The sequence below is a fragment of the Pseudomonas sp. NPDC090752 genome (assembly GCF_055584805.1).
Window position 1 is genome coordinate 55,675 of the sequence record NZ_JBVJLI010000017.1, and the last position, 57,492, is coordinate 113,166.

Annotated in this window: 46 protein-coding genes (1 of these 46 only partly in view); 32 read left to right on the plus strand and 14 right to left on the minus strand. The window is 61.9% G+C overall.

Features of this window, described 5'->3' with window-relative positions; all coding sequences use genetic code 11:
- The 5 genes from ACZ6YA_RS20805 to ACZ6YA_RS20825 form a co-directional block, all read left to right on the plus strand.
- Positions 1 to 451, plus strand: partial view of an RnfABCDGE type electron transport complex subunit D gene (locus tag ACZ6YA_RS20805; RefSeq protein WP_465899008.1) — the 3' end only. 521 nt of this gene lie to the left of the window's left edge; the window shows 451 of its 972 coding nt (coding positions 522–972); its start codon lies beyond the left edge, outside the window; its stop codon occupies positions 449 to 451.
- Entirely contained in the window at positions 448 to 1,047 is a 600-nt protein-coding gene (locus ACZ6YA_RS20810; RefSeq protein ID WP_465899010.1) for an RnfABCDGE type electron transport complex subunit G, read from the plus strand. The genes ACZ6YA_RS20805 and ACZ6YA_RS20810 overlap by 4 nt, the downstream gene beginning before the upstream one ends.
- Entirely contained in the window at positions 1,044 to 1,568 is a 525-nt protein-coding gene (locus ACZ6YA_RS20815) for an Rnf-Nqr domain containing protein (protein WP_465899012.1), read from the plus strand. The genes ACZ6YA_RS20810 and ACZ6YA_RS20815 overlap by 4 nt, the downstream gene beginning before the upstream one ends.
- Before the next feature lie 4 nt (positions 1,569 to 1,572).
- Positions 1,573 to 2,211, plus strand: coding sequence for an endonuclease III (nth, locus tag ACZ6YA_RS20820; RefSeq protein ID WP_465899014.1), 639 nt, complete (start codon positions 1,573 to 1,575; stop codon positions 2,209 to 2,211).
- A 104-nt stretch (positions 2,212 to 2,315) separates the two neighbouring features.
- Positions 2,316 to 2,492: a PA3496 family putative envelope integrity protein gene (locus tag ACZ6YA_RS20825; protein ID WP_465899016.1), complete on the plus strand. Its 177-nt coding sequence runs from the start codon at positions 2,316 to 2,318 to the stop codon at positions 2,490 to 2,492.
- A gap of 45 nt (positions 2,493 to 2,537) precedes the next feature.
- On the opposite strand, the gene ACZ6YA_RS20830 is transcribed toward ACZ6YA_RS20825, so the two are convergent.
- Positions 2,538 to 3,164, minus strand: coding sequence for a response regulator (locus tag ACZ6YA_RS20830; protein WP_465899018.1), 627 nt, complete (start codon positions 3,162 to 3,164; stop codon positions 2,538 to 2,540).
- 270 nt (positions 3,165 to 3,434) lie between these two features.
- On the opposite strand from ACZ6YA_RS20830, the gene ACZ6YA_RS20835 reads away from it, so the two are divergent.
- The gene (locus tag ACZ6YA_RS20835; protein WP_465899020.1) at positions 3,435 to 3,914 is read left to right on the plus strand and encodes a hypothetical protein; all 480 of its coding nucleotides are present in this window, start codon (positions 3,435 to 3,437) and stop codon (positions 3,912 to 3,914) included.
- 64 nt (positions 3,915 to 3,978) lie between these two features.
- On the opposite strand, the gene ACZ6YA_RS20840 is transcribed toward ACZ6YA_RS20835, so the two are convergent.
- A complete protein-coding gene (locus tag ACZ6YA_RS20840) occupies positions 3,979 to 5,196 on the minus strand; it encodes an argininosuccinate synthase (RefSeq protein WP_465899021.1) in 1,218 nt (405 codons plus the stop codon).
- A gap of 127 nt (positions 5,197 to 5,323) precedes the next feature.
- Positions 5,324 to 6,280: a flagellar protein MotY gene (locus ACZ6YA_RS20845; RefSeq protein ID WP_465899023.1), complete on the minus strand. Its 957-nt coding sequence runs from the start codon at positions 6,278 to 6,280 to the stop codon at positions 5,324 to 5,326.
- Positions 6,281 to 6,410: 130 nt separating this feature from the next.
- On the opposite strand from ACZ6YA_RS20845, the gene pyrC reads away from it, so the two are divergent.
- Complete coding sequence (gene pyrC, locus ACZ6YA_RS20850) at positions 6,411 to 7,457, plus strand: dihydroorotase (protein ID WP_465899025.1); 1,047 nt, start codon at positions 6,411 to 6,413, stop codon at positions 7,455 to 7,457.
- Positions 7,458 to 7,516: 59 nt separating this feature from the next.
- Positions 7,517 to 8,128 carry a ribonuclease T gene (rnt, locus tag ACZ6YA_RS20855; protein WP_189661901.1) on the plus strand — a complete coding sequence of 204 codons (612 nt, stop codon included), beginning with the start codon at positions 7,517 to 7,519 and terminating at the stop codon, positions 8,126 to 8,128.
- A 57-nt stretch (positions 8,129 to 8,185) separates the two neighbouring features.
- On the opposite strand, the gene ACZ6YA_RS20860 is transcribed toward rnt, so the two are convergent.
- Positions 8,186 to 8,788: a peroxiredoxin gene (locus tag ACZ6YA_RS20860; RefSeq protein ID WP_008099573.1), complete on the minus strand. Its 603-nt coding sequence runs from the start codon at positions 8,786 to 8,788 to the stop codon at positions 8,186 to 8,188.
- A 214-nt stretch (positions 8,789 to 9,002) separates the two neighbouring features.
- Here ACZ6YA_RS20860 and ACZ6YA_RS20865 point away from each other — a divergent pair, with 214 nt between their 5' ends.
- A complete protein-coding gene (locus ACZ6YA_RS20865; RefSeq protein ID WP_465899027.1) occupies positions 9,003 to 9,224 on the plus strand; it encodes a bacterioferritin-associated ferredoxin in 222 nt (73 codons plus the stop codon).
- A gap of 201 nt (positions 9,225 to 9,425) precedes the next feature.
- Entirely contained in the window at positions 9,426 to 9,899 is a 474-nt protein-coding gene (gene bfr / locus ACZ6YA_RS20870; protein WP_465899029.1) for a bacterioferritin, read from the plus strand.
- A gap of 57 nt (positions 9,900 to 9,956) precedes the next feature.
- Here the strand turns inward: bfr and grxD are convergent, their stop codons facing one another.
- Both grxD and ACZ6YA_RS20880 read right to left on the minus strand, forming a co-directional pair.
- Positions 9,957 to 10,292, minus strand: coding sequence for a Grx4 family monothiol glutaredoxin (gene grxD, locus ACZ6YA_RS20875; RefSeq protein WP_465899031.1), 336 nt, complete (start codon positions 10,290 to 10,292; stop codon positions 9,957 to 9,959).
- Positions 10,293 to 10,383: 91 nt separating this feature from the next.
- Positions 10,384 to 12,492: a molybdopterin-dependent oxidoreductase gene (locus ACZ6YA_RS20880; protein WP_465899033.1), complete on the minus strand. Its 2,109-nt coding sequence runs from the start codon at positions 12,490 to 12,492 to the stop codon at positions 10,384 to 10,386.
- Between the two features lie 365 nt (positions 12,493 to 12,857).
- On the opposite strand from ACZ6YA_RS20880, the gene argF reads away from it, so the two are divergent.
- The gene (gene argF / locus ACZ6YA_RS20885; RefSeq protein WP_403135161.1) at positions 12,858 to 13,778 is read left to right on the plus strand and encodes an ornithine carbamoyltransferase; all 921 of its coding nucleotides are present in this window, start codon (positions 12,858 to 12,860) and stop codon (positions 13,776 to 13,778) included.
- Positions 13,775 to 14,884: an ABC transporter ATP-binding protein gene (locus ACZ6YA_RS20890; RefSeq protein WP_465899036.1), complete on the plus strand. Its 1,110-nt coding sequence runs from the start codon at positions 13,775 to 13,777 to the stop codon at positions 14,882 to 14,884. The genes argF and ACZ6YA_RS20890 overlap by 4 nt, the downstream gene beginning before the upstream one ends.
- A gap of 33 nt (positions 14,885 to 14,917) precedes the next feature.
- On the opposite strand, the gene ybaK is transcribed toward ACZ6YA_RS20890, so the two are convergent.
- On the minus strand, positions 14,918 to 15,388 hold the full coding sequence (gene ybaK / locus ACZ6YA_RS20895; protein ID WP_465899038.1) for a Cys-tRNA(Pro) deacylase: 471 nt from the start codon (positions 15,386 to 15,388) through the stop codon (positions 14,918 to 14,920).
- A gap of 301 nt (positions 15,389 to 15,689) precedes the next feature.
- On the opposite strand from ybaK, the gene ACZ6YA_RS20900 reads away from it, so the two are divergent.
- The 4 genes from ACZ6YA_RS20900 to glpD all read left to right on the plus strand — a co-directional run bounded on the left by ACZ6YA_RS20900 (position 15,690) and on the right by glpD (position 20,654).
- Positions 15,690 to 16,541: an MIP/aquaporin family protein gene (locus tag ACZ6YA_RS20900; RefSeq protein ID WP_465899039.1), complete on the plus strand. Its 852-nt coding sequence runs from the start codon at positions 15,690 to 15,692 to the stop codon at positions 16,539 to 16,541.
- Positions 16,542 to 16,582: 41 nt separating this feature from the next.
- Positions 16,583 to 18,082 (plus strand): glycerol kinase GlpK, encoded by a 1,500-nt coding sequence (glpK, locus tag ACZ6YA_RS20905; RefSeq protein WP_465899041.1) that lies wholly within the window; start codon positions 16,583 to 16,585, stop codon positions 18,080 to 18,082.
- 101 nt (positions 18,083 to 18,183) lie between these two features.
- On the plus strand, positions 18,184 to 18,939 hold the full coding sequence (gene glpR / locus ACZ6YA_RS20910) for a DNA-binding transcriptional repressor GlpR (protein WP_465899043.1): 756 nt from the start codon (positions 18,184 to 18,186) through the stop codon (positions 18,937 to 18,939).
- A gap of 176 nt (positions 18,940 to 19,115) precedes the next feature.
- A complete protein-coding gene (glpD, locus tag ACZ6YA_RS20915; protein ID WP_465899045.1) occupies positions 19,116 to 20,654 on the plus strand; it encodes a glycerol-3-phosphate dehydrogenase in 1,539 nt (512 codons plus the stop codon).
- 47 nt (positions 20,655 to 20,701) lie between these two features.
- Here the strand turns inward: glpD and ACZ6YA_RS20920 are convergent, their stop codons facing one another.
- Positions 20,702 to 24,805 carry an NEL-type E3 ubiquitin ligase domain-containing protein gene (locus tag ACZ6YA_RS20920; protein ID WP_465899047.1) on the minus strand — a complete coding sequence of 1,368 codons (4,104 nt, stop codon included), beginning with the start codon at positions 24,803 to 24,805 and terminating at the stop codon, positions 20,702 to 20,704.
- 325 nt (positions 24,806 to 25,130) lie between these two features.
- On the opposite strand from ACZ6YA_RS20920, the gene ACZ6YA_RS20925 reads away from it, so the two are divergent.
- The 6 genes from ACZ6YA_RS20925 to aauR all read left to right on the plus strand — a co-directional run bounded on the left by ACZ6YA_RS20925 (position 25,131) and on the right by aauR (position 31,642).
- Positions 25,131 to 26,048 (plus strand): glutamate/aspartate ABC transporter substrate-binding protein, encoded by a 918-nt coding sequence (locus ACZ6YA_RS20925; RefSeq protein WP_465899049.1) that lies wholly within the window; start codon positions 25,131 to 25,133, stop codon positions 26,046 to 26,048.
- Between the two features lie 145 nt (positions 26,049 to 26,193).
- Positions 26,194 to 26,940: an amino acid ABC transporter permease gene (locus ACZ6YA_RS20930; RefSeq protein ID WP_012051388.1), complete on the plus strand. Its 747-nt coding sequence runs from the start codon at positions 26,194 to 26,196 to the stop codon at positions 26,938 to 26,940.
- On the plus strand, positions 26,941 to 27,612 hold the full coding sequence (locus ACZ6YA_RS20935; RefSeq protein WP_400800407.1) for an amino acid ABC transporter permease: 672 nt from the start codon (positions 26,941 to 26,943) through the stop codon (positions 27,610 to 27,612).
- On the plus strand, positions 27,609 to 28,343 hold the full coding sequence (locus tag ACZ6YA_RS20940) for an amino acid ABC transporter ATP-binding protein (protein ID WP_012273899.1): 735 nt from the start codon (positions 27,609 to 27,611) through the stop codon (positions 28,341 to 28,343). Before ACZ6YA_RS20935 ends, ACZ6YA_RS20940 begins: the two co-directional genes overlap by 4 nt.
- A gap of 69 nt (positions 28,344 to 28,412) precedes the next feature.
- Positions 28,413 to 30,317 (plus strand): two-component sensor histidine kinase AauS, encoded by a 1,905-nt coding sequence (gene aauS, locus ACZ6YA_RS20945; RefSeq protein WP_465899051.1) that lies wholly within the window; start codon positions 28,413 to 28,415, stop codon positions 30,315 to 30,317.
- On the plus strand, positions 30,314 to 31,642 hold the full coding sequence (gene aauR, locus ACZ6YA_RS20950) for a two-component response regulator AauR (RefSeq protein ID WP_465899053.1): 1,329 nt from the start codon (positions 30,314 to 30,316) through the stop codon (positions 31,640 to 31,642). The genes aauS and aauR overlap by 4 nt, the downstream gene beginning before the upstream one ends.
- 146 nt (positions 31,643 to 31,788) lie before the next feature.
- Here aauR and ACZ6YA_RS20955 read toward each other — a convergent pair whose 3' ends face one another.
- Entirely contained in the window at positions 31,789 to 32,784 is a 996-nt protein-coding gene (locus ACZ6YA_RS20955; protein ID WP_465899055.1) for an alpha/beta fold hydrolase, read from the minus strand.
- Between the two features lie 197 nt (positions 32,785 to 32,981).
- Here ACZ6YA_RS20955 and metR point away from each other — a divergent pair, with 197 nt between their 5' ends.
- Positions 32,982 to 33,899 (plus strand): transcriptional regulator MetR, encoded by a 918-nt coding sequence (gene metR / locus ACZ6YA_RS20960; RefSeq protein ID WP_400800395.1) that lies wholly within the window; start codon positions 32,982 to 32,984, stop codon positions 33,897 to 33,899.
- On the opposite strand, the gene ACZ6YA_RS20965 is transcribed toward metR, so the two are convergent.
- A complete protein-coding gene (locus tag ACZ6YA_RS20965; RefSeq protein ID WP_465899056.1) occupies positions 33,883 to 34,296 on the minus strand; it encodes an NUDIX hydrolase in 414 nt (137 codons plus the stop codon). The two genes, metR and ACZ6YA_RS20965, sit on opposite strands and share 17 nt — an antisense overlap.
- Positions 34,297 to 34,418: 122 nt before the next feature.
- Here ACZ6YA_RS20965 and ACZ6YA_RS20970 point away from each other — a divergent pair, with 122 nt between their 5' ends.
- Positions 34,419 to 38,699: a DEAD/DEAH box helicase gene (locus tag ACZ6YA_RS20970; RefSeq protein ID WP_465899058.1), complete on the plus strand. Its 4,281-nt coding sequence runs from the start codon at positions 34,419 to 34,421 to the stop codon at positions 38,697 to 38,699.
- A 238-nt stretch (positions 38,700 to 38,937) separates the two neighbouring features.
- Complete coding sequence (locus tag ACZ6YA_RS20975; protein WP_465899060.1) at positions 38,938 to 40,548, plus strand: FMN-binding glutamate synthase family protein; 1,611 nt, start codon at positions 38,938 to 38,940, stop codon at positions 40,546 to 40,548.
- 13 nt (positions 40,549 to 40,561) lie between these two features.
- Here the strand turns inward: ACZ6YA_RS20975 and ACZ6YA_RS20980 are convergent, their stop codons facing one another.
- Together ACZ6YA_RS20980 and ACZ6YA_RS20985 are read right to left on the minus strand one after the other, a co-directional pair.
- Positions 40,562 to 40,945 carry a GtrA family protein gene (locus ACZ6YA_RS20980; protein WP_465899062.1) on the minus strand — a complete coding sequence of 128 codons (384 nt, stop codon included), beginning with the start codon at positions 40,943 to 40,945 and terminating at the stop codon, positions 40,562 to 40,564.
- Positions 40,946 to 41,088: 143 nt separating this feature from the next.
- A complete protein-coding gene (locus ACZ6YA_RS20985; RefSeq protein ID WP_465899064.1) occupies positions 41,089 to 42,507 on the minus strand; it encodes an amino acid permease in 1,419 nt (472 codons plus the stop codon).
- 392 nt (positions 42,508 to 42,899) lie between these two features.
- Between ACZ6YA_RS20985 and ACZ6YA_RS20990 the strand changes: the two genes are divergently transcribed.
- The 3 genes from ACZ6YA_RS20990 to ACZ6YA_RS21000 all read left to right on the plus strand — a co-directional run bounded on the left by ACZ6YA_RS20990 (position 42,900) and on the right by ACZ6YA_RS21000 (position 47,423).
- Positions 42,900 to 46,037 carry a transglycosylase domain-containing protein gene (locus ACZ6YA_RS20990; protein WP_465899065.1) on the plus strand — a complete coding sequence of 1,046 codons (3,138 nt, stop codon included), beginning with the start codon at positions 42,900 to 42,902 and terminating at the stop codon, positions 46,035 to 46,037.
- Positions 46,038 to 46,126: 89 nt separating this feature from the next.
- The gene (locus ACZ6YA_RS20995) at positions 46,127 to 46,672 is read left to right on the plus strand and encodes a PadR family transcriptional regulator (RefSeq protein ID WP_465899066.1); all 546 of its coding nucleotides are present in this window, start codon (positions 46,127 to 46,129) and stop codon (positions 46,670 to 46,672) included.
- Positions 46,665 to 47,423 carry a siderophore-interacting protein gene (locus tag ACZ6YA_RS21000; protein WP_465899069.1) on the plus strand — a complete coding sequence of 253 codons (759 nt, stop codon included), beginning with the start codon at positions 46,665 to 46,667 and terminating at the stop codon, positions 47,421 to 47,423. The genes ACZ6YA_RS20995 and ACZ6YA_RS21000 overlap by 8 nt, the downstream gene beginning before the upstream one ends.
- 119 nt (positions 47,424 to 47,542) lie before the next feature.
- Here ACZ6YA_RS21000 and ACZ6YA_RS21005 read toward each other — a convergent pair whose 3' ends face one another.
- Both ACZ6YA_RS21005 and ACZ6YA_RS21010 read right to left on the minus strand, forming a co-directional pair.
- Positions 47,543 to 48,175 (minus strand): Pr6Pr family membrane protein, encoded by a 633-nt coding sequence (locus tag ACZ6YA_RS21005; RefSeq protein WP_465899071.1) that lies wholly within the window; start codon positions 48,173 to 48,175, stop codon positions 47,543 to 47,545.
- Between the two features lies 1 nt (position 48,176).
- Positions 48,177 to 48,398: a VF530 family protein gene (locus ACZ6YA_RS21010; protein ID WP_095064225.1), complete on the minus strand. Its 222-nt coding sequence runs from the start codon at positions 48,396 to 48,398 to the stop codon at positions 48,177 to 48,179.
- 167 nt (positions 48,399 to 48,565) lie between these two features.
- On the opposite strand from ACZ6YA_RS21010, the gene ACZ6YA_RS21015 reads away from it, so the two are divergent.
- The 4 genes from ACZ6YA_RS21015 (at position 48,566) to lon (ending at position 57,337) form a co-directional block, all read left to right on the plus strand.
- Entirely contained in the window at positions 48,566 to 50,611 is a 2,046-nt protein-coding gene (locus ACZ6YA_RS21015; protein WP_465899073.1) for a TonB-dependent receptor, read from the plus strand.
- A gap of 309 nt (positions 50,612 to 50,920) precedes the next feature.
- Positions 50,921 to 52,258, plus strand: a complete 1,338-nt coding sequence (locus tag ACZ6YA_RS21020) for a carbohydrate porin (protein ID WP_465899075.1) — start codon at positions 50,921 to 50,923, stop codon at positions 52,256 to 52,258.
- Positions 52,259 to 52,286: 28 nt separating this feature from the next.
- Positions 52,287 to 54,698, plus strand: a complete 2,412-nt coding sequence (locus ACZ6YA_RS21025) for a glucose/quinate/shikimate family membrane-bound PQQ-dependent dehydrogenase (protein ID WP_465899077.1) — start codon at positions 52,287 to 52,289, stop codon at positions 54,696 to 54,698.
- Between the two features lie 212 nt (positions 54,699 to 54,910).
- Entirely contained in the window at positions 54,911 to 57,337 is a 2,427-nt protein-coding gene (gene lon / locus ACZ6YA_RS21030) for an endopeptidase La (protein WP_465899079.1), read from the plus strand.
- The last annotated feature ends 155 nt before the right edge of the window (positions 57,338 to 57,492 follow it).

The following is a 57,492-nucleotide window of genomic DNA, read 5'->3' on the forward strand; positions in this document are numbered from 1 at the left end:
GGATGAGCTTTTTGCCAGCCATCCAGGCTTCGGTCGTTTCGGGGGGCAAGGCAGCGAATGGATCAACCTGGCGCTCCTTCTCGGCGGGCTGTTTCTGTTGCAACGCAAGGTCTACAGTTGGCATGCGCCGATTGGCTTGCTAGCGACGCTGTCGCTGTTCAGCCTGCTGGCCTGGAACGGTTCTGGCTCGGATTCCAATGGCTCACCACTCCTGCACCTGCTCTCCGGCTCGACCATGCTGGCAGCCTTCTTCATCGCCACTGAACCGGTATCCGGCCCCAAGGCTGGCCTGGCCAAGCTACTGTTCGGGGCGGGTACTGGCGTGCTGATCTACATGATCCGCACCTGGGGGAGTTACCCCGATGGCACCGCATTCGCCATCTTGCTAATGAACCTGACCGTGCCGGCCCTCGACCGCATGACCGCACGCTACGCGCAGGTCACGCCATGAAGTTCCCCTTGCGCAGCCTGATCCTGTTGCTTGTCGTAGCCGGGACGGCATTGGCGGCCACGCTAGCCTGGCGGCAATGGACACGAACAGCCATCGCAGAAGCCGAGCAGCAGTTGCAGGCGCAGCAGTTCCTGGTGGTGCTTCCCGCCCAGAGCTATGACAACCAGCCGCTGGACGCCCCCCTGCAACTGCCCGCCGATCAACCACCCCACAGTCGGATAATCGCCGCCTATCGCGCCAGCCGCGGTAGCACTGCGACGGCGGTTGTGCTGGTAAGCCAGGTACAGGGCTATGCCGCCCCCATCCGCCTGACCATTGCCATCAGCGCCGATGGGCGGCTGATCGGCACACAGGTGATCGAACAACAGGAAAGCCCAGGGCTGGGAGGCCGAATCAGCGACCCGCAGTTCAATTGGTTGGCGCAGTTCGCCAACCGTCGACTTGAAGACAGATGGGCACTGAAGCGCGATCAAGGGGATTTCGACCAACTGGCCGGTGCGACGGTCACCTCACGTGCGGTAATCGAGGCACAGCAAGATGCGCTGCGTTACTTCGATCAGTACCGTACGCTACTGCTCGGGGCCTCTGCCCAATGAACAGCTTCCATCTGTTGCTGGCGGGCTTGGCGCCGCTGCTCGGCGCCACCCGTACATTGGCCCAAGCCACCGTCGTCGGCATCAGCATGCTGGTGCTGACCGTGCTTCATCAGGCACTGCTACACCCTTTGCGCAGCCGATTGAGCGGGGTGATGTATGGGCTGGCAAGCCTGCTGCTGCTTGCGGCCCTGTCAAGCTGTCTGCAACTAGCCCTGCGTGCCTGGTCGCTGCCGCTTGCCCTGGTTCTCGGTTCCTTCCCGGCCCTGATCTGCCTGCAGTGCCTGGCAGCAGATCGGCTGTTGCCGGTGAAGGGCCGCTGGCGCCAACTGTGTGAGTACCTGGCTGGGTTGCTGGCCCTGTGCCTGGTGCTCGGCGCCAGCCGGCAATGGTTGGCGGATGGGTTGGACGTGCATGCGGCCAGGCTTGTTCCAGGTGCGCTGCTAGTGCTCGGGGTGCTACTGGCCTTGTACAATTGGCTGCGTCCGGGCCCCGCCCCCTCACGTCGTCAAGGAAAGCATTGACCCCATGAATGCCGCCAAACGCCTGGAAATTTTTCGCAGGCTGCACGAAGACAATCCCGATCCAAAGACCGAGCTGGCCTACACAACTCCATTCGAATTGCTGGTTGCCGTGACACTTTCCGCGCAATCCACCGATGTCGGCGTCAACAAGGCCACCGCTCGCCTGTTTCCGGTTGCCAATACCCCGCAAGCCATCTACGCACTCGGTGTCGAAGGGCTTAGCGAATACATCAAGACCATCGGGCTTTATAACAGTAAGGCCAAAAACGTCATCGAAGCCTGCCGCTTGCTGGTCGAATACCATGATGGCGAGGTGCCGCAAACCCGCGAAGCCCTCGAAGCATTGCCGGGCGTCGGTCGCAAAACCGCCAACGTCGTACTCAATACCGCCTTCCGCCAACCGACCATGGCAGTGGACACGCATATCTTCAGGGTGAGTAATCGCACCGGTATCGCGCCCGGCAAGACAGTCCTGGAAGTAGAGAAGAAGCTGTTGAAATTTGTCCCCAAGGACTACCTGCTCGATGCCCACCACTGGCTGATCCTGCATGGCCGCTATGTCTGCCAGGCACGCAAACCACGCTGCGGCAGTTGCCGCATAGAAGACCTGTGCGAGTACAAACAGAAGACCTCAGACGATTGATCCGATAGTGAATACCCACCCTTCCCGATTGAAAAAATCTTTTTTACCAAAGTTCGCTTTCTCGCTATAAGGACGGCCAATGGCCCTTTGGCTTGGAGCGACTCATGAGTACCGATAAAGACGAACTGTCGATCGAAGATGACTTTGCCACCACTGACGACGATGTGCAGCCTCAGGTAGAAACCGCGAAGACCAACCTGAGCAAACGTCGCACCATTGACAACCTTCTTGACGAGCGACGTCTGCAGCGCCAACTCACGGACTTCGATTACGACCTGTAGCGCTGTCAGAAAGCCTTCCACGTGGAGGCTTTCTGCATCAAGGGTTCAGGCCAGGCCGTGGCGATGAGCCAGCTCGATCAAATCGACCAGCGAGTGCGCATTGAGCTTGAGCAGCAGGCGGGTCTTGTAAGTACTGACCGTCTTGTTGCTCAGGAACATGCTGTCGGCAATTTCCTTGTTGGACCTGCCGCGCGCCAACTGCTGCAGCACCATCATTTCCCGTGCCGACAGACGATCGACCATCTCCGACTCGCTGGTTCCCCCGACCCGACCACGTGACTTGTGCAAGGCTTGATTGGGAAAATAGCTGTAACCGGATAAGACCGCCTTGATCGCGCTCAGCAGTTCGGTGAGCTCCTGTTGCTTGCACACATAACCAGATGCCCCTGCCTGCATGCACCGCATCGAAAAATGCCCCGGCGCCTGCGAGGTCAGCACCAGCACCCGGCTCCCCGGACTGGCCGACGCCATACGGGCAATCACTTCCAGCCCGTCGAGCTTTGGAATACCGATATCTAGCACCACGATATCAGGGAGGTGCTCGCGGGTAAGCTGCAAAGCCTCTACGCCGTTGTCGGTTTCTGCAACCACATCGTAGCCATGCCGCTCCATCAGCATGCGCACTGCCAAGCGTATGACCGGATGGTCATCCACGATAAGGACTTTATTCATGCGATATCCATTCATTATTTTGCTTTGACGACGCGACACAATAACCGAGCAGGACGGTCAATGGCGTATCGTTTTCCTCCGCAAACACCATAATAGATGGACCTTACATCGCTTTCGGAATTTTCCTACATGATGTCCGTTAAGACCCTCCACTTTGAATCATTGATTACAGCCAATAGCGGGATAAGTTTCCCTCTCCGGAAACAACACACAATTCAGTAGCCGTTGAGGGTGGGCTATTGATAGCGAAAACCGCCGGAGGCAGCCTTCATGAGCAAACACCAAGCTGTAGCGCCACTGACCATCATCGCCATATTCGCCGGCATCATCGAAGCGTCCGCGCTCGCGACACTTCCTTTTCTCAGCGACAATAGTCAAAGCCTCTATACCTGGTTCTTGGTGGGTTTTCCATTTTTTCTGACAGCACTATTCTTTCTGACCCTGAACTTTAATTACCGGTCTTTTTACCGCCCCGACAGAAAGCCCCAAAAAGATGAAATCGAACAGCACTTGCCAGCCGCTGCTCCTCTGTCTGGCCACGAGATGGACGGCGACCACGCAGACAAACCGGTCACCCTGATGCTCTCCGGGCCTGAAGCACAGGTATTAATTAAACAGCATGTCCTCAGAATAATTACCCAAACGCCGATTAAAGGGGGCACCTGGATTTACTGCAACCTGGATGAACAGCAGAGTTTTCGCCTGTCTGTAAGCGCGTTGCCGCATAACGCCCTGGCGCTCATGAAATAAGCAATACAGGCTCGCGAAAAAAAACCCCGGCCTGAGCCGGGGTTTTTACAATGCGCCTCGGGGCTTAAAGCAACCCGCGGCCTTTGTTGGCGGCAATGCGCATGCGCAGAGCATTGAGCTTGATGAAGCCAGCGGCGTCAGCCTGGTTGTAGGCGCCACCATCTTCTTCGAATGTCGCGATGTTGGCGTCGAACAGCGAGTCGTCCGACTTGCGGCCGACCACGGTGACATTACCCTTGTACAGCTTCAGGCGCACAACACCGTTCACGTTGACCTGCGAAGCGTCGATCATCTTCTGCAGCATCAGACGCTCCGGGCTCCACCAGTAGCCCGTGTAGATCAAGCTGGCGTACTTCGGCATCAGCTCATCTTTCAGGTGAGCGACTTCGCGATCCAGGGTAATCGACTCGATGGCGCGATGAGCCTTGAGCATGATGGTGCCGCCTGGAGTTTCGTAGCAGCCACGGGACTTCATGCCGACGTAACGGTTCTCGACGATGTCCAGGCGGCCGATACCGTTGGCACCACCGATGCGGTTCAAGTCGGCAAGGACAGTGGCCGGGCTCTTGTCGACGCCGTCGATGGCGACGATGTCACCATTGCGGTAGGTCAGTTCGAGGTAGGTTGCCTGGTCCGGGGCGTTCTCCGGCGAGACGCTCCAGCGCCACATGTCTTCTTCATGCTCGGTCCAGGTATCTTCCAGGACACCGCCTTCGTAGGAGATGTGCAGCAGGTTGGCGTCCATCGAGTACGGCGACTTCTTCTTGCCGTGGCGCTCGATCGGAATGCCGTGCTTCTCGGCGTAGTCCATCAGCTTCTCACGGGACAGCAGGTCCCACTCGCGCCATGGGGCGATAACCTTGACACCTGGCTTGAGCGCGTAGGCACCCAATTCGAAACGCACCTGGTCGTTGCCTTTGCCGGTGGCACCATGGGAAATGGCGTCGGCACCGGTTTCGTTGGCGATTTCGATCAGGCGCTTGGCGATCAGCGGACGGGCGATGGAGGTACCCAGCAGGTACTCGCCTTCGTAGACGGTGTTGGCGCGGAACATCGGGAAGACGAAATCACGCACGAATTCTTCGCGCAGGTCGTCGATGTAGATCTCTTTGACGCCCATTGCCTGGGCTTTGGCGCGAGCCGGCTCGACTTCTTCGCCCTGACCCAGGTCAGCGGTGAAAGTCACCACTTCGCAGTCGTAGGTATCTTGCAGCCACTTGAGAATCACCGAAGTATCAAGGCCGCCGGAATACGCCAGTACGACCTTTTTTACGTCCGCCATGCCATCACTCCACGGGGTTGTACGGAAAGGGATCGATTCTACCGGCGTTGCGGATAAATTTACAGTGGGGCGACAGCTTCTGACGACAAAGCGACAGGAACGGTCGAGCGCGCGACGCCCTGTCGCATCAGGGCGATTTTGCGGCCGGAGCAGCCGACGCTGCCGAAGCGGGGGCTGCAGCGGGCGCTGGGGCCGGCTGCTGGATGGACTGAGCGGCAGGCTTCTCAATCGGTGTAACCCGATCCAATTCGATATTCACCCGCCGATTCCGCGCCCGGTTCGCCGCACTATTGTTCTTCACCAGCGGATAGCGTTCACCGTGGAAGCGCACAGTAATCTGCTCTTCCGGCACACCATGAGCCTTGAAGTAATCCGCAACGGCCAACGCCCGACGCCGCGAAGTATCACGGTTGGTCAGACGATTGCCGCTGTTGTCGGAGTGGCCATTGAGTTCGATGTGATTAACGGTCGGATCAGCCTTGAGGTAGTCGAGAATCACATCCAGCCGCGCCCGCGCCGACGCATCAAGGTCGATACCGCCGCCCGGGAAGCCGACCTGAGTCTGGCGCACCTGGTCGTAATTCATCGCCAACATCTTGCCGGCACAGGCCTGGTAGTCGCTGTACGCCTTGGCAAAGCTCACCGGCAACACGCGCACTTCCATGGGTCGCCCCTCCTCGCCGGTGTAGCTGCGCAACACCGTACTGCGGCCATCCAGCAGGCCGTTGATCAGGCGACTGGCCTGGCCCTGGGACGAACTGAACAGCACGCCGCTGCGGCCCAGATGCACGGCCCCCAGGTTGATATCGCCGCGCCCTGGTTGCCAAGGGGCAGCAGCGGCCAGCAATGTGGCGGAGCCTGTGCCCAGCGCACTGCTGGCCGAACGTAGCTGGAAGACCGGCTGCTCACCCGCACGTTGTACGAACTCACCACTGCCGAAACCGTCGATCGGCTGGATCAAGCGACATTCGAACTGGTCACCCTCGACTTTCCAGGCGATGTTCTCCATGCGGGTCTGGAAGGTCAATGCACCGGCCGGCAGGCTGGCGAACAGGGTCAACAGGGCTAGGTAACGCTGGCGCACGGGCGGCTCCACTAATTCTGACGGCTTACAGGCAGGCTATCGGACGCTTGTCGGAAAACTTGATAGCCGTGCTCGGCACGGGGTTTTCCGGTAGCATTGGGGCCTGAGTTCGACCCGCCTGGAATCCCCAATGTCCGATCGCCTGACCCTCCTGCGTCCCGACGACTGGCACATCCATCTGCGCGATGGTGCCGTCCTGCCCCATACCGTTGGCGATGTGGCGCGTACCTTCGCCCGTGCCATCATCATGCCCAACCTGGTTCCGCCGGTCCGCAATGCCGACGAAGCCGCCGCCTACCGCGCGCGCATCCTTGCCGCCCGCCCGGCCGGCAGCCGCTTCGAGCCGCTGATGGTGCTGTACCTTACCGACCGCACCAGCCCCGAGGACGTCCGCGCGGCCAAGGCCAGCGGCATCGTGTACGCCGCCAAGCTGTACCCGGCCGGGGCCACCACCAACTCCGATTCCGGCGTAACCAGTATCGACAACATCTTCCCGGCCATCGAAGCACTGGCGGAAGTCGGCATGCCGCTGCTGGTGCACGGTGAAGTGACCCGCGCCGAGATCGACGTATTCGACCGCGAGAAGCGCTTCATCGACGAGCACATGCGTCGCTTGGTCGAACGCTTCCCGACGTTGAAAGTGGTGTTCGAGCACATCACCACGGCCGATGCCGCGCAGTTCGTCACCGAGGCCCCGGCCAACGTCGGTGCGACCATCACTGCCCAGCACCTGCTGTACAACCGCAACCACATGCTGGTCGGCGGCATCCGCCCGCACTTCTACTGCCTGCCGATCCTCAAGCGCAACACCCACCAGGTGGCGCTGCTGGACGCCGCCACCAGCGGCAATCCGAAGTTTTTCCTCGGCACCGACTCGGCACCGCATGCCCAGCACGCCAAGGAAGCGGCCTGCGGTTGCGCCGGCTGCTACACCGCCTATGCGGCCATCGAGATGTACGCCGAAGCCTTCGAGCAGCGTAATGCGCTGGACAAACTGGAAGGTTTCGCCAGCCTGCACGGCCCGGCCTTCTATGGCCTGCCGGCGAATACCGACAGCATTACCCTGGTCCGCGAAGAGTGGACCGCTCCGGCCAGCCTGCCATTTGGCGAGCAGACCGTGATCCCGCTGCGCGCCGGTGAAAAACTGCGCTGGCGCCTGCTGGAGGACAACGCGTGAGCGAAGACCTCTACGAAGACGATCAGGACGGCCAGGCCGGCAGCGGCTCACGTCACCCGATGGCCGAGCGCTTCCGTGGCTACCTGCCGGTGGTGGTGGATGTCGAGACCGGTGGCTTCAACAGCGCCACCGACGCCCTGCTGGAAATCGCCGCCGTGACCATCGGCATGGACGAAAAGGGCTTCCTGTTCCCAGAACACACCTACTTCTTCCGTGTCGAGCCGTTCGAGGGCGCCAACATCGAGGCAGCGGCGCTGGAGTTCACCGGTATCAAGCTGGACCACCCGCTGCGCATGGCAGTGAGCGAGGAAAGCGCGCTGACCGACATCTTCCGTGGCGTGCGCAAGGCACTCAAGGCCAATGGCTGCAAGCGGGCGATCCTGGTCGGCCACAACAGCAGCTTCGACCTCGGCTTCCTCAACGCTGCCGTGGCGCGCAACGACCTCAAGCGCAACCCGTTCCACCCGTTCTCCAGCTTCGACACCGCCACGCTTGCGGGCCTGGCGTATGGCCAGACCGTGTTGGCGCGGGCCTGTCAGAGCGCCGACATCGACTTCGATGGCCGTGAGGCGCATTCGGCGCGTTACGACACCGAAAAGACCGCCGAGCTGTTCTGCGGCATCGTCAACCGCTGGAAAGAAATGGGCGGCTGGCGCGACTTCAACGACTGAGTGGCGCTGCCATAAAAAAACCGGCCATGTAGGCCGGTTTTTTTATGCACTTGGCAATTACAGCTTGCCAGCGTTCTCGCTCAGGTAAGCCGCGACGCCTTCTGGCGAAGCGTTCATGCCCTTGTCGCCTTTTTTCCAGTTGGCCGGGCAGACTTCGCCGTGCTCTTCGTGGAATTGCAGGGCATCGACCAGACGCAGCAGCTCGTCCATGTTACGGCCCAGCGGCAGGTCGTTGATGATCTGCGAACGGACAACACCGTTGGTGTCGATCAGGAAGGCACCACGGAAGGCCACGCCGCCTTCGGACTCAACGTCGTAGGCCTTGCAGATTTCGTGGGTCATGTCGGCCGCCAGGGTGTACTTGACCTGGCCGATACCGCCGTTGTTGACCGGGGTGTTACGCCAGGCGTTGTGGGTGAAGTGCGAGTCGATCGACACGCCGATCACTTCAACGTTGCGCGCCTGGAAGTCAGGGATGCGGTTGTCCAGAGCGATCAGCTCGGACGGGCAGACGAAGGTGAAGTCCAGCGGGTAGAAGAACACCAGGCCGTACTTGCCCTTGATGGCCGAGGCCAGGTTGAAGCTGTCGACGATTTCGCCATTGCCCAGCACAGCCGGTACGGTGAAATCGGGGGCTTGTTTGCCAACGAGTACGCTCATTGTAATCTCCTGATGAGGATGAAAAAACGTTTGCCGGGCCAAAACGGGCCTGCCCGACATCCAACAAAGGCCGACCATCATACACGGCTTCTGATGACAGGCCGAATCCAGCCAACGGTCGCTCAAGCACAGGCGTTCCGACGAAGTGTTTTGACAAGCATTCTCATTACCATTACTCTCCAACCATCGACTCAACCAGCGATGGTCCGACTTTATGTATGTGTGTCTTTGTGTCGGCGTGACCGACGGACAGATCCGCGATGCGATCTATGAAGGATGCTGCAGCTACAAGGAAGTTCGAGCCGCGACCAATGTCGCCAGCCAATGTGGCAAATGTGCGTGCCTGGCCAAGGAAGTGGTCCGCGAGACCCTTACCGAGCTTCAGGTGAGCCAGCAGGCTGCCCTGCCCTACCCGGTAGAATTTACTGCCGCTTGAAAGTGCCAAATTCCAAGAACCGGACCTCGCGTCCGGTTTTTTTATGCCGAAAATTCAATAAGTTAGCGCTCCAACGCGGTTCACAAACATTCTTATTCCTATTAATTTTCACTTATTATTCAAGAACTTAGGTTTGACAGCCCTAAGTATCAAGCTCAAACTTCTCTGTATTGGCACACTTCTACAGGGCAGGAACCCGCAATGAAAGGCGACGTAAGCGTCATCCAGCATCTCAACAAGATCCTCGGAAACGAGCTGGTCGCGATCAACCAGTACTTCCTGCACGCCCGCATGTATGAAGACTGGGGTCTGAACAAGCTCGGCAAGCACGAGTACAAAGAATCCATCGACGAGATGAAGCACGCTGACAAACTGATCAAGCGTATTCTCTTCCTCGAAGGCATCCCTAACGTTCAGGACCTGGGCAAGCTGCTGATCGGCGAGCACACCAAAGAAATGCTCGAGTGCGACCTGAAGCTTGAAAAGAAAGGCCTGACCGACCTCAAGGCCGCCATCGCCCACTGTGAAACCGTCGGCGACTTCGGCTCGCGTGAAATGCTCGAAGACATCCTCGAATCCGAGGAAGAGCACATCGACTGGCTGGAAACCCAACTGAGCCTGATCGACAAGATCAGCATCGAGAACTACCTGCAGTCGCAGATGGGCGAAGAGTGATTTAACGCCCCATAAAAAAACCCGCCATGAGCGGGTTTTTTTATGCCTGCCTGGCGGTCAGGCTTCGGAAGCCTTGGCCTTGGCGGCAGCTTCTTTGATCAGGGTTTGCAACTCACCCTTCTCGAACATTTCCAGCATGATGTCGCTACCGCCGACCAGCTCACCGGCTACCCACAGCTGTGGGAAGGTCGGCCAGTTGGCGTACTTGGGTAGGTTGGCGCGGATTTCCGGGTTCTGCAGGATGTCGACGTAGGCGAACTTCTCGCCACAACCCATCACAGCTTGCGATGCCTTCGACGAGAACCCGCACTGCGGGGCATTCGGCGAGCCTTTCATGTAAAGCAGAATGGTGTTGTTGGCAATCTGCTCTTTGATCGTTTCGATGATATCCATGTAGCACCTCGGCTGAACTTTCCGACACGGTCGTCGGCACGGTGACGCATTGTATCGGAAAGCCGAGCAACGTGCTCGGCCTTGCCACGCCTCAGGCTGCGTCCACCTGCACGGGCACGCCATTGAGTGCTGCGTTACCCGAAACAGCATCACGCAGGTGCTCGTCGGTCAGGTCGTTGGCACTGACGCCAAGTTGTGCCTGGGCGATCTGCAGGTGCACGCCCTGGCGCCCATGACCGAAACCATGGGGCAGGCTGACCACGCCTGGCATCATGTCCTCACAGGCCTGCACCTCCACTTCGAGGGTACCGGTGCGCGAACGGATGCGTACCCGCTGACCATCCTGCAAGTGCCGCTGGAGCAAGTCCTGAGGATGCATCAGCAACTGATGGCGCGGCTTGCCTTTCACCAGCCGATGAAAGTTGTGCATCCAGGAATTGTTGCTGCGCACATGCCGTCGACCGATCAGCAGCAGATCGCCCGGCGCTGGCGGGGCCTGCTGCGCCAGCCGAAGCAGGTCATCCAGTACGGCTTGCGGCGCCACCTCGACGGCCTTGCTGGCAGTGCCCAGGCGGGCGCCCAGGTTGGTGCGCAAAGGGCCGAGGTCAAGGCCATGGGGATACTCATCCAGCGTGCCAAGCGAGAGCTTCCAGCCACTCTCGTCGCCATACCGGCCTTTACGCAACGCCAGGTCGATCATCTGCGCTGGCGCCAAGGTGGGTTTGAGTTCCAGCCCAGCTCGCTGGGCGAAAGCCTGTGCCAGGCCGACGAAGATTTCCCAGTCGTGCAGGGCGCCAGTCGGTTTGGCCAGGATCGCCCGGTTGAAACGGGTGACATTGCGCACCGCCAACAGGTTGAAGGTACTGTCGTAATGATCGTTTTCCAGCGCCGACGTGGACGGTAGGATCAGGTCGGCGTGACGGGTCGTTTCATTGATGTACAGGTCGATGCTGAGCATGAACTCCAGCCCTTGCAGGGCCGCGTCCAGCTGCCGCCCATTGGGCGTGGACAGCACGGGGTTGCCGGCGACGGTCACCAGCGCCCGCACCTGCCCATCACCGGGGGTCAGCATTTCCTCGGCCAGGGCGACCACCGGGAGTTCCCCGCCGTACTCGGGCAAACCCGATACGCGACTCTGCCAGGCATTGAAATGGCCACCGGCAGTGCTTGCCACCAGGTCGACGGCGGGCTCGGTACACAGCGCCCCGCCTGTGCGATCGAGGTTGCCGGTAACCAGGTTGACCACTTGCACCAGCCAGTGGCACAGCGTGCCGAATGCCTGGGTCGAAACGCCCATGCGGCCATAGCAGACTGCCTTGTCGGCTGCGGCGAAGTCACGCGCCACCTGGCGGATGCTGGCAGCGTCGATGCCACACAGTGCACTCATCGCCTCGGCACTGAAGGGCGCAATCGCCTCACGCACCTGCTGCATCCCATTGACTGGCAAATGCGAGCCACGCGCCAGCCCTTCGTCGAACAGCGTATGAAGAAGGCCGCACAAGAGCGCGGCATCGCCGCCGGGGCGAATGAACAAGTGCCGGTCCGCCATGGCCGCCGTTTCGCTGCGCCTTGGGTCCACCACCACTAATTGTCCGCCGCGGGCCTTGAGAGCTTTCAGGCGTTTTTCCACATCCGGTACGGTCATGATGCTGCCATTGGAGGCCAGCGGGTTACCGCCGAGGATCAGCATGAAATCGGTGTGATCGATATCCGGGATTGGCAACAACAGGCCGTGCCCATACATCAGATAGCTGGTCAGGTGCTGTGGCAACTGGTCCACCGAGGTGGCGGAAAAACGGTTGCGCGTCTTCAGCAGGCCGAGGAAATAGTTGCTGTGGGTCATCAACCCGTAGTTGTGCACGCTGGGGTTGCCCTGGTAGACAGCCACGGCATTACGCCCATGGGCCTGCTGGATCGACCAGAGCTTGTCGGCGGCCAGGGCAAAGGCTTGCTCCCAGCTGATGGGCTGCCATTGCGTGCCGATTCGCCGATGCGGTTGGCGCAGGCGGTCCGGGTCGTCCTGGATGTCCTGCAGCGCCACCGCTTTGGGGCAGATGTGGCCACGACTGAAAGGGTCCTGAGGGTCGCCTTTGATCGAACTGATGCGCGCCCGCCCGTCGTCTTCATGGCTGACCTCGATGTTCAGCCCACAGATCGCCTCGCACAGATGACAAGCACGGTGATGCAGGGTCTTGGTCATGGCCGCCTCTGCCTCTTGTTGTTGTCGAATGCCGACTATGCGCGCTGCCCATCGCCCCTGCCAGCGCGCTTCGCAGCGTGAATCTCCCGACATCAGGCGCACGATTCGCGACAGCCATTTGCCAAATGGCCAGAGAGCCGTGTACAACCGCTGTAGCAAATAAAAAACAGCACAGGTTCAACGGGTAAAGACACCCTTTGCAACAGAGCGGCTGTTTCCCCTCTTGGTTTCAGGCGACATTTAATTATAGTATTGCGCCTTTCCCTATTTCGTCCGCCCCGTGCGGCTTACGCCGCAGGTCACTCCCGTTGTCAAAAAAAACCATACGGTCGACCTGCATACCGTTGCAGATAAGGTAGTCAATCATGAGCGCTAGGCACTTTCTCTCCCTGCTGGATTTCACCACCGACGAATTGCTCGGGGTGATCCGCCGAGGCATCGAGCTGAAGGACCTGCGCAAGCGCGGCGTGCTGTTCGAACCGCTGAAAAACCGTGTACTGGGGATGATCTTCGAAAAATCCTCGACCCGTACCCGCGTGTCGTTCGAAGCCGGCATGATCCAGCTCGGTGGCCAGGCGATTTTTCTGTCACCACGCGACACCCAACTGGGCCGCGGCGAGCCGATCAGCGACAGCGCCATCGTGCTGTCGAGCATGGTCGATGCGGTGATGATCCGCACCCACGCCCACAGCACCCTCACCGAGTTTGCCGCCCATTCGCGCGTGCCGCTGATCAACGGCCTGTCCGACGAGTCGCACCCGTGCCAGCTGCTGGCCGACATGCAGACGTTCCAGGAGCACCGCGGCTCCATCCAGGGCAAGACCGTGGCCTGGGTCGGCGATGGCTTCAACATGTGCAACTCGTATATCGAAGCCGCCAAACAGTTCGACTTCCAGCTGCGCATCGCCTGCCCGGAAGGTTATGACCCGGACCCACGCTTCATGGCACTGGGCGGCGACCGCGTGCAGATCGTCCGTGACCCGCGTGAAGCCGTGCGCGGTGCGCACCTGGTGACCACCGATGTCTGGACTTCCATGGGTCAAGAGGAGGAAACTGCACGGCGCCTGGCGCATTTCGCGCCTTACCAGGTCACCCGCGCATTGCTCGACCTGGCGGCACCCGACGCCCTGTTCATGCACTGCCTGCCCGCCCACCGCGGCGAGGAAATCAGCCATGACCTGCTCGACGACCCCCGTTCGGTCGCCTGGGACCAGGCTGAAAACCGCTTGCATGCACAGAAGGCCCTTCTCGAATTCCTTGTCGAACCGGCTTACCACCACGCATGAGTCAACCCCTACTGCTCAACCTGCGCGACCTCGCCTGCGGCTACGGCGACCAGCGCATCGTCCAGAACCTCAACCTGCACCTGAACGCAGGCGACATCGGTTGCCTGCTGGGCTCCTCGGGTTGCGGCAAGACCACCACCCTGCGCGCCATCGCTGGCTTCGAGCCGGTGCACGCCGGTGAGATCCAGCTGGCCGGCGAGGTCATTTCCCGCGCCGGTTTCACCTTGTCGCCGGAGAAGCGCCGGATCGGCATGGTGTTCCAGGACTACGCGCTGTTCCCGCACCTGACCGTGGCGCAGAACATTGCCTTCGGCATCGCCAAGCACCCGAAACAGGCGCAGGTAGTCGAAGAAATGCTGGGACTGGTCAAACTCAGCGGCTTGGGCGGGCGTTACCCGCACGAGCTGTCCGGTGGCCAGCAGCAGCGTGTCGCCCTGGCCCGGGCGCTAGCCCCAGAGCCACAATTACTGCTGCTCGACGAGCCATTCTCCAACCTCGATGTGGAGCTGCGTCGGCGCCTGAGCCATGAGGTGCGCGACATCCTCAAGAGCCGGGGCACCAGCGCGATTCTGGTTACCCATGACCAGGAAGAAGCCTTCGCGGTCAGCGACCATGTGGGCGTATTCAAGGAAGGCCGGCTGGAGCAGTGGGATACGCCCTACAACCTCTACCATGAGCCACAAACGCCGTTCGTCGCCAGCTTCATTGGCCAGGGTTACTTCATCCGTGGCCAGATGAGCAGCCACGAAGCGGTCAATACCGAACTTGGCGAACTGCGTGGTAACCGTGCATACATCATGGCGCCGGGCAGCTCGGTCGACGTGCTGCTGCGCCCAGACGATATCGTGCATGCCGCAGACAGCACGCTGAGGGCCAACATCGTCGGCAAGAGCTTCCTCGGCGCTTCGACCCTGTACCGCTTGCAACTGCCAACCGGCAGCCAGCTGGAGGCGATCTTCCCCAGCCACATCGATCATCAAGTGGGCGAAGACGTTGGGATTGCCGTCAAGGCTGACCACCTGGTGCTGTTCCCGGTGCCAGGGAGTGTCGCGGCGCAATTGCCACGGCAGGAGAATGGGGTTCGCCGCTACAGCTCGGCGACCTGATGCCTGGGGGCCGCTTTTGCGGCCCCAGCAATCTCAGCCTCTGCCGATTCCGGCAAACGTGCCTTGGGTATGTTGAGCCAGCACTGCCGCAGCCAACTCCACTTCCAGCCCACGCCGCCCGGCGCTGACATGGATAGTTGCAAAGTTTTGCGCCGAATCGTCGATGAAAGTGCGCAGGCGCTTCTTCTGCCCCAGCGGGCTGATCCCCCCAACCAGATACCCCGTAGCCCGTTGGGCCGCAGCCGGGTCGGCCATCTCGCACTTCTTTACACCCGCGGCATGGGCCAACGCCTTGAGGTCCAGCGTCCCCACCACAGGCACGACCGCTACCAAGAGCTCCCCTTTTTCGCTGCTCGCCAGCAAGGTCTTGAACACCTGCTGGGGATCGAGCCCGAGCTTTTCCGCCGCCTCCAGCCCGTAGGACGCCGATTTGGGGTCATGTTCATAACTGTGCACACGGTGCTCGGCGCAGGCCTTTTTCAACAGGTCGAGGGCGGGGGTCATGCAATGCTCCGGTCTGGTACAGATCGGCGGCTACTTTAGGACAATTCCCACATCCCAGCCAGCTCACCTCCTACGCGCCTCTCTAACTCGCGGATTCAAGGGTGCAACGGCCGTCCAATTCGTGACCGACCGTTCACTTTCGACCTTTGACATAAGCGTTTCTTGTCTATATTTTTTCGTTTCTGAATAAACGGTGCACTTTTAAGGTGCATTCCTATAGATGCCCGAGGCCAATGGGGATAGGCACCGGGCTTTGCTGTCGAGCGCCAAGCGCCTCACAACAAAAAGAACGAGGTCATACATGACGACTGCTCTACGCGAACCCACATTGTCCAGCCAATGCTTGGCCGAGTTCCTCGGCACGGCGCTGCTGATCTTCTTCGGTACCGGTTGTGTCGCCGCCCTCAAAGTCGCGGGCGCCAGCTTCGGCCTGTGGGAAATCAGCATCATCTGGGGTGTCGGCGTGAGCATGGCGATCTACCTCACCGCGGGAATTTCCGGCGCGCACCTGAACCCGGCCGTGAGCATCGCGCTGACCCTGTTTGCCGGTTTCGACAAGCGTAAACTGCCGTTCTACATGCTGGCCCAGGTGTGCGGTGCATTCTGCGGCGCGGCGCTGGTCTACACCCTGTACAGCAACCTGTTCTTCGATTTCGAACAGGCGCACGCCATGCTACGTGGCAGCGCCGAGAGCCTGGAACTGGCCTCGGTGTTCTCCACTTACCCGCACCCATCCCTTTCCACCGGCCAGGCCTTCCTGGTCGAAGTGGTGATCACCGCCATCCTCATGGCGGTGATCATGGCCCTGACCGACGACAACAACGGTCTGCCACGCGGCGCCATGGCACCGTTATTGATCGGCTTGCTGATTGCCGTGATCGGCAGCGCCATGGGCCCACTGACCGGCTTCGCGATGAACCCGGCCCGCGATTTCGGGCCCAAATTGATGACATTCCTGGCCGGTTGGGGCGAAATCGCCTTCACTGGCGGTCGGGACATTCCCTATTTCCTGGTTCCGGTGTTCGCACCGATACTCGGCGCTTGCCTGGGTGCCGCCACCTATCGCGGCCTGATTGCCCGCAACCTGCCGACGGCACAAAACGCGAACCCTGAGACAAACGACATTCGCCAGGGCGATACTCAAGCCAACTGATGCTGGCGCCCTGACCTCCTCTTTTTGCAAGGCCTACGACCATGACAGACACCCAGGATAAGAACTACATCATCGCCCTGGACCAGGGCACCACCAGTTCGCGGGCCATTATTTTCGACCGCGACGCCAATGTGGTCGGCACCTCCCAGCGCGAGTTCGCCCAGCACTACCCGCAAGCTGGCTGGGTCGAACACGATCCGATGGAGATTTTCGCCACGCAGAGCGCGACCATGGTCGAGGCCCTGGCACAGGCTGGTATCAGCCATGCCCAGGTGGCGGCAATCGGCATCACCAACCAGCGCGAAACCACTGTGGTATGGGATAAGGAAACCGGTCGGCCGGTGTATAACGCTGTCGTCTGGCAGTGCCGCCGCAGCACCGAGATCTGCGCGCAACTCAAGCGTGACGGCCATGAAGAGTACATCCGCGAAGCCACTGGCCTGGTCACCGACCCTTACTTCTCCGGCACCAAGCTCAAGTGGATCCTCGACAACGTCGAAGGTGCCCGCGAACGTGCCGAACGCGGGGAACTGCTGTTCGGCACCGTCGATACCTGGCTGATCTGGAAATTTTCCGGTGGCAAGGTGCATGTCACCGACTACACCAACGCCTCGCGCACGCTGATGTTCAACATCCACAGCCTGCAGTGGGACGACAAGCTGCTGGAAATCCTCGGCATCCCGCGGCAGATGCTGCCTGAAGTGCGTCCATCGTCGGAAGTCTATGGCCATACCAAGAGCGGCATCGCCATCGCCGGTATCGCTGGCGACCAGCAATCGGCACTGTTTGGCCAGATGTGCGTGGAGCCGGGTCAGGCCAAGAACACCTACGGCACCGGCTGTTTCCTGCTGATGAATACCGGCGACAAAGCCGTGCGGTCTTCTCACGGCCTGCTCACCACCATCGCCTGTGGCCCGCGCGGCGAAGTGGCCTATGCCCTGGAAGGCGCGGTATTCAACGGCGGCTCCACCGTCCAGTGGCTGCGCGATGAGCTGAAGATCGTCAACGACGCGCTGGACACCGAGTACTTCGCCAGCAAAGTCAAGGACAGCAACGGCGTGTACCTGGTGCCTGCCTTCACCGGTTTGGGTGCCCCGTACTGGGACCCGTACGCGCGGGGTGCGCTGTTTGGCCTGACTCGTGGGGTGAAGGTCGACCACATCATCCGCGCCGCGTTGGAGTCAATCGCCTACCAGACCCGCGACGTCCTCGACGCCATGCAGCAGGACTGCGGCGAGCGCCTCTCGGAACTGCGTGTCGACGGTGGCGCAGTGGCCAACAACTTCCTCATGCAGTTCCAGGCCGACATCCTCGGCACCTGCGTGGAGCGCCCGAAGATGCGCGAAACCACCGCCCTCGGTGCCGCCTACCTGGCGGGCCTGGCCTGTGGTTTCTGGGGCAGCCTGGACGAGCTACGCGACAAGGCGATCATCGAGCGCGAGTTCAGCCCGCAGCTGGACGACACCCAGAAAGAGAAACTGTACGCCGGCTGGAAAAAGGCCGTCGACCGCACCCGTGACTGGGAAGATCACGAGGCGTAACACAGGTTGGGGCCGCCAGGCGGCCCCAATGGTCCACTGGCCGTCATCCCTTTCCTACGGCATCATTGCAGAATTTGTCCGGCTGCCCCCAAGGACCGCCCATGAATCTGCCCCCACGCCAACAACAAATCCTCGAACTGGTGCGCGAACGCGGCTACGTCAGTATCGAAGAAATGGCCCAGCTGTTCATTGTCACGCCGCAAACCATCCGGCGCGACATCAACCTGCTTGCCGAGCTCAACCTCCTGCGCCGCTACCATGGCGGTGCGGCTTATGATTCGAGCATCGAAAACACCGCCTATGCGATGCGCGCCGACCAGATGCGCGATGAAAAGCAGCGCATCGCCGAAGCCGTGGCCAGGCAGATTCCCGACCATGCCTCGCTATTCATCAACATCGGCACCACCACCGAATCGATCGCCCGGGCGTTGCTCAATCACAACCAGCTGAAGGTCATCACCAACAACCTGCACGTGGCTGCGATCCTGGCGGCCAAGGATGATTTCGAGGTGCTGGTGGCCGGCGGCACGGTACGTCGCGATGGGGGTGTGGTGGGCCAGGCCAGCGTCGACTTCATTAGTCAGTTCAAGGTCGACTACGCCCTGGTCGGTATCAGCGGCATCGATGAAGACGGCAGCCTGCTGGACTTCGACTACCAGGAAGTCCGGGTTTCGCAGGCGATCATCGCCAACGCCCGGCAAGTCATTCTCGCGGCAGACTCCAGCAAGTTCGGGCGCAACGCCATGGTGCGCATGGGTTCGATCAGCATGGTCGACTGCCTGGTGACCGACCAGACACCTATGCCTGGCCTCACCCAACTGCTCAACCAGTACAAGATCCGTCTGGACGTGGTCTAGGCCGCAAGTGGGTCGCTGCAGCGACCCACTCATTTTCATAAATGTTCATTTTGTTGTCATCTGATCAGTTTTTTCTATAAAGACTGACTGGCGATGGCGCTTCTCTTGCGCTAGTATTTTCGGAAACGAACATTAATGTTCACTTTCGATGTGAACAACCCCAGGAGGCCTTGCCCGTGTCCCAGCCCGTTTCGTCCCAGCCCCCACTTGCCGACTGCTACGACCTCGCCGTGATCGGCGGCGGCATCAATGGCGTGGGCATCGCTGCCGATGCGGCGGGGCGCGGCCTGAACGTCTTCCTTTGCGAGAAGGACGATCTGGCGCAACACACCTCTTCGGCCAGCAGCAAGCTGATCCACGGCGGCCTGCGTTACCTGGAACACTACGAGTTCCGCCTGGTGCGTGAAGCGCTGGCCGAGCGTGAGGTACTGCTGGCCAAGGCCCCGCACATCGTCAAGCCGATGCGCTTCGTCTTGCCGCATCGCCCTCACCTGCGCCCGGCCTGGATGATTCGCGCCGGTCTGTTCCTCTACGATCACCTGGGCAAGCGCAAGCGCCTGGGCGCGTCGCGCAGCCTGCGCTTCGGCCCGGGCTACCCACTCAAGCCTGAGATCACCCGCGGTTTCGAATACGCCGACTGCGCCGTGGACGATGCCCGCCTAGTCGTGCTTAACGCGATGGCCGCTCGCGAGAATGGCGCGCACATCCACACGCGCACCCGCTGCCTGCGCGCCGAGCGTATCGATGGTCTTTGGCAGGTCGACCTGCAGCAGGCTGACGGCACCCTGCGCAGTATCCGTGCCCGCGCCTTGGTCAACGCGGCGGGGCCATGGGTCGCCAGCTTCATCAAGGACGATCTGAAGCTCGATGCCCCCTACGGGATCCGCCTGATTCAAGGCAGCCACATCATCGTCCCACGCCTGTACGAAGGTGAACATGCCTACATCCTGCAGAACGAAGACCAGCGCATTGTCTTCTGCATCCCTTACCTGGATCGTTTCACGCTGATTGGCACCACTGACCGTGAATACAGCGGTGATCCGGCCAAGGTGGCAATCACCGACCAAGAAACCGACTACCTGCTTAAAGTGGTCAACGAGCACTTCAATCAGCCGCTGAGTCGCGCCGACATCCTGCACACCTATTCCGGCGTACGCCCGCTGTGCAACGACGAATCCGACAACCCCTCGGCAGTCACCCGCGACTACACTTTGGCGCTGTCTGCCGAGACAGGCCAGGCCCCCTTGCTTTCGGTGTTTGGTGGCAAGCTGACCACATACCGCAAGCTGGCCGAGTCGGCCATGGCCGAACTCAAACCTTTCTTCACCCAGATGCGCAGTAGCTGGACCGCTTCTGCAGCGCTGCCAGGTGGCGAGCACATGACCACCAGCCAGGCACTGACGGATGCAATCCTAGCCCGCCACGGCTGGTTGGCAGCCGACATCGCCAGACGTTGGGCCCACACCTATGGAAGCCGCACCTGGGCGCTACTCGAAGGCGTCGAAGGGCCGCAAGACCTGGGCCAGTCGATCGGTGGTGGGCTGTTCAGCCGCGAAGTGGATTACTTGTGCCGTGAAGAGTGGGCCGTCGATGTCGACGACATCCTCTGGCGTCGAACCAAGCTGGGCTTGTTCATCACCGCTGAAGAACGCAAGGGGTTGGAGGAATATCTCCAGCGCGCCAAGCCCGTAGCGGCACGCACCTGCGCAGCCTGAGGCGCGAATGCCCTGCCGCCGACGAAGGAGGCGGCAGGGCGAATGCCTCAAGGATGCAGGCGCTGATAGAGCTCCCGCACCAGCGGCAGCAACAGTGCCTGCTGAGCAGCTTCAAAATCGTCACCCAGCGCCGCGCTTTGCGTTCTCAGGGTTTCTTCATTGATCTTTCCGGCAGCGGTATCCTCAGTGAGCTGGTCGAGACGCTTGTAGAACGGCTCATTGATTTCCTCGAACCGCTTTGGCGCCAGGCGCAACGCCTCTTGCTTCCAGAACGGACGTTCACTCAAAGACCGCATCAACACGTCGTCATTTTCGACCGCAAGCACCTGGGCCTTGACCCGCTGCAGGTCACCACGCGACACATGCGCGTGCACGGCGTAGTGCATCTTGCGCGTCAGCACCGGCAGCTCCAGCTCATTGGCCAGATTCACTCGAAAATAAAGAATGATCTCCACCGGATCCACGATGTTGGTCGCACGCTGCAGAAGGGCCTGTTCGTGCTCCAAGGCCAACTGGTTTACCTGATCCAGGCGCCATAGGCCACGGCCATGTTTCCAGATCGCCGAGTCAAGCTGGTCCATGGGGACTTGATCGAGTGGTCGCTCAGCTGCCAGGTTTACCTCCATCTGATCGAGGATGAGCAGCAACTGATCCGCGCAAGTACGAGGGCCCGAGGCTTCCTCGAACAAGCGGACACGCATGCTTTCATGTTGCTCGCAGTATTCGAGGATGTCCCAGACGCGCCTGCGGTAATGAATGGGCCATCGCTTGAAATCTGCCTGCCCCGCGAAGTCGGCGAGAAACTGGAACAAGCCATCGGAACCCGGCTCTTCACGCAACCGCTGCCATAGTTGACTGCGCTGCGGGATGGATTCAGAACCGATCCAGCGATCACGCAACGACTCATTAACGCTACGATGTCGATACGAAGCACTGCCGCGCTGGCCAGCTACCACAACGCCAGCCGCTTCATCCAGCAAGGTTGCACTCGTCTGATCCAAGGGATTGTCATGCAGTGACAGGGACTCGATGCGCCCGCGGAGCGTTTCCAGATCATCCTGTATCTGGCGGATCTGATTATCACGAAGGTCCAGCCGCGCCCACTGTGGGAGTTCGCGCGGGAGATCACGCAAGCCGGTCGCTCTGAGGCTGATATTGCTGAGGTATATCAATCTGGACAGGTTCGGCGCGCGTCCCAGCGGATTATGGCTCAGGTTGAGCAGACGAAGATTGCGCAATGCCGACAGACGCTGGTTACCCGCGCTGTTGATTTCGATCTGATTGTGTCCCAGGTGCAGTTGTCTCAGTTGCGTCAAGCGCTCGACCCCTGATGGTATCCAGGCAAGCCGATTGCCTGTCAGGTCCAACTCCACCAGATTGGGGAAGCGTGACAGGAAATCACTGTCGATATCAGCCAGCTCCATGTCACGCAGCGTCAGCCGTAACACATGCCCGTAGCTGATGTCCTGGGGCAAGGTGGGCAAGCTGCCCACGCGTTCACCTTCGATAGCCAGCACGTACTCACCGCCATCATTGATGATTTTTCGTCGCCAACTCCTGCGAAATTGGTTCGCCACGCGCTGCCGACGGGCGGCATCCCGGGGGTGTTGCCAACCTCCTCGCCAGTCATCGAGCGCCGTGCGCAACCGGCTCAGTTGGTCCTGCAGTTCTGCATAGTGTTCCCAAAGCCCGACCCGTTGACGCATGAGCTCCAGCAGATACGCCTGCAACTGATCATCGTCGAGTGTTGGGTAAATCCGCTGGATCCCTCGCCGGATCGCCTGCCTGCCACCCTCTGACCTTCCACTGAGTTCGTAGCCAAGACGACCATCGCCGAAGCGCCGCGGCGGTCGCCACCCGCGGCCGATCGGCACTAGGCCCAGCAGGCTGGCGGCATTGTCGCGGTTCAGCTGTGCAAGCCGGGCTAGACGTCCACCCAGTGCGTGCTCATCCAGCGTTGCACTGGCCAGGATCAGACGCTGAGGAGGGCTCAAGCTCTGCATCAGGCTACCCAGTAAAGTAACGGGTTCCCCTGCCCCAGATTGCGACACGTAGCCCGCCGACGTGCGCAGGATCAGTGTGACCTCGCCAGCCTGCGCCGAGCCCCACGAGGCCCGCAGCTCACCCGAAGGGCTGCCCTCTCGTATCTCCACCCTGACGTCTTCGGGCCAAGGGGCCAGTGTATCGAGCAGGCCGAGGGCCAGCTGCTCGGTATCGACATTGGCGGCACGCGCCAAACGCAAGCCTGCACAGGCTCGGTCGATGCGGTTGTCGCGGACTCGCCAACGCGCGCGCTCCATCACGCTCAACGGTAGCCGCTTGGTGTCCAACAGTCTTTGCTGCTCGGTACTGGAGGTGTGCCCGAGTATCTCGCGAGCGTCTCCCAAAGTAAGCCTGGGAAACTGGCGCATCAGCAGCGTTGCTTCGGAGTCTGCCGCCGGCCAGCGATCATGTAGCAACGTATCCAGGGCAGCGCCGCGCAACTGCGGCTGCTGCTGGTGAGCGCTATACAATTCGTGGGCCTCGATCAATCTCGCGGGCGCTTGTGCTTCCTCCGTCAGCAAGCGGCGTAAAGCGCTGGCGTCAAAGCACGTCACGGTCATCAGGTGGTCAGTGGTTTCGTCATCGATATCGGCCAGTCGCCCACCAAATCCTCGGAGCAACTGGCGCTCGCTTTCGATGTATTGCGGTTGGATGGGGGTTTGCGTCAAGCGCAGCGCACCCGATGCTTGCCGCACGGGTGTCAGGCTGTCCACGGCCGCGAAACGATCGAAGACCTGGACTGCCATCGAGCTGCCTTTGGCGATCAAGGCATTCACCAGCACCGTCTGTGCCACGTTGATGACATGCTCCAGTGCCTGCTTGCGATCACCAAGCTCCCAGCTTTCATACCCCTCATAGATCTCATCGGCAATCTGCACACCCATCACCGCCAGCAAAACGTCCCCCAACACCGGTACAAAGAGGGCGGCAAGCCCGAGCAAGCCGAAACCCAGCTCCGTATAGCCCGCTAGGCGTCGGCGCCGGTCTTCTGCGTCTTCTTCCCCGGTGGGGACCGCCAGGACCCGCGCATCGTCGAACAACTTGTTGATCTGCAGCGCGCGCAAGTGCTCGCGCAAGTGAGTGGTAATCGGCAAGTGACGGCCATCGAGCTGCATTGGCGAAGCTGTGCTTCCGACGAGTTCGAGTAAGGCGCCAGCAAAACTGACCCGATCACGCTCGCTGAGAAAACGGTAAAAAAAGGTACGATAATCCGCGTCGCGCAGCCTTACCGCCAACGCGGTATAGAGCGCCTCCCATGATGCGTAACAGGCCACAGGCTGGTGTGGATCGCTCGGAATCCAAAGGATGACTGCCTGCAAAGGGGCATCGGCGTCAGAGCGTATTTCCAATGACACGACGCCGCGTATGCATTTTCCCAGCAAATACATCTGCCGGGCATCGACCTGTCCAGGCAGTGCCGGGACCTGCGGTTTTTCGGCAAACAGTGGCAACACGCACAGGAAACTATCCTCGTCCAGGATCCCTTTCAGCGCGGCTATGCGCATGGCGACTTCGAAGTGGGCCAACTGGCTTTCCTCGAACAGTCGCTCCACCGCCTGGGCGGCCTGACCCGACGCGTCGAGCGGCCTGAGGCGAGACGCGAGCAGTGCCTGATACTGCCCTCCCACATCCACCTCGCGACACAGACCCGCAAAGGCATTGAAGCTGATTGGAATCAGACTCCCATCAACGTTGCGCAACTCGCCTTTGAGCTGGATCGAAGGCCGTGTTTCGCTCACATGAAAATTGTGCAATGCAGCGGCCAGCAACCTGCGAGATGATTTGCGCACGATCTCTTGCCTGGGCAGGTTGGGTGCGGCAGTCGGTGCCTGGACCCGCTGTGCGGTATGCAAGGTGCCACGCCTCAGGTCGGCGTTGGTCACACCCCGCTGCACCAACGCCGCCTGTAACAGCGGCTCGGCAAATACGTCGGGCGCTGGAATGCCATGGATGAGCACGCCCAGGCGGCCCGCCGCTTCTTCTTGCCTGACCAGCGCCGCATGCAGTGAAACCAGGCGTTCGACCTTGTCGCCAGCGCTGAGCCAGGCGGGTAACCGTTGTGCAATGAAAGTATCGATAGAATCTGGATCGAATGCAGATTGAGTCATGCCAAGGCTCCGTGATAAGTAGCCCCCATCTCACCTGACTGCTCACAGAAAGGGTGTTACTTAGATCTGGTGCCTACGCCCCATCCATTCGGATTTCCGAACGCCATGTTCACGCGCGTTCGGATATTCGTTCATTAGTGACTTCGCCATTTCTTGAAAAACCTTTGAACCTCTCGGTTTCAAGGCCGTTATCATGAGAATCAGGGCTTGGCACGACTCATGCTCTACACTTGGTAGCCGAATGCTCTCGCTTCTTGCGGTATTCGTTGAACGAAGAGTCCGCCAACGGCTCCATAAAAAAAACAAACACGTCGAGGAAAATTTGATGCGCATCGTTCGTCAATTGCTGGGCGCCGCCATCGCGGCTGCAGTCATCGCTTCGCCAGCCATGGCCGAAGAACTCACCGGCACCCTGAAGAAGATCAAGGACTCGGGCACCATTACCCTGGGGCACCGCGACTCCTCCATTCCGTTTTCCTACCTGGCTGGCAAGCCGGAGCCTGTGGGCTACTCCCACGACATCCAGCTGGCCGTTGTTGATGCCCTGAAAAAGCAACTGGGCACCGACATCAAGGTCAAGTACAACCTGGTCACCTCCCAGACTCGCATCCCGCTGGTACAGAACGGCACCGTCGACCTTGAGTGCGGCTCCACCACCAACAACGTCGAGCGCCAGCAGCAAGTCGGCTTCTCTGTCGGCATCTTCGAAGTCGGCACGCGCCTGCTGACCAAGGTCAAGGATGGTCAGCCCTCCTACAAGGACTTCCCGGACCTGGCGGGCAAGAACGTGGTGACCACCGCCGGTACTACCTCCGAGCGCATCCTCAAGGCGATGAACGCCGACAAGCAAATGAAGATGAACGTGATTTCCGCCAAGGACCACGGTGAAGCCTTCAACATGCTCGAAAGCGGCCGCGCCGTGGCCTTCATGATGGACGACGCCCTGCTGGCCGGTGAAATGGCCAAGGCACGCAAGCCGTCCGACTGGGTCATCACCGGTACCCCTCAGTCGTACGAGATCTACGGCTGCATGGTGCGCAAGGAAGATGCCGCGTTCAAGAAAGCAGTCGACGAGGCCATCGTTGCCTACTTCAAATCGGGCGAGGTCAACAAGAGCTACGACAAGTGGTTCAGTCAGCCAATCCCGCCAAAAGGCCTGAACCTGCAGTTCCCGATGAGCGATGAGCTGAAAAAACTGATCGCCGAGCCGACCGACAAGGCCGCGGACGAGAAGAAGTCCTGATCCTCAGCAAATAGTGGCCTGGTGCTCACGAGCACGAATCAATTCTGCAGGCCACTCATTAGTGTCTAACCTTTCATCCGAGGGCGCATGCCGCCCTTGGATGCTCGAAGGTGCCCGTGAAACAACCGTCTGAGGGGAAATCCCGATGAATTACAACTGGGACTGGGGCGTGTTCTTCAAGTCCACCGGCGTGGGCAGCGAAACCTATCTGGACTGGTACATCACCGGCCTGGGCTGGACCATCGCCATCGCCATCACCGCCTGGATCATCGCGCTGTTGCTGGGGTCTGTCCTCGGCGTCATGCGTACCGTGCCCAACCGCTTGGTATCGGGTATCGCCACGGCGTATGTGGAACTGTTCCGCAACGTGCCGCTGCTGGTGCAGCTGTTCATCTGGTACTTCCTGGTACCGGATTTGCTGCCCGAGGGCCTGCAGGAATGGTTCAAGCAAGACCTCAACCCGACCACGTCGGCCTTGATCAGCGTGGTCATCTGCCTCGGCCTGTTCACCGCCGCACGGGTCTGCGAACAAGTGCGTACCGGCATCCAGGCGCTGCCCAAGGGGCAGGAAGCCGCTGCCCGCGCGATGGGTTTCAGCCTGCCGCAAATCTATAACAACGTACTGCTGCCGCAGGCGTACCGGATCATCATTCCGCCGCTTACCTCCGAGTTTCTCAACGTCTTCAAGAACTCTTCGGTGGCCTCGCTGATCGGCCTGATGGAACTGCTCGCGCAAACCAAACAGACCGCCGAGTTCTCCGCCAACCTGTTCGAGGCGTTCACCCTGGCCACGCTGATCTACTTCACCCTGAACATGGGCCTGATGCTGCTCATGCGCATGGTCGAGAAGAAAGTCGCCGTGCCTGGCCTGATTTCCGTGGGGGGCAAGTAAATGGAAATGGATTTCAGCGAAATCATCCCTGCCCTGCCCGCCCTCTGGGAAGGCATGGTCATGACCCTCAAGCTGATGGTCATGGGCGTGGTTGGCGGTATCGCGCTGGGTACTGTCCTGGCCCTGATGCGCCTGTCGTCGAGCAAACTGCTGTCGCGGGTGGCTGGCGCCTACGTCAACTACTTCCGCTCGATCCCGCTGCTGCTGGTGATCACCTGGTTCTACCTGGCGGTGCCGTTCGTGCTCCGCTGGATCACCGGTGAGGACACCCCGGTGGGTGCCTTCACCTCCTGCGTGGTCGCCTTCATGATGTTCGAGGCCGCGTACTTCTGCGAAATCGTCCGTGCTGGGGTGCAGTCGATCTCCAAGGGCCAGATGGGCGCCGCGCAAGCGCTGGGCATGAACTACGCGCAGACCATGCGCCTGATCATCCTGCCCCAGGCGTTCCGCAAGATGACCCCGCTGCTGCTGCAGCAGAGCATCATCCTGTTCCAGGACACCTCGCTGGTGTACACCGTGGGCCTGGTCGACTTCCTCAACTCGGCACGCTCCAACGGCGACATCATCGGGCGCTCCCATGAGTTCCTGATCTTCGCCGGGGTCGTCTACTTCCTCATCAGCTTCTCCGCTTCGTGGCTGGTCAAGCGCCTGCAAAAAAGGATCACCGTATGATTTCCATCAAGAACGTCAACAAGTGGTACGGCGACTTCCAGGTACTGACCGACTGCAGCACCGAGGTCAAGAAAGGCGAAGTGGTGGTGGTCTGCGGACCTTCGGGCTCGGGTAAATCCACGCTGATCAAGTGCGTCAACGCCCTGGAGCCGTTCCAGAAGGGTGACATCGTGGTCGATGGCACTTCGATCGCCGACCCGAAGACCAACCTGCCGAAGCTGCGTTCACGCGTGGGCATGGTGTTCCAGCACTTCGAGCTGTTCCCGCACCTGACCATCACGGAAAACCTGACCATCGCCCAACGCAAGGTACTCGGCCGCAGCGAGGCGGAAGCCACCAAGAAGGGCCTGGCCCTGCTCGATCGCGTCGGCCTCAGTGCCCACGCCAAGAAACACCCTGGCCAGCTCTCCGGTGGCCAGCAGCAGCGCGTGGCGATTGCTCGCGCGCTGGCCATGGACCCGATCGTCATGCTGTTCGACGAACCGACCTCGGCACTGGACCCGGAAATGGTCAGCGAAGTACTGGACGTGATGGTGCAACTGGCCCACGAAGGGATGACCATGATGTGCGTGACCCACGAGATGGGCTTCGCGCGCAAGGTCGCCAACCGGGTCATTTTCATGGACAAGGGCAGCATCATCGAGGACTGCACCAAGGAAGAGTTCTTCGGTGACCAAAGTGCCCGCGACCAACGCACCCAGCACTTCCTCAGCAAGATCCTGCAACACTAAGACGGCCAACGTTTCCGCTGCTCCGGGTTCCTCCGGGCAGCGGATGCTGGTCGTGACAAGGCCACTGTGATGAAATGCGACCCCTCGCTACTTCTCCCTGCCAAGCCTGCCGTGAAATCCCGCCTGATCCGCCAATTGCTGTTGCCGCCCCTGATCATCCTGTTGATGGTCGGCTTAGGCATGGCTGGCTACCTGATCAGCGAAAGCAACGGCATCCGCACCCTCAGCGAAAACGGCGAGCGCGCACTTGAATTGCACGCGCGCACGGTTGAGAGCGAAATCAGCAAGTACACCTATTTGCCCAGTCTGCTGGAGCTGGAAGACAGCGTCTCGCAACTACTGACCGACCCCGACGGCGGCCCCCGCCAGGCCGTCAACGAATACCTCGAAGGCCTGAACCGCCGCAGCCGCAGCCGGGCGATCTTCGTCCTCGATACCAATGGTCGCGTGCAGGCCACCAGCAACTGGCGCGATGCCGATTCGTTCCTCGGTGAAGACCTGTCGTTCCGCGCCTACTTCCAGACCGCCGTGCGCGGCGAGCCGGGCCGCTTCTACGGCATCGGCAGCACCACCGGCGAAGCGGGCTACTACCTGGCCCATGGCCTGGAAGAGCATGGCAAGATCATTGGCGTGGCGGTGATCAAGGTGCGTCTCGACACCCTGGAGGAGCGCTGGCAGCGCGCCCGTCTGGAAGCCTTCGTCAGCGACGAAAATGGCATCATCATCCTTTCCAGCGACCCGGCGCGACGGCTGAAATCGGTGCGCCCGCTGACCCCGCAAATCAAGGAACGCCTGGCGCGCAGCCTGCAGTATTACTGGTGGCCGCTCAACGAACTGGAGCCGCTGGCCCGCGAGACGCTGGCCGATGGGGTAGAGAAACTGACCTTCCCGGCCAATAGCGAAACCGCCCACGGCAAGGCCCACGAAGTGGCTTACCTGGCGCAGACCCGGCGCCTGGTCGATACCCCGTGGCATTTCACCCTGCTCACCCCCTTGCAGGACCTGCGTCGCGAATCGATGGTGCAAGGCATCCTGGTCGGCGTGGCGTTCGCCCTGCTGGCGATTCTCGCCATCGCCTGGAACGAGCGGCGCAAGGTAATTGCCACCCGCCTGGCTGCCCGCGAGGCGCTGGAAGAGGCTAACAGCCAGCTGGAGCGGCGCATCGCCGACCGTACCGCCGACCTGCGCGCCAGCAACGAACGCCTCAAGGGGCAGATCCGCGAGCGCCGCCACGCCGAGCAGACCTTGCGTCATGCCCAGGACGAACTGGTGCAGGCCGGCAAGCTGGCGGCCATTGGGCAGATGTCCACCAGCATTGCCCACGAACTCAACCAACCGTTGGCGGCGCTGCGTACCTTGTCCGGCAACACCGTGCGTTTCCTCGAACGCGGCGCACTGGAAACCGCCAGCACCAACCTGCGCACCATGAACGACCTGATCGACCGCATGGGCCGCATCACCGCCAGCCTGCGCTCGTTCGCCCGGCGTGGCGACGACAGCGGTCAGGCTTCGCTGGCCAAGGCCGTGGAGGCCAGCTTGCAGGTGCTGGCCAACCGCATCAGCGGTTGCCACCTGAAGCTGCACAGCCAGTTCGATGACCAGCAGCTGGCCATCGACCAGACCCGCCTTGAGCAGATTCTGGTCAACCTGATCGGCAACGCCCTCGACGCCATGTCCACCGTGCCACTGCCTGAACTGTGGCTGGAGGGCGAGCTGCAAGGTGACAAGTATCGCCTGCGAGTACGCGATAATGGCCACGGCATCGATGCCGAGGCGCGCAAGCATCTGTTCGAACCTTTCTTCACCACAAAACCGGGCGAGCACGGCCTGGGCCTGGGCCTGACCCTGTCGGCGAGCCTTGCCGCCGCCGCCAAGGGCAGCCTCAACGTCGAGCACCCGGTCAGCGGCGGGACGGCCTTCGTCCTCGCCCTGCCGCTGGTCTCCCCTCCTAACGAATCGGCAGAGCACCCATGAACCAAGCGCCACTTACTGTCTTGATCGTCGAAGACGACCCGCATGTGCTGCTCGGCTGCCAACAGGCGCTGGCCCTTGAAGACATCGCCTGTGAGGGTGTCGGCAGTGCTGAGCAGGCCCTGGAACGCATTGGTGATGACTTCGCCGGCATTGTCGTCAGCGACATCCGCCTGCCCGGCATCGACGGCCTGGAACTGCTCAACCGCCTCAAGGCGCGTGATCGCAGCCTGCCGGTGGTGCTGATCACCGGCCATGGCGACATCGACATGGCGGTCGGTGCCATGCGCAACGGCGCTTACGACTTCATGGAGAAGCCTTTTTCGCCGGAACGCCTGGTCGACGTCGTACGCCGCGCCCTTGAGCAGCGCGGGCTGTCGCGTGAGGTGGTGGCCCTGCGCCGCCAGTTGGTCGAACAGAGCAGCCTGGAGGGCCGCATCATTGGCCGCTCGCCCGCGATGGAACATTTGCGGGAACTGATCGCCAACGTCGCCGACACTTCGGCCAACGTGCTGATCGAAGGCGAGACCGGTACCGGCAAAGAACTGGTTGCCCGATGCCTGCACGACTTCAGCCGCCGGCAGGGCCAACCCTTCGTCGCGCTGAACTGCGGCGGCCTGCCGGAAAACCTCTTTGAAAGCGAGATCTTCGGCCACGAAGCCAACGCCTTCACCGGCGCGGGCAAGCGCCGCATCGGCAAGATCGAACACGCCAACGGCGGCACGCTGTTCCTCGACGAGGTCGAGAGCATGCCGATCAACCTGCAGATCAAACTGCTGCGGGTACTGCAGGAGCGCACCCTGGAGCGTCTGGGCTCGAACCAGAGCATTGCGGTCGATTGCCGGGTGATCGCCGCAACCAAGGCCGACCTCGATGCCCTCGGCCAGAGCGGGCAGTTCCGTAGCGACCTGTACTATCGCCTGAACGTTGTGACCCTGGAATTGCCGCCGCTGCGCGAGCGCCGCGAAGATATCCTGCAGCTGTTCGAGCATTTCCTGCAGCAGTCGGCGCTGCGCTTCGACCGCGAGACGCCGACGCTCGACAGCCAGACCTTGTCGCGCCTGATGGCCCACGATTGGCCGGGCAACGTGCGTGAGTTGCGCAACGTGGCCGAGCGTTATGCCTTGGGTTTACCCGCCTTCAAGAAAGGCCCGAGCGGTGGCGCCAGCCAGGGCCTGGGCTTCGCCGAGGCGGTTGAAGCCTTCGAGCGCAACCTGCTCAGCGATGCCCTGCAGCGCACTGGCGGCAACCTCAGCCAGGCCAGCCAGGAGCTGGGCATGGCCAAGACCACGCTGTTCGACAAGGTGAAGAAGTACGGGCTTGGCTGAGATCCCCGTGGGAACAACTGCCTTCCACAAAACATAGAAAGCTGCGCGATCCCTGTGGGAGCGGGCTTGTCCCGCGAACACGTGCGAAGCCCGTGCCATCCAGCGCGGTGCCTGCTTCGCGGCAGAAGCCGCTCCCACAGGTGTGTTCAAAGACCAGCTATATGCGTGACATCCTGCCGATGCGACTGCAGGTAGGGCAGCACCGCCCCCAGCAAAGGCGCCTTGAATTCCTCCTGGAAACGATGCGCCAGCCCCGGAATCAGCCGCAACTGGCTTCCTTGAATATGCGCCGCCAAGTGCACCCCATGCATCACCGGCAGCAACGGATCGGCCGTGCCATGCACCACCAGGGTCGGCACGCGTAACTGGTTTAGCAGCGCTACCCGGCTTGGTTCGGCGAGGATCGCCATGATCTGGCGTTTGGCGCCATCGGGATTGAACGCTCGGTCATACGCCAGCGCAGCCTGCTGTAACAGTGCAGCCCGATCATCGCGCACCTCCGGGCTGCCTAAAGCCGCCAGCAAGTCGGCCTGCTGCTCGATGGCCACTTCCCGATTCGGTGCGCTGCGACGGGCCAACAGTTGCACCAGGGCAGGGGCCGGCGCCGGCAGGCCTGCTGCGCCAGAACTGGACATCACCAGCGTCAGGCTGCGCACCCGCTCCGGCGCCATCGCCGCCATGTGCTGGGCGATCATGCCGCCCATGCTGACACCCAATACGTGAAATTGCCGTATGCCCAATGAATCCATCAGGCCCAGCCCATCTCCCGCCATGTCGGTCAGGGTGTAGGGCGCTGCAACTGGAAACCCCAGCTTGTAGCGCAGTAGCTCGACCGTCAGGTTGGCCGAAGGTGGCAGTTGATTCCAACGTGAAAGGCCGACATCGCGATTATCATAGCGAATGACCCGGAAACCCTGCCGGCATAAGGCCTCGACCACATCGTCCGGCCAATGGATCAGTTGCCCACCCAGGCCCATGACCAGCAACAACGCCGGGTCGCGGGGCGCACCGACGCTCTGGTACACCAGGCTCAGGTCACCCAGCTCAGCCCGTTGAACCGGTACATGAGCATCACAACGCTGATCGGCGAACGTCGCCGGAACGCTGACAAGTAAGCAGAAAAACAGCAAAAAAGCCCGCATGAAAGAAACACCAGAATGCAGATCCCCAGTAGAGCGCGAGTCTGATGAATTTCATTCTATCGCGCTGCCACAGTTCGGTGACAGTTTGATGAACCCTGCCGAGCGGTGTGGCACAAGGTCCAGTCGACAGCACCGGCAACATGAGAGAAACTCAACTCATTCCCTGCTTACTAGAAAATTATCTCTCGGAGTCAGCCGTGCTGGAGATGCGCCACCTGAAAACCCTTCATGCCCTACGTGAGGCCGACAGCCTGGTGGAAGCCGCAGAGCGTCTGCACCTGACCCAATCGGCGCTGTCGCACCAATTCAAGGAGCTGGAAGAACGCCTGGGCCTGCCGCTGTTCGTGCGCAAGAGCAAACCGATCCGTTTCACCAGCGCCGGCCTGCGCCTGCTGCAACTGGCCGATGCCACCCTGCCGCTGCTGCGCGGTGCCGAGCGTGACATCGCGCGCCTGGCCGGTGGTACCGCCGGGCGCCTGCACATGGCCATCGAATGCCACAGCTGCTTCCAATGGCTGATGCCGACCATCGACCAGTTCCGCGATGCCTGGCCTGAGGTGGAGCTGGACCTGGCCTCGGGCTTCGCCTTTGCCCCGCTCCCTGCCTTGGCCCGTGGTGACCTGGATCTGGTGGTCACCTCCGACCCCCTCGATCTGGCCGGCATCACCTATGTGCCACTGTTCACCTATGAAGCCATGCTCGCCGTGGCCAATCAGCATCCGCTGGCCAGCAAGCCCTATATGGTGCCTCAGGATCTACTGGACCAGACGCTGATCACCTACCCGGTGGAACGCGACCGGCTGGATATCTTCACCCGCTTCCTGGAGCCGGCCGACATCGAACCGGCCGCCGTGCGCACGTCGGAGCTGACGGTGATGATGATGCAACTGGTGGCCAGCGGCCGCGGTGTGTGCGGCATGCCGCACTGGGCGCTGCACGAGTACAGTTCACGCGGTTACGTGAAGGGCAAGCGCCTGGGCGAGAAAGGCCTGTTCGCCACGCTCTATGCGGCCGTGCGCACCGACATGCTCGATGCGCCGTACATGCGCGACTTCCTGCTGACCGCCAAGGACACGTCGTTCGCCACCCTTGATGGAGTCAGCGCAGTACGCTGACGGCCTGACGGTACAGCGGCAGGATCAAATCGCGGGTCAGTGGCGCCAGCTCCAACACTGGCGCCTCGTCAGCTGCCAGCCACACCACTTCCTCGATTTCTGCCGCCGGAACCACGGCCTCGGCGCTGTCGACACGGTACAACTCAGCCTGCACTTCAAAGCCAGGCTCGTTGGCCGCCGGCGCGCTGAAGCGCCCCAGGTGCACGGCCTGGGCCGGGTCGATGCGCAGGCCTAGCTCCTCGTGCAGCTCACGTACCAGTGCCTCTACCGGCGACTCACCGGCATCGATCTTGCCGCCTGGCTGCATGAACGCCTGGGTACCGCGCTTGCGCACCAGCAGGGTGCGGCCTTGCGGGTCGATCAACAGGGCGGCGGCGATACGGATGGTGTCAGGCATGCGGGTATTCTCGGGCGGTTCGGGGCGGGCAAGGATCACATGATGAGGTATTCCAGGCAACCGACCTGCTGGCAGACGAACGGCCACTTGCCAAGCCGCCAGTCAGCCGCCATAACCAACACATGAACCTGCCCGCCCATCAGCACCCGGTGCTGGAACTGTTCCATCCCGCCGTCGGCACCTGGTTCCGTCGCCATTTCGCCACGGTCACCGACGCCCAGGCGCGTGCCTGGCCCTTGATCCATGCCCGTCAATCGATGCTGCTGGCCGCGCCGACCGGTTCTGGCAAGACTTTGAGCGCGTTTCTCGCGGTGCTCGACGAGCTGTTTCGACAAGGTCTCGAACAGGGCGGTGAATTGCCCGTGCAGACTCAGGTCGTTTACGTCTCTCCGCTCAAGGCTCTATCCAACGACATTCGCCTGAACCTGCAGGCGCCGCTCGAAGGCATCAGCCAGGCACTCGAAGCCCAGGGCCTCAAGGCGCCGCGCATCAGCACGGCCGTGCGCACCGGGGATACGCCGCAGAAAGAACGCGCAGCCATGCGTAAACGGGCGCCGCATATTCTGGTGACCACGCCGGAGTCGCTCTATGTGCTGATGGGTTCGGCCTCGGGGCGCGCGGGCTTGACCGGCGTGCACACGGTGATCGTCGATGAAATCCATGCCTTGGCCGGCAACAAGCGCGGTGCGCATCTGGCGCTGACGCTCGAGCGTCTGCAGGTGCTCGCCGGGCGGCCGTTGCGCCGCATCGGTCTGTCCGCTACCCAGCGACCTGTGGAGCGTGTGGCGCAGTTTCTGGTCGGCCACCGGCGTCCTTGCGCCATCGTCGATATCGGCCACGCACGCCAGCGCGACCTGGCCCTCGAAGTGCCGCCAGTGCCCCTGGGCGCGGTGATGGCAACGGACGTGTGGAACCTGGTCTACGACCGCCTGGCAGCCCTGGCCCGCGAACACCGCACGACCTTGGTCTTCGTCAACACCCGGCGCCTGGCCGAACGGCTCACCCGCCACCTAAGCGATCGACTGGGCAAGGAGGCCGTGGCCGCGCATCACGGCAGCCTGGCCAAAGAGTTGCGCCTGGACGCCGAGCAGCGCCTGAAGAATGGCCAGCTGCAGGTACTGGTGGCCACGGCGTCGCTGGAGCTGGGCATCGATATCGGCGATGTCGACCTGGTATGCCAGATCGCCTCACCCGGTTCGATTGCCGCCTTCCTGCAGCGGGTCGGCCGCTCGGGTCACCAGGTCGACGGCATCCCCAAAGGGCGCCTGTTCCCGACCTCACGCGATGACCTGATCGAGTGCGCCGCCCTGCTCGACTGCGTGCGCCAGGGCGAGCTCGACCAGTTGCAGATTCCCAAGGCCCCGCTGGACGTGCTCGCGCAGCAGATCGTCGCCGAAACCAGCAACCAGCCTTGGCAGGAACAGGCGCTGTTCGACTGCCTGCGGCAGGCAACGCCCTACGCCGATCTCGACATCGAGCATTACCAGGCATTGCTGCGCATGCTCGCCGAAGGCTACAACGGCCGCCAGGGCGTGCGCAGCGCCTACCTGCACCGCGATGCGGTCAGCGGTACGTTGCGCGGCCGACGGGGCAGCCAACTGACCGCCCTTACCAGTGGCGGCACCATTCCGGAAACGGCCGACTATGCCGTGCTCCTGGAGCCGCAGGCGCTCAACATCGGCAGCGTCAATGAAGACTTTGCGGTGGAAAGCATCGCCGGCGATATCTTCCAGCTGGGCAACGCCTCTTATCGCATCGTGCGGGTCGAGGCCGGCCGGGTTCGGGTCGAGGACGCCCATGGGCTGCCACCGACCATTCCGTTCTGGCTGGGTGAGGCGCCGGGGCGCAGTGACGAGTTGTCGGCTGCAGTGGCGCGCCTGCAAGCCCGCCTCGATGAACAACTGGGGCTGAGCAACGGCGAATTCGCCCCGGTGCTGGCATGGCTGCATAGCGCCTATGCGCTGGACGAGGCCTGCGCCCACCAACTGCTCGATTACCTGGGGCGCACCCGCGAAGTCCTCGGTGCCCTGCCCTCGCAGCAGACCCTGTTGATGGAGCGATTCTTCGATGAGTCCGGGGGCACCCAGCTGATCATCCATTCAACCTTCGGCAGCCGCATCAACCGCGCCTGGGGCCTGGCCCTGCGCAAACGTTTCTGCCGCACGTTCAATTTCGAATTGCAGGCGGCGGCCAGCGAAGACGCCATCGTGCTATCGCTGTCCACAAGCCACAGCTTCGAGCTCGATGAAGTCTGGCGCTACCTGTCCAGCCGCAACGCCGAGCAGGTCTTGATCCAGGCCCTGCTCGACGCCCCCTTGTTCGGCGTGCGCTGGCGCTGGAACGCGGCCGTGGCGATGGCACTGCCGCGTTTTGTGGGGGGGCGCAAGGTCGCGCCGCAGATACAGCGCATGAAAAGCGAGGACCTGATCGCCGCTGTGTTCCCCGACCAGATCGCCTGCCTGGAAAATATCGCCGGTGAACGGCAGATTCCTGATCACCCGCTGGTCGAACAAACCCTCGACGATTGCCTGCACGAAGCGATGGACAGCGATGGCTGGCTGGCCCTGTTGCAGTGCATGGAAAAAGGCGAAGTACGCCTGCTTTGCCGCGACCTGCCCGCACCTTCTCCGCTGGCATCGGCCATCCTCAATGCCAGGCCCTACGCATTCCTCGACGATGCTCCGCTGGAAGAACGTCGCACGCAGGCGGTGCTCAACCGGCGCTGGAACGAGGTGCACAGGAGCGATGACCTGGGCGCGCTGGATGCCGATGCGATCAGCGCCGTCGAGGCCGAGGCCTGGCCGCAACCCACTAGCGTCGACGAAATGCATGAAGCCTTGATGAGCCTCGGCACCATCAGCCAACACGAAGCCCAGGCCAATCCCAGCTGGGACTTGCTGCTCAGGCAACTGGTCAAGGCTGGCCGGGCCTTGCGCCTACCCGCTGAACAGCTGTGGTTGGCGCGCGAGCGCCAGAATCTGCTGCAAGCGCTGTATCCGCATTCGCGCCTGCAGCCCGCCGTCGACATGCTTGCTGGCTTCGATCAGGCCATCGACCCTGACAGTGCGCTGATCGAACTGCTGCGCGCCCGCCTGAGCGGCTACGGTCCGCAGTCCCTCACACAGATCGCCGCGCCTATCGGCAAGCCCGAAGCACATGTCGAACAGGCCCTGGCCCGCCTGGAGGCCGAAGGCTATGTCCTGCGCGGCCATTTCACCCCTGGCGTAACTCAACAACAATGGTGCGAGCGCCACCTGCTGGCGCGCATTCATCGCTACACCGTGAAACGCCTGCGCCGGGAAATCGAGCCGGTCAGCCTGCAGGACTTCATGCGTTTTCTGTTCGACTGGCAGCACCTTGCAACCGACGAACGCTTGCGCGGGCCGCAGGCGGTGGCTGAAGTACTTGAGCAGTTGCAAGGTTTCCCCGTGGCTGCCGGTGCCTGGGAAGCGGAACTGCTGCCAGCGCGAATCAAGGATTACAGCCCGCACTGGCTCGACGAGGCCTGCCGCAGTGGACAGTTTGCCTGGAGCCGCCTGGCGAATACGGTTGCCAGCACCACCTTGGCGAGCACGCCGCTGGTGCTGCTGCCGCGTGAGCATCTGGCGCTCTGGCGTAGCCTGGCACCTGCACCGACGCGAGATGAACTGGGCCCCCGTGTGCAACGCGTGCATGAGGTACTGCAAGCGCAAGGGGCGCTGTTCTTCGACGAACTGACGCACGAAGCCCATCTGTTGCCAAGCGAGCTGGAAACGGCATTGCAGGCGCTGGTCGGCGCCGGCCTGGTCGGTGCTGACAGTTTCACCGGTTTACGTAGCCTGATTACGCCAGCCGCGAAACGCTCATCGCGCAACAGCAGGCGCGGCCACCCACCATTCTCCAGCAGCATGGCCCATGCAGGGCGCTGGGCGTTGTTACGCAGGGGCGCTACCGCCGTGGACGAAAGCCAGCGCCTGGACCACATCGCCCGCAGCCTGTTGCGGCGCTATGGGGTGATCTGCTGGCGGCTTCTGGAGCGGGAAAGCGATGTGCTGCCGCCCTGGCGCGACCTGCTGCGCTGCTACCACCGGCTGGAGGCGCGTGGTGAGATTCGGGGCGGGCGCTTTATTGCCGGGTTGGCCGGGGAGCAGTTCGCCTTGCCGGAGGCGGTCGGTTTGTTACGGCAGGTGCGGCGTTGCGAACTGGATGGCACGCTGGTGGTGGTCAGCGCCAGCGACCCGCTGAACCTGATCGGGTCATTGCTGCCTGGGGCAAAGGTACCGGCAGTCAGCGGCAACCGCTTGCTGTACCGCGACGGTCTACCGGTGGCGGTGCGGATAGCCGGGCACTACGCGTTCTTGACCGAGGCTCCGCTCGAAGATCAGCAAGCTTGGCGACAAAAGCTTCTGCGCGACACGTTCTGAAGCCACTCTTAGCCCCGTAGGAGCGGCTTCAGCCGCGAACACCGGCAAAGCCGGTGCCATCTACCGCGTCGTTTGCTTCGCGGCTAAAGCCGCTCCCACAGCACAGATGCGCATTCCTCGCTGGCTCTGAGAATGATTTTCGATACCCCGAATTTCATTTTCAGCGCCGCGCAACCGGGCTATGGTCGGGGTTTGCCCCCAGGCCCTGAGCCTGACCGCGCCATCGTAAGGACCCCGTATGAGCCTGTCACTTCTCAGTCGCTACGCAGTGTTTGCCGCTTGTGTGCTGTTCACCCTGGCGAGCCTGCCGTTCCTCCATCACGAATGGCTGTGGCCGTTCACCCTGACCACCGCAGTGCTCAGCCTGATCGGCCTGTTCGACCTGCTGCAGCAGCGCCACGCGGTGCGCCGCAACTACCCGATCCTCGGCAACATCCGCTACCTGGTCGAGGGCATCCGCCCCGAGATCCGCCAGTACCTGCTGGAGGCCGACAGCGACGCCCTGCCCTTCTCCCGCGCCCAGCGTTCGCTGGTGTATGCGCGAGCCAAGAACGAAGCTTCGGACAAACCTTTCGGCACGCTGATCGACGTGTACGAGTCCGGTTTCGAATTCATCGGCCACTCCATGCGCCCCGCGCCGCTGGCCGACCCGGCAAGCTTTCGCATCATCGTCGGTGGGCCGCAGTGCAGCCAGCCGTATTCGGCGTCGATCTTCAACATTTCCGCCATGAGCTTCGGCTCGCTCAGCGCCAATGCCATTCGCGCCCTCAACCAGGGTGCCAAGCTGGGCAATTTCCACCATGACACCGGCGAAGGCAGCATCAGCCCCTATCACCGCGAGCACGGTGGCGACCTGGTGTGGGAATTGGGCAGCGGCTACTTCGGTTGCCGCACGGCAGACGGGCGCTTCGACCCCGAACGCTTCGCCGCCCAGGCGCGCAGCCCGCAGGTGCGGATGATCGAAATCAAGATGAGCCAAGGCGCCAAGCCCGGCCACGGCGGCATCCTGCCCAAGCACAAGGTCACCCAGGAGATTGCCGAGACCCGCGGCATCCTCATGGGTGAAGACTGCATCTCGCCGTCGCGCCACAGCGCCTTCTGCACGCCCATCGAGATGATGCAGTTCATCGCCCAGCTGCGTGAGCTGTCCGGCGGCAAGCCGGTGGGCTTCAAGTTCTGCCTGGGCCACCCATGGGAATTCATGGGCATTGCCAAGGCCATGCTGGAAACCGGCATTCTGCCCGACTTCATCGTCGTCGACGGCAAGGAAGGCGGCACCGGCGCGGCGCCGGTGGAGTTCACCGACCACATCGGCGTACCGCTGCGTGAAGGGCTGCTGTTCGTGCACAACACCCTGGTCGGCCTGAACCTGCGCGACAAGATCAAGCTAGGCGCCAGCGGCAAGATCGTCAGCGCTTTCGACATCGCCAGCGTGCTGGCCATCGGCGCCGACTGGGCCAACTCGGCGCGCGGCTTCATGTTCGCCATTGGCTGCATCCAATCGCAAAGTTGCCACACCAACAAGTGCCCGACCGGCGTCGCCACTCAGGACCCATTGCGTCAGCGTGCGTTGGTGGTGCCCGACAAAGCCCAACGGGTGCTGAACTTCCACCACAACACCCTGCGCGCACTCGCCGAAATGCTGGCAGCTGCGGGCCTGGAGCATCCGGCACAACTGGAGGCCAAGCACCTGGTGCGACGCGTCTCGGCTACCGAGATCAAGCTGTTTTCGCAGATGCACGTGTTCCTCAAACCGGGCGAATTGCTCACCGGCGAGGTGGATGGGCAGTTCTATTCGCGGATGTGGCAGATGGCGCGGGCAGACAGTTTCGAACCGCAAGCGGCCTGATCCCGCCAGGCCGTCAGCGAAACAGCCACTTGCGTCGCACCGGGAAGAGCCAACTCGACAGCAGCAGGCCCATCTGCAGGCTCAAGGCCGAGTACAACGCGACCGTGATAAGCGGTCGCCACCCCTGACTATCGGCGAGAGTCCCCAGCGCAAGGCTGAGGCCGCCCATACCCGCCACGAACACCAGGTAGCGCAAGCGTGAGGTAGGTACTCTGAAAAGGTGACGGGAATTGGCCAGAAACGAGAAACACAGGGCCACGAAGAAAGCGGTGAGGTTGCTGATTGCCTGATCCGTATTGCCCAACAGTTGCATCGCTGTGAAGGTGGCGATGTGGATGATGGTATTGAAAACACCGACAAGCAGGTACTTGAAGAACCCCGGAGCTCTTATTTGCATGATCGTTCATGCCTTTCTTGCCAGGCCTGAACAGCACGTTAAGCAGGAAACGGAAGCTGTACTACTGGCAAAAATGCCAGTTGACGCCTAGCGCTACCCAGGGTTTGCCAAACGGGCCGCTCGAAGGCGGCCCTACCAGTCCATCAGGACGCAGGGCTGGCGATGCCCTGCGCCTGCTTGGGCGCCAGCCGGAAGGTGTAATACAGCGCCGTCAGCAGCACCAGGAACGCCGGGCCGATATACAGCGCCACGCGGGTATCCTCGAAATACGCCATCAGACCCACCACCAACACAAGGAAGGACAATGCCAGGTAGGAGCTCAGAGGCCAAAGCCACATGCGGTATTTCAGAGCCTTGCTCTCGGCTGTCGAAAGCCCGGCGCGGAACCTGATCTGCGCCAGCAGGATCATCACCCAGGTCCAGATCGCACCAAAGGTGGCGATCGAGGTCACCCAGACGAATACCTTCTCCGGTACCAGGTAGTTCGCCAGCACCCCCAGCAGCAAGGCACCGATCGACAGCAGCAGCGCATTGCGCGGCACGCCGCTTTTCGAGGTGCGGGCGAACATGGCTGGCGCCTGGCCATTCTGCGCCAGGCTGTAGAGCATGCGCCCGGTGCTGAAGATACCGCCGTTGCAGGACGACAGGGCTGCGGTGATGACCACGAAGTTGATGATGCCGGCAGCGGTCTTGATCCCCAGGCGCTCGAAGGTCATGACGAAGGGGCTGCCCTGGCTGCCGATTTCGTTCCACGGGTAGATCGACAGGATCACGAACAGGGCGCCGACGTAGAACAGCAGGATGCGCCAGAACACCGAGCCAATAGCCTGCGGAATGGTTTTCTGCGGGTTACGGGCTTCGCCGGCGGTGAGGCCGATCATTTCTACGCCCAGGTAGGCGAACATGACCATCTGCAGCGACATCAATACGCCCGTCACGCCATTGGGCATGAAGCCGCCGTTGCTCCACAGGTTGGAGATACCGAGCGCCACGCCGTCGTTACCGAAGCCGAAGGCAATGATGCCAATGCCGCCCAGCACCATGGCGATGATAGTGACGATCTTGATCAGGGCGAACCAGAACTCGAACTCGCCAAACGCCTTGACCGCAGCCAGGTTGACCGCACCCATGCTGGCCAGTGCCGCCAAGGCCCAGATCCAACGCGGCACGTCGGGGAACCAGATGCCCATGTAGATGGCCACCGCGGTAATTTCCGCGACGCAGGTCACCAGCCACAGGAACCAGTAGTTCCACCCGGTGAGAAAACCCGCCAACGGGCCCAGGTAGTCCTGGGCATAACGGCTGAACGAGCCAGCGACCGGGTTGTGCACGGCCATCTCGCCGAGGGCGCGCATGATCACCAGGATCGCCAGGCCACCGATAATGTAAGAAAGCATGATCGCGGGGCCGGCCATTTCAATGGCTTTGGCCGAACCAAGGAAAAGACCGACACCGATACAGGCGCCCAGCGCCATCAGGCGGATGTGCCGTTCGCCCAGTTCACGCTTGAGCGGGCCGCCTTGTGCGGTCTCGCCATGGGCAGGGGGGTTGCCGACTGACATAGCAATACAACCTCATTTTGTTATTGGATTTGACCTTCGTGCAGCACCGACCCCGCCGATAGGCGAGGCTTGGCTTGCCAGGCTGGCCTTGTGGGCCGGCCCGTGTGCCGGACTAGAGCGGCCGGCAGGGCGAAGGGGTCGAGCAGTATAGGAAGCCCGCTGTAGGGCTTTTCACTGTAAATACATAGAAATTTGGCGAGAAATCCGGGGGGGAAGTGCCTTCCACAGGTCTGGCCCAGCCACCCTATCAATATCGCCGTAGGAAGAAACCCACACCAAAGGCGCATATCCGACTTTGTATTTCTGCAGTTCCTACAAATTTTTCACCTCCTGCCCTCAGCGTCTAAGCTTCAGACAAGCAAGACGAAAAGTACCTGGCCGGATTGAAGACTATGGGCGCACTGTGGCAATCGGAACCAACCGGAACGGAAGCACCCGAAGCACCTCTGGCCGAGACGCCACAAGCAAAATCCCCCCGTCAGCGTCGGCTCTGGTGGCGGCTGATCCTGCTGATCCTGCTGGTGGCGATCGTCGCCATCGGTTTTGCCGCCTACGACGAGTTCCGCACCTCCGACCTGCAGTCGCGGGAATTCAGCAAGCTCGCCACCACCCTTACTTATTCGCTGCAACCAGGTCCAAGCGATGCCATCGTCTACCCCGGTGAAGGTCCGTTCGACAAGCGCCTGGGCTACAGCGCGCTGGGCGAATTCCTGCCACGCCTGCTCAAGCGCGACTACCTGATCAGCGAGCAAGTGCACTTCTCACCCGCGTTGATGAACTACGTCGACCACGGCCTTTTCGCGCCTTACATCGAGAAAATCCAGGCCGGCCTGTCGATCACCGATTGCCGCGGCGACACGCTGTACCAGTACAACTACCCGCAACACCTGTATCCGGACTTCGCCGCCATCCCACCGGTGATGGTCAACAGCCTGCTGTTCATCGAGAACCGTGACCTGCTCGACCCGAAAGATCCGAAAAACAACCCGGCGGTCGACTGGCCGCGCTTCGGCAAGGCTGCCTACAGCCAGGTCGCCAAGTACCTGGCGCTGCCCGGCCAGTCCGCCGGTGGCAGTACCTTGGCCACCCAGTTGGAGAAGTACCGCCACTCACCTGACGGCCTGACTGTCTCTGGTGCCGAGAAGATCCGCCAGATGATTTCCGCCAGCGTGCGCGCCTATCAGGGTGGCCCCGATACCACCGAGGCCCGCCAGCGTATCGTGCGTGACTACTTGAACAGCGTCCCGCTTTCGGCCGTGCCTGGCCACGGCGAAGTGCATGGCATGGCCGAAGGCCTGCGGGTGTGGTACGGCGCTGACTTCGACCAGGTCAACCAGGCCCTGACTTCTACCTCGACCGACGCCGACAGCATGGCCGCTCGCGGGCTGGCCTTGCGCCAAGTGCTGTCGCTGATGATCGCCCAGCGCCGCCCTTCGCATTACCTGTCCAAGGGCCGAGTGGAGCTTGCCGAACTCACCGATTCGCATATCCGCGTGCTTGCCGCGAACGGTATCGTCGACCCCACGTTGGCCGAGGCGGCGCTGGCCAGCAAGGCGGTGTACCGGGACTGGGTGGCGCAGCCGACCATCGTGCCGATCATCACCAACAAAGGCATCAGCCTGGCGCGCAACCGCCTGGCGGCCATGCTCAACCGCCCGCTGTACGACCTCGACCGTCTCGACGTCTCGGCCACCAGTACCTTGCAGGCCGACCTGCAGTTGCAGGCCAGCCAATACCTGAAGAACCTCGCTGACCCAGAGTTCGCTGCGCAGATGGGCCTGATCGGCGAGCGTCTGCTGACCAGCAAGACCACCGACCAGGTGCGTTACAGCTTCACCCTGTTCGAGCGCACCGCCGATGGTTCGCGGGTGCGGGTGCAGACCGACAGCACCGACCAGCCGTTCGACATCAACGAAGGCAGCAAGCTGGAGTTGGGGTCGACAGCCAAGCTGCGGGTGCTCACCACCTACCTGGAGATCATTGCCGAGCTGCACGACAAGTACGCCGGCAAGCCTGCCGCGGAGCTCAAGAAAGTCGAAGTCGCCGAGCTCGACCGCATCACCCAGTGGTCGCTCGAATGGCTGGCGCAGAACAGCAAGAACCAGAGCCTGGACGCCATGCTCGACGCCGCGCTCGATCGCAAGTATTCGGCCAACACTGGCGAAGCCTTCTTCACCGGCGGCGGCATGCACGTGTTCAACAACTTCCGCAAGGAAGACAACAACCGCAACCCGACGCTCAAGGACGCCCTGCGCGAGTCGATCAACCTGCCGTTCATCCGCCTGATGCGCGACGTGGTGCGCTACGTCACCTACCAGCAGCCGTTCAATCGCGTGCCGCTGCTCAAGGATGACGCCGACCCGCGTCGGCAGGAATACCTCGCCCGTTTCGCCGACAAGGAAGGCACCAATTACCTGATGCGCTTCTGGAAAAAATACCAACGCAAGACCTCGCAGCAACGCCTGGACACTTTCCTCGACAGCATGCGGGTCACCCCGCAGCGCCTGGGGGCGGTCCACCGCTACCTGTTCCCTGAAGCCGGCCAGGAAACCTTCAATGCTTTCGTCCGCGCCCATAGCAAGGAAGATAAAAAAGCGCTGGCCAAACTCACCGACGGCCGCCTGGCGGAGATGTACGAAGCCTACGGCCCCGGCAAGTACGACTTGCCCGACCAGGGTTACATCGCCAAGGTCCACCCGTTGGACCTCTGGCTGCTCGGTTACCTGCTGAAGAACCCCAGCGCCACGCTGACCGAGATGGTCAATGCCAGCCGCTTCGAGCGCCAGGAAGTCTATGGCTGGCTGTTCAAGAGCCGTCACCAGGGCGCACGTGACAGCCGCATCCGCACCATGGTCGAAATCGAAGCCTTCCTCGACATTCACCAGCGCTGGAAGCGCGTGGGCTACCCGTTCGATCATCTGGTACCGTCGCTGGCCACCGCCATCGGCAGCTCCGGCGACCGCCCGGCAGCGCTTTCCGAACTAGTGGGCATTATCCAGAACGACGGCATACGCCTGCCGACCCTGCGCATCGACACGCTGCACTTCGCCGCCGATACGCCCTACGAAACCAAGCTGAACAGCGACCCCGACCGTGGCGTGCGGATTCTCCCGGTGGAGGTCGCCCGGGCACTCAAAGGTGCGATGTCGCAAGTGGTCGACGCGGGTACCGCGCGGCGTATCTCAGGCAGCTTCAAACTGCATGACGGTACTCCGCTGGTGATGGGCGGCAAGACCGGCACCGGCGACAACCGCATCGAAAGCTTCGGCGCCGGCGGCCGGCTGATCGGCTCACGTTCCTTGAACCGTACTGCCACGTTCGTGTTCTTCCTCGGCGACAACCACTTCGGCACGTTGACCGCCTTCGTACCCGGGCGCTCGGCCGAGGCGTTCAAGTTCACTTCGGCACTGCCGGTACAGGTGCTCAAGGGCATGGCGCCGATTCTCATGCCGTACCTGGAACCGGGTAATCCCAACGCGTGCAAACCGCCACAGGTGGCGATGCATACCGGTGATTCATCGAACATCTAGATGATAATCATCAGCATTGAATGACTTGTGTTTAGATATATCTTGAGTAATATCTTTCGATATATCTAAACACACAGAGCCTCATTTGCATGCGTGACCACTCCGCTCATGACCCCTTTGAACGTCGTCCCATCCGCGGTGAACGCGGCCCACGGGTATTCGCCCCGGGAGACCTCAAATTACTGATGCTGTCGCTCCTGGCCGAACAACCGGGCCATGGCTATGACCTGATTCGCCAGATCGAAAACCTGTTCGACGGCAGCTACACGCCAAGCCCCGGGGTTATCTACCCGACCCTCAATTTTCTTGAAGAAGCCGAGCTGATCAGCGGCCAGGTGCAAGGCAGCAAACGTCTCTACGCCATCACCGCAGCCGGCCGCACGGCACTCGCCGACCAGGCCGTCGCCCTCGACGGCGTGCGCATGCGTATCGAAGTCAGCAAGCGCGCCCTGCGTGGCCACGACCGCCCGCCAGAGATTCATGAAGCGGTCGGCAACCTGCGCCATGCCTTGCACATGCACAGCGGCCGCTGGACCCCCGAAGAAATCGACCGGGTCCGTACCCTGCTCAACGACACCGCCAAGGCGATCGCCTCCGGGCCGGTCGACTCTGCCATGGAGAATCCCCATGAGTGACACCATTCACCGCGTCAACCACGAAATCCGCCAACGCCGCCTGCAGGTATTGCGGGTCACCGATCTGACCCCACGCATGCGCCGCATCACCCTGGGTGGCCAAGAGCTGCAAGGTTTTACCAGCCTTGGCACGGACGACCACATCAAGCTGCTGTTCGCCGAAAACGCCGAACAGCAGCAGGCTATCGACGCCCGAAACCTGGGCCGCGACGGCGGCGCCCGGCCAACCATGCGTGAGTACACGCCACGGCGGATCGACCTGGTGACCAATGAGCTGGACATCGACTTCGTACTGCATGGCGACGGCCCCGCGTCGACCTGGGCGGCGCAAGCTGCGCCCGGGCAAACGCTGAACATTGCCGGGCCGCGGGCTTCGATGGTGGTGCCGGATATCTTCGACAGCTACCTGCTGATTGGCGATGAGACAGCCATTCCAGCGATCGGACGGCGCCTGGAGGAACTGCCGGCAGGTCGCCGGGTGCTGGCGGTGATTCAGATCGAGGATGAGCAGGAGCGTCAGCCGCTGCCGAGCAAGGCTGAGGTAGAGGTTATCTGGGTCAAGCGCAGTGAAGATTTGCTGGCATTGCTGCAGGGGCTGAATTTACCTGAAGGCAAGCTGTACAGCTGGGTGGCGCTGGAAAAAGCGCTAACCCGCCAGGCCAAGGCGCTGTTGCTGGAGAAAGGGGCTGCGGAAGATGCGCTCAAGGCTGCTGCCTATTGGCGAGCTGACGGTACTGCGGACGAGGAGTAATTTGCTTCGTCTTCACCGGCCTCTTCGCGGGCAAGCCCGCTCCCACAGGTACTCAACTGCCCTCAAGTTCAGTGAAGTAACTGTGGGAGCGGGCTTGCCCGCGAAGAGGCCGGTACAGGCTAAATCAGCCGTCGCCCTTGCCACCGATCCAGCCCAAGGAACACCAACCCAATCCCCCAGAATCCCGCCAACACTCCCAGCGCATTGAGCATCACCTGCCCATACCCCAGGCTCGCCACGTCGATGAACGGATAGGCATACACGCCAATCTCGCTCCCCCGCCACAGCGCGTACGCGAAGTACACCGTCGGATACAGCGCCCACAGCGCCAGGTGCCAGAGCCGCAGATGCCCCTTGGGCACCGCGAACCACCAGTACAGCACGTACAGCGCGGGCATCACATCGTGCAGCAGTTCGTCTGCCAGCCATTGCCACCCCTGCGGTTGCCACAGGTGGCGCAGCAACACGCTGTAGGCCAGCGCTACCAGCACGATACTGGCGGCTACCGCAGAACTCACAGAAGGCAACAGGAAAAAGCGCTTGGCGGGCGATTCCCGCCCAAAGGCCGCATAGCTGAGCACCGTCGCCACCAGGGTATTGGTCAGCACCGTGAAATAACCGAACACATTGATCAGCCCGCCGACCAGGCTGGCCTGCTCCTGCCAGCGCGCCAGCAGCACCAGGTAAACCTGCACCGTCAGGCCCAGCCAGCCGAGCACGGCGGCCAGGGTCAGCCAGGGATGACGCGGCATCTCAGGCGTTGCGCTGCAGCTTCACGTACAGCTGCTCGACCTTCTCCCGCGCCCATGGTGTCTTGCGCAAGAAAGTCAGGCTCGACTTGATGGTCGGGTTGCTCTTGAAGCAACGCACATCCACCCGTTCGGCCAGGCCCTGCCATTGGTAGTGCGCCACCAGCTCGGTGAGGATCTGTTCGAGGGTCTTGCCGTGCAGCGCGTTGTGTTGGGCCGTGCTCATGCCAGTGCTCCAGCGTTTGAAAGATGCGCACCTTACACCAGTGTAGTGGCGAAGAGGCGCAGTACTCCCAGACAAAAACCGCTGGCAATCGACAAAAGCTCTGTGATGAAATAGTGATGTTATACAGTAACAATATAAAAGCCTCTGCCAAGGACCGTCACTTTCCCATGTTGTGCTCATCACTGCGCCTCTCCCCCCTCGCCGTCGCCCTCTGGCTGGCTTCATCGCCCAGCCAGGCCGTGGAACTCGAACCCCAGGTCATCACCGCCAACCCGCTGGGCAATCGCCAGCTGGCCGCCCCGAGCACCGTGCTCGAAGGCGACGACTTGCTGCAACAACAGCACGGCAGCCTCGGTGAAACCCTCAACAAACAGCCAGGTGTGGCCTCCACCTGGTTCGGCCCCGGCGCCAGCCGCCCGGTAATCCGTGGCTTGGATGGCGATCGCATCCGTATCTTGCGCAACGGCGTCGGCGCGCTGGATGCCTCGGCGCTGTCCTACGACCACGCAGTGCCGCTGGACCCGGTCACCGTCGAGCGCGTCGAAATTGTCCGTGGCCCGGCCGCCTTGCTGTACGGTGGCAACGCCATCGGTGGCGTCGTCAACACCTTCGACAACCGCATCCCCGATGCACCGATCGAGGGTATCCACGGGGCTGGCGAGCTGCGCTATGGCGGCGCCGACACCACACGCAGCAGCGCCGGCAAGCTGGAAGCCGGCGACGGCACCTTCGCCCTGCACCTGGACGCCAACAGCCGCCAGTTCAACGACCTGCGCATCCCTGGTTACGCCCGCAGTTCCAAGGTTCGCGATACCGACGAGCCCGGCAGCAAGCACCGCCTGGAGAACAGCGACGGGCGCCAGGATGGCGGCGCGATCGGCGGTTCCTTTCACTGGGATCACGGCTATGCTGGCCTTTCCTACAGCCGTTACGACAGCAACTACGGGTCGGTGGCCGAATCCGGCGTGCGCCTGGACATGAAACAGGATCACTACGCGTTCGCTTCCGAACTGCGTGATCTCGATGGCCCGTTCAGCTCGGTCAAGGTCGATGCCGGCTATACCGATTACCAGCACAGCGAGATCGAAGAAGGCGAGGTGCATACCACCTTCAAGAACAAAGGCTACGAGGCGCGCATCGAGGCCCGTCACCAGCCGATCGGCCCGCTTGAAGGTGTGATTGGCGCGCAGGTCAGCCGCAACGAGTTTTCGGCGCTGGGTGAAGAAGCCTTCGTCCCACATACCGATACCGACAGCTTGGCGCTGTTCATGCTCGAACAATGGCAGGCCACCGAGCGCCTCAACCTGAGCCTCGGCGCGCGCCTGGAACATACCCGCGTCGATCCGGATGCCAAGGGCAACGAGAACTTCGTCGACGCTGACAGTGCCAGCAGCTTCAACGCCTTCAGCTTATCGTCCGGGGCCGTGTACCAGCTCGACCCCGTCTGGGCGCTGGCCGCCAACCTCGGATACACCGAACGTGCCCCGACATTCTACGAGCTGTACGCCAACGGCGCCCACGTCGCCACCGGGGCTTACGAAGTCGGTGATGCCAGCCTGAACAAGGAGAAAGCCATCGCTGCCGACCTGGCTTTGCGCTTCGATAACGGCACTCACAAGGGCAGTGTCGGGGTGTTCTACAGCCACTTCCGCAATTACATCGGGCTGATCGGCACGGGTAACCTGCGCGAAGGGCATGACCACGACCACGGTGACGAGGATCACGATCACGATCATGACGACGGCGACTTCCCCGAGTATCAATATCAGGGTGTACGTGCACGCTTCTACGGCATCGAAGCCCAGGACCGCTGGCAGCTCGTCGAGAACCGCTACGGCAGCTTCGCCCTGGAGCTGTCGGGTGACTACACCCGGGCCAAGAACCTCGACAGTGGCGAGCCGTTGCCACGCATTGCACCGCTGCGGCTGAACAGCGGCCTGGTCTGGGAACTGGACCACTGGCAGGCCCGGGTGGATGTGCAGCATGCGGCTTCGCAACATCGCAAACCGGACAATGAAACCAGTACCGATGGCTATACCACGCTGGGCGCGAGTGTCGGCTATAAGTTCGATATCGGCCAGAGCCAGTGGCTGGCGTTCGTGCGCGGGGAGAACCTGACGGATCAGACGGTGCGCTATGCCAGCTCGATTCTGCGGGATATCGCGCCCGCGCCGGGGCGCAGTGTCGAAGTGGGTTTGCGTACAACCTTCTGATTGCATAGGGCCGTTCGCGGGGCAAGCACGCTCCCACAGCATTTGCGCCACTCAGTAAACTGTTGGAGCGGACTTGCCGAGACGTCGGACCGCCCGCGAATGGGCTGCAAAGCAGCCCCATCCACACACTGTTACCAGATCGGTAATAATTCCCTGCGACAATTTGTCTTTTTTTCTTACAACTTCCCCTATATCCTCCCCGCCGCAAGCTGAATCGCTTCACTTACCTATCCCGTCGCCATTTACATCGAAGAGCCCACTCCTCGGTGCGCTTGCCGTTTTTCAATAATCAAAAGATAGCGCTATCTCATGCTTAGAACCCGCTTCACCGGCCCTGTCCTGCTTGCCCTTGCCACCGGCCTGTCACCTGGCGTCAGCGCCCACGCCATGTTCGCCAGCGATTCCCCCTGGATGCTCGGCGACTGGGGCGGCACCCGCAGCGAGCTGCTGGAAAAAGGCTACGACTTCACCCTCGGCTACACCGGCGAGATGGGCAGTAACCTGCACGGTGGCTACGACCACGATCGCACGGCGCGCTACAGCGACCAGTTCACCTTCGGCAGCCACCTGGACCTGGAAAAAATCCTCGGCTGGCACGACACCGAACTGCAACTGACCATCACCGAACGCCATGGCGACAATATCAGCAACGACCGCATCAACGACCCGCGCGTCGGCGGTTTCACCTCCGCCCAGGAAGTCTGGGGCCGCGGCGAAACCTGGCGGCTGACGCAGATGTGGATCAAGCAGAAATACTTCGATGGCGCTCTGGACGTGAAATTCGGCCGCTTCGGCGAGGGGGAGGACTTCAACAGCTTCCCCTGCGACTTCCAGAACCTGGCCTTCTGCGGCTCGCAAGTGGGCAACTGGGTCGGTGGCATCTGGTACAACTGGCCAGTCAGCCAGTGGGCCCTGCGCGTGCGCTACAACCTGAACGATGCGCTCTACGCCCAGGTCGGGGTGTTCGAGCAGAACCCTTCCAACCTCGAATCCGGCAACGGTTTCAAGCTCAGCGGCAGCGGCACCCAGGGTGCGGTAATGCCGATCGAACTGGTCTGGAGCCCACGGGTCAATGGCCTGAAAGGGGAATATCGCGCCGGGTACTACTACAGTAATGCCAAGGCACAGGATGTACTGAAGGACAGCAACGGCCAGCCGGCCGCCATCAGTGGCTCCGCCTACCGCAGCAGCTCGAGCAAGCACGGCCTGTGGATCGGCGCCCAGCAACAGGTCACCTCGCTTGCTTCCGACCAGTCGCGCGGCCTGAGCCTGTTCGCCAACGCCACGGTGCACGACAAGAAGACCAATGCCATCGACAACTATGTGCAGGCAGGACTGGTATACAAGGGCCCCTTCGACGCCCGCGCCAAGGACGACATCGGTTTCGCCCTCGCCCGCGTGCACGTCAACCCCGGCTACCGCAAGAATGCCCGCCTGGCCAACCAGGCCGCCGGGCTCGATGACTATGACAACCCCGGCTACCTGCCCGTGCAGGACACCGAATACAGCGCCGAACTGTATTACGGCATTCATCTGGCCGACTGGCTCACGGTACGCCCGAACCTGCAGTACATCCGCCATCCGGGCGGGGTGTCGCAGGTCGACGATGCCCTGGTCGGCGGCCTGAAGATCCAAAGCACTTTCTAACAACCATTCACCTAACGGAGAACATACGATGAGCACTGACGGTGCCAAGAATGGAAGCCGCTGGCTACCGCGCCTGCTGGGCGTACTGCTGTTGCTGATGGGCCTGGCCCTGCTGGCGGGCGGCATCAAACTGAGCCAGCTGGGCGGGTCGCTGTACTACCTGATCGCCGGTATCGGCTTCGCCCTGTCGGGGGGCCTGCTGCTGGCCCAGCGCCGCCTGGCCCTGGGCCTGTACGGTCTGGTGCTGCTGGGCAGCACAGCCTGGGCGCTGCTGGAAGTTGGCCTGGACTGGTGGCAATTGGTACCACGCCTGGCCATCTGGTTCGCCATCGGCGTGGTGTTGCTGCTGCCGTGGGCGCGCCGTCCGCTGACCGGGCCTGCCAACAAGGCCAACATGGCGTTGCTCAGCGTTGCAGTGGTGGCCTCCGGCGCCTGCGCGCTGGGCAGCCAGTTTACCCACCCGGGCGAAGTGTTCGGCGAACTGGGCCGCGACAACAGCGAAATGGGCAGCGCCGCCCCGGCCATGCCGGACGGTGACTGGCAAGCCTATGGCCGCACCGAACACGGCGACCGTTATTCGCCGCTGCGCCAGATCACCGCGCAGAACGCCTACCGTCTGGAAGAAGCCTGGCGCATCCGCACCGGTGACCTGCCCACCGACAACGATCCGGTCGAGCTGACCAACGAAAACACCCCGCTGAAGGCCAACGGCATGCTGTACGCCTGCACCGCCCACAGCAAGGTGCTGGCCCTGGACCCGGACACCGGTGCCGAGATCTGGCGCTACGACCCGCAGATCAAGACCCCGGTCGGCACGTTCAAGGGCTTTGCCCACATGACTTGCCGCGGTGTGTCGTACTACGACGAGAACAGTTACGTCAGCCGTGACGGCAGCCCCGCGCCGAAAGTCTCCGACGCAGGCCAAGCCGTCGCCCAGTCCTGCCCGCGCCGCCTCTATCTGCCGACCGCCGACGCTCGCCTGATCGCCATCAATGCCGACAACGGCAAAGTCTGCGAAGGCTTCGCCAACCAGGGCGCGATCGACCTGACCACCGGTATCGGCCCGTTCACTGCCGGCGGTTACTACTCCACTTCGCCCGTGGCGGTCACCCGCAGCCTGGTGATCATCGGCGGCCATGTCACCGACAACGAATCGACCAACGAGCCATCCGGCGTGATCCGCGCCTATGACGTGCACGACGGCCGCCTGGTATGGAACTGGGACAGCAACAACCCAGACGACACCAAGCCACTGGCCCCGGGCAAGACCTACAGCCGCAACTCGGCCAACATGTGGTCGCTGGCCAGCGTCGATGAAGACCTGGGCATGGTCTACCTGCCGCTGGGCAACCAGACCCCCGATCAGTACGGTGCCAACCGCACCCCGGGCGCCGAGAAGTACAGCGCCGGCGTGGTCGCCCTGGACCTGGCCACCGGCAAGGCGCGCTGGAACTACCAGTTCACTCACCACGACCTGTGGGACATGGACGTCGGTAGCCAGCCGACCCTGGTGCACCTGAAAACCAAAGACGACGTTAAACCCGCGATTATCGTGCCGACCAAGCAGGGCAGCCTGTACGTGCTCGACCGCCGCGACGGTACGCCAATCGTGCCGATCCGCGAAATCCCGGTGCCGCAAGGCGCGGTCAAGGGTGACCACACCGCACCAACCCAGGCCCGCTCCGACCTCAATCTGCTTGGCCCGGACCTGACGGAACAGTCCATGTGGGGCGCCACGCCGTTCGACCAGATGCTGTGCCGCATCCAGTTCCGTGAACTGCGCTACGAAGGCCAGTACACCCCGCCGTCCGAGCAGGGCTCGCTGGTCTACCCGGGCAACGTCGGCGTATTCAATTGGGGCGGCGTCTCGGTCGACCCCGTACGCCAGCTGCTGTTCACCTCGCCCAACTACATGGCCTTCGTGTCGAAGATGGTGCCACGCGAGCAAGTTGCCGCCGGCAGCAAGCGCGAAAGCGAGACCAGCGGCGTGCAGCCGAACACCGGCGCGCCTTACGCAGTGATCATGCACCCGTTCATGTCGCCGCTGGGCGTACCGTGCCAGGCACCGGCCTGGGGCTACGTGGCAGCCATCGACCTGTTCACCAACAAGGTGGTATGGAAGCGCAAGAACGGCACCACCCATGACAGCACCCCGGTGCCTATCGGCCTGCCTGTTGGCGTGCCAAGCATGGGCGGCTCGATCGTCACCGCCGGTGGCGTCGGCTTCCTCAGCGGCACCCTTGACCAGTATCTGCGCGCCTATGATGTGAACAACGGCAAAGAGCTGTGGAAAGCCCGCCTGCCAGCGGGTGGACAAGCCACGCCGATGACCTACAGCGGCAAGGACGGCAAGCAGTACGTGCTGATCGTCGCCGGTGGCCACGGCTCGTTGGGCACCAAGATGGGCGATTACATCATCGCTTACAAACTCGCTGATTAAGCTTCAGTTGCGGCGGCGCCCCTGCCGCCGCGTTCGCGGGCAAGCCCGCTCCCACAGGTACAGCGCCACATTCGAGAACGGCGCTGTACTTGTGGGAGCGGGCTTGCCCGCGAAGAGGCCAGCAAGAACACCACCCTCCTCCCTTCGTCTACCATTGAAACCCATCCCCCCGCGCCCCATCTAAGCACCATAGTCATTCACGCAGGTGCCCCATGAGCGACCAGCAGGATTTCCCGGAACAACCCGACGAACACAGCGAAGTCGAACACCTCGATGCCCAGGCCGAAGCCGGCCATGGCCACGCCCTCGCCCTGCCCGGACAACAGCTGCCGGACAAGGTCTACGTGATCCCGATCCACAACCGTCCATTCTTCCCGGCCCAGGTGCTGCCGGTCATCGTCAATGAAGAGCCGTGGGCCGAAACCCTCGACCTGGTGGCCAAGACCCCGGACCACTGCCTGGCGCTGTTCTTCATGGACACCCCGCCGGAAGACCACCGCCACTTCGACACCTCGGCCCTGCCGGAATACGGCACCCTGGTCAAGGTGCACCATGCCAGCCGCGAAAACGGCAAGCTGCAGTTCGTCGCCCAGGGCCTGACGCGCGTGCGTATCCGCACCTGGCTCAAGCACCACCGCCCGCCCTACCTGGTCGAAGTCGAATACCCGCGCCAGCCCGCCGACCCCACCGACGAGGTCAAGGCCTACGGCATGGCCCTGATCAACGCGATCAAGGAACTGCTGCCGCTCAACCCGCTGTATAGCGAAGAGCTGAAGAACTACCTCAACCGCTTCAGTCCCAACGACCCTTCACCACTCACCGACTTTGCCGCCGCGCTGACCTCGGCCACCGGCAACCAGTTGCAGGAAGTGCTCGACTGCGTGCCCATGCTCAAGCGCATGGAAAAAGTCCTGCCGATGCTACGCAAGGAAGTCGAAGTCGCGCGGCTGCAGAACGAGATTTCGGCCGAGGTCAACCGGCAGATCGGCGAGCACCAGCGCGAGTTCTTCCTCAAGGAACAGCTCAAGGTCATCCAGCAGGAGCTGGGCCTGACCAAGGACGACCGCAGCGCCGACCTCGAACAGTTCGAACAGCGCCTACAGGGCAAGACCCTGCCGGCGCAGGCCAAGAAGCGTATCGATGAAGAAATGGCGAAGCTGGCCATCCTCGAAACCGGTTCGCCGGAATACGCCGTGACCCGCAACTACCTGGAATGGGCCAGCGCCTTGCCCTGGGGCGTGTACGGCAAGGACAAGCTCGATCTCAAGCACGCGCGCAAAGTGCTCGACCAGCACCACGCCGGCCTGGACGACATCAAGGAACGCATCCTCGAGTTTCTCGCCGTGGGCGCCTGGAAAGGCGAGATCAGCGGCTCGATCGTACTGCTGGTGGGCCCGCCTGGCGTGGGCAAGACCAGCATCGGCAAGTCCATCGCCGAATCCCTCGGCCGGCCGTTCTACCGTTTCAGTGTCGGCGGCATGCGCGACGAAGCAGAGATCAAGGGCCACCGTCGTACCTACATCGGCGCCCAGCCGGGCAAGCTGGTGCAGGCGCTGAAGGACGTCGAGGTGATGAACCCGGTGATCATGCTCGACGAGATCGACAAGATGGGCCAGAGCTACCAAGGCGACCCCGCTTCGGCGCTGCTGGAAACCCTCGACCCCGAGCAGAATGTCGATTTCCTCGACCACTACCTGGACCTGCGCCTGGACCTGTCCAAGGTACTGTTCGTGTGCACCGCCAACACCCTGGACTCGATCCCCGGTCCGTTGCTCGACCGCATGGAAGTGATCCGGCTGTCTGGCTATATCACCGAAGAAAAACTGGCCATCGCCAAGCGCCACCTGTGGCCCAAGCAGTTGGAAAAGGCTGGTGTGGCCAAATCCAGCCTGAGCATCACTGACAGCGCCCTGCGCTTGGTGATCGAGGGCTACGCCCGCGAAGCTGGCGTGCGTCAGCTGGAAAAACAGTTGGGCAAGCTGGTGCGCAAGGCGGTGGTCAAGTTGCTGGAAAATCCGGACGCCAAGCTCAAGATTGGCCCAAAGGACCTGGAGGCCTCACTCGGCATAGCAGTGTTCCGCAGCGAACAAGTGCTTGCCGGCAAGGGTGTGATCACGGGCCTTGCCTGGACCAGCATGGGCGGTGCGACATTGCCGATCGAGGCCACCCGCATCCATACCCTGAACCGCGGCTTCAAGCTGACCGGCAAGCTGGGTGACGTGATGAAGGAATCCGCCGAGATCGCCTACAGCTACGTGAGCTCCAACCTGAAGCAGTTTGGCGGTGATCCGGCCTTCTTCAACGAAGCGTTCATACACCTGCACGTGCCCGAAGGCGCTACGCCCAAAGACGGCCCGAGTGCTGGCATCACCATGGCCAGTGCCCTGCTTTCGCTGGCCCGCGACCAGGCGCCGAAAAAAGGCGTGGCCATGACCGGCGAGTTGACTCTTACCGGGCAGGTTCTCCCGATAGGTGGGGTACGAGAGAAAGTGATTGCGGCGCGGCGCCAGAAGATCTTCGAGCTGATCTTACCGGAGCCGAATCGCGGCGACTTCGAAGAGTTGCCGGAGTACTTGCGTGAAGGGCTGACCGTGCACTTTGCCAAGCGCTTTGCCGACGTGGCCAAAGTCTTGTTCTAAGCTGTACCGGCCCTTTCGCGGGGCAAGCCCGCTCCCACAGTCTTGCGGCGTTGTGCAGCATCTGTGGGAGCGGGCTTGCCCCGGGTACAAACCGAAGACATCGTTTACATTTCAAACCGGGGACATTGTTTACAGGCTAATACGCATGATCAGGA

What these genes read in the sequence shown, in the direction of transcription:
- ACZ6YA_RS20810 (WP_465899010.1), top strand. Translation starts at nt 448, where the DNA reads ATGAAGTTCCCCTTGCGCAGCCTGATCCTGTTGCTTGTCGTAGCCGGG.
- ACZ6YA_RS20815 (WP_465899012.1), top strand. Translation starts at nt 1,044, where the DNA reads ATGAACAGCTTCCATCTGTTGCTGGCGGGCTTGGCGCCGCTGCTCGGC.
- nth (WP_465899014.1), top strand. Translation starts at nt 1,573, where the DNA reads ATGAATGCCGCCAAACGCCTGGAAATTTTTCGCAGGCTGCACGAAGAC.
- ACZ6YA_RS20825 (WP_465899016.1), top strand. Translation starts at nt 2,316, where the DNA reads ATGAGTACCGATAAAGACGAACTGTCGATCGAAGATGACTTTGCCACC.
- ACZ6YA_RS20830 (WP_465899018.1), bottom strand. Translation starts at nt 3,164, where the DNA reads ATGAATAAAGTCCTTATCGTGGATGACCATCCGGTCATACGCTTGGCA.
- ACZ6YA_RS20835 (WP_465899020.1), top strand. Translation starts at nt 3,435, where the DNA reads ATGAGCAAACACCAAGCTGTAGCGCCACTGACCATCATCGCCATATTC.
- ACZ6YA_RS20840 (WP_465899021.1), bottom strand. Translation starts at nt 5,196, where the DNA reads ATGGCGGACGTAAAAAAGGTCGTACTGGCGTATTCCGGCGGCCTTGAT.
- pyrC (WP_465899025.1), top strand. Translation starts at nt 6,411, where the DNA reads ATGTCCGATCGCCTGACCCTCCTGCGTCCCGACGACTGGCACATCCAT.
- rnt (WP_189661901.1), top strand. Translation starts at nt 7,517, where the DNA reads ATGGCCGAGCGCTTCCGTGGCTACCTGCCGGTGGTGGTGGATGTCGAG.
- ACZ6YA_RS20860 (WP_008099573.1), bottom strand. Translation starts at nt 8,788, where the DNA reads ATGAGCGTACTCGTTGGCAAACAAGCCCCCGATTTCACCGTACCGGCT.
- ACZ6YA_RS20865 (WP_465899027.1), top strand. Translation starts at nt 9,003, where the DNA reads ATGTATGTGTGTCTTTGTGTCGGCGTGACCGACGGACAGATCCGCGAT.
- bfr (WP_465899029.1), top strand. Translation starts at nt 9,426, where the DNA reads ATGAAAGGCGACGTAAGCGTCATCCAGCATCTCAACAAGATCCTCGGA.
- grxD (WP_465899031.1), bottom strand. Translation starts at nt 10,292, where the DNA reads ATGGATATCATCGAAACGATCAAAGAGCAGATTGCCAACAACACCATT.
- ACZ6YA_RS20880 (WP_465899033.1), bottom strand. Translation starts at nt 12,492, where the DNA reads ATGACCAAGACCCTGCATCACCGTGCTTGTCATCTGTGCGAGGCGATC.
- argF (WP_403135161.1), top strand. Translation starts at nt 12,858, where the DNA reads ATGAGCGCTAGGCACTTTCTCTCCCTGCTGGATTTCACCACCGACGAA.
- ACZ6YA_RS20890 (WP_465899036.1), top strand. Translation starts at nt 13,775, where the DNA reads ATGAGTCAACCCCTACTGCTCAACCTGCGCGACCTCGCCTGCGGCTAC.
- ybaK (WP_465899038.1), bottom strand. Translation starts at nt 15,388, where the DNA reads ATGACCCCCGCCCTCGACCTGTTGAAAAAGGCCTGCGCCGAGCACCGT.
- ACZ6YA_RS20900 (WP_465899039.1), top strand. Translation starts at nt 15,690, where the DNA reads ATGACGACTGCTCTACGCGAACCCACATTGTCCAGCCAATGCTTGGCC.
- glpK (WP_465899041.1), top strand. Translation starts at nt 16,583, where the DNA reads ATGACAGACACCCAGGATAAGAACTACATCATCGCCCTGGACCAGGGC.
- glpR (WP_465899043.1), top strand. Translation starts at nt 18,184, where the DNA reads ATGAATCTGCCCCCACGCCAACAACAAATCCTCGAACTGGTGCGCGAA.
- ACZ6YA_RS20920 (WP_465899047.1), bottom strand. Translation starts at nt 24,805, where the DNA reads ATGACTCAATCTGCATTCGATCCAGATTCTATCGATACTTTCATTGCA.
- ACZ6YA_RS20925 (WP_465899049.1), top strand. Translation starts at nt 25,131, where the DNA reads ATGCGCATCGTTCGTCAATTGCTGGGCGCCGCCATCGCGGCTGCAGTC.
- ACZ6YA_RS20930 (WP_012051388.1), top strand. Translation starts at nt 26,194, where the DNA reads ATGAATTACAACTGGGACTGGGGCGTGTTCTTCAAGTCCACCGGCGTG.
- ACZ6YA_RS20935 (WP_400800407.1), top strand. Translation starts at nt 26,941, where the DNA reads ATGGAAATGGATTTCAGCGAAATCATCCCTGCCCTGCCCGCCCTCTGG.
- ACZ6YA_RS20940 (WP_012273899.1), top strand. Translation starts at nt 27,609, where the DNA reads ATGATTTCCATCAAGAACGTCAACAAGTGGTACGGCGACTTCCAGGTA.
- aauS (WP_465899051.1), top strand. Translation starts at nt 28,413, where the DNA reads ATGAAATGCGACCCCTCGCTACTTCTCCCTGCCAAGCCTGCCGTGAAA.
- aauR (WP_465899053.1), top strand. Translation starts at nt 30,314, where the DNA reads ATGAACCAAGCGCCACTTACTGTCTTGATCGTCGAAGACGACCCGCAT.
- ACZ6YA_RS20955 (WP_465899055.1), bottom strand. Translation starts at nt 32,784, where the DNA reads ATGCGGGCTTTTTTGCTGTTTTTCTGCTTACTTGTCAGCGTTCCGGCG.
- ACZ6YA_RS20965 (WP_465899056.1), bottom strand. Translation starts at nt 34,296, where the DNA reads ATGCCTGACACCATCCGTATCGCCGCCGCCCTGTTGATCGACCCGCAA.
- ACZ6YA_RS20970 (WP_465899058.1), top strand. Translation starts at nt 34,419, where the DNA reads ATGAACCTGCCCGCCCATCAGCACCCGGTGCTGGAACTGTTCCATCCC.
- ACZ6YA_RS20975 (WP_465899060.1), top strand. Translation starts at nt 38,938, where the DNA reads ATGAGCCTGTCACTTCTCAGTCGCTACGCAGTGTTTGCCGCTTGTGTG.
- ACZ6YA_RS20980 (WP_465899062.1), bottom strand. Translation starts at nt 40,945, where the DNA reads ATGCAAATAAGAGCTCCGGGGTTCTTCAAGTACCTGCTTGTCGGTGTT.
- ACZ6YA_RS20985 (WP_465899064.1), bottom strand. Translation starts at nt 42,507, where the DNA reads ATGTCAGTCGGCAACCCCCCTGCCCATGGCGAGACCGCACAAGGCGGC.
- ACZ6YA_RS20990 (WP_465899065.1), top strand. Translation starts at nt 42,900, where the DNA reads ATGGGCGCACTGTGGCAATCGGAACCAACCGGAACGGAAGCACCCGAA.
- ACZ6YA_RS20995 (WP_465899066.1), top strand. Translation starts at nt 46,127, where the DNA reads ATGCGTGACCACTCCGCTCATGACCCCTTTGAACGTCGTCCCATCCGC.
- ACZ6YA_RS21000 (WP_465899069.1), top strand. Translation starts at nt 46,665, where the DNA reads ATGAGTGACACCATTCACCGCGTCAACCACGAAATCCGCCAACGCCGC.
- ACZ6YA_RS21005 (WP_465899071.1), bottom strand. Translation starts at nt 48,175, where the DNA reads ATGCCGCGTCATCCCTGGCTGACCCTGGCCGCCGTGCTCGGCTGGCTG.
- ACZ6YA_RS21010 (WP_095064225.1), bottom strand. Translation starts at nt 48,398, where the DNA reads ATGAGCACGGCCCAACACAACGCGCTGCACGGCAAGACCCTCGAACAG.
- ACZ6YA_RS21015 (WP_465899073.1), top strand. Translation starts at nt 48,566, where the DNA reads ATGTTGTGCTCATCACTGCGCCTCTCCCCCCTCGCCGTCGCCCTCTGG.
- ACZ6YA_RS21020 (WP_465899075.1), top strand. Translation starts at nt 50,921, where the DNA reads ATGCTTAGAACCCGCTTCACCGGCCCTGTCCTGCTTGCCCTTGCCACC.
- ACZ6YA_RS21025 (WP_465899077.1), top strand. Translation starts at nt 52,287, where the DNA reads ATGAGCACTGACGGTGCCAAGAATGGAAGCCGCTGGCTACCGCGCCTG.
- lon (WP_465899079.1), top strand. Translation starts at nt 54,911, where the DNA reads ATGAGCGACCAGCAGGATTTCCCGGAACAACCCGACGAACACAGCGAA.